Origin of the sequence: Pedobacter anseongensis, assembly GCF_037482965.1 — a bacterium.
GTDB lineage: Bacteria > Bacteroidota > Bacteroidia > Sphingobacteriales > Sphingobacteriaceae > Pedobacter > Pedobacter anseongensis.
Genome location: NZ_JBBHKB010000003.1, coordinates 346,029 through 403,699 on the forward strand (window position 1 = coordinate 346,029; position 57,671 = coordinate 403,699).

Below are 57,671 nucleotides of genomic sequence, written 5' to 3' on the forward strand. Positions count from 1 at the left end.
GCAAAGTAAGCGGCGATCATCGTTTTACCTTCCAATCTAAAAAAACTGGTGCAAAACCAATGGACCTTGAACTTAGTGACATGTTCGGTAGCTCCCCAAAGGTGGTGATGGATGATAAAAAAGTAGAACGAAAATACCGATCCATAACCTATGATCAAGCCAAACTAAATGAATATCTCGAACAGGTTTTACAACTAGAAGCAGTTGCCTGTAAAGATTGGCTAACGAATAAAGTAGATCGTTGTGTGGGTGGTAGAGTGGCTAAGCAACAATGTGTGGGGCCACTACAATTACCATTAAACAATTGCGGCGTAATGGCTTTAGATTTTAATGGAAAAGAAGGAATTGCTACGTCGGTTGGTCATGCTCCAATTTCGGCCTTAATTGATGCCGGTGCAGGTAGTCGAATTGCAATTGCCGAATCATTATCAAACCTAGTTTGGGCACCGCTAAAAGATGGCTTAAAAAGTGTTTCACTTTCTGCCAATTGGATGTGGCCTTGCAAAAACGAAGGCGAAGATGCACGTTTATATGAAGCAGTAAAAGCTTGTTCTGATTTTGCCATCGAATTAGGAATAAATATTCCTACAGGTAAAGATTCGTTATCGATGAAGCAAAAATATGCAGATGGTGATGTTATTGCTCCGGGAACTGTTATTATATCTGCCGGGGCGAACTGTAACGATATTACCCAAGTAGTAGAACCTGTCTTGCAAAAAGATGGAGGATCGATTTATTACATCAACCTTTCTAATGATAATTATCATTTAGGCGGTTCATCTTTTGCACAAATTTTAAATCGAGTTGGGAGCGAAACCCCAGATGTGAAAGATGCAGCACAATTAAAAAATACCTTCAATATACTTCAGCAACTCATTAAAGAAGACAAAATTCAAGCCGGACACGATATTGGCAGCGGAGGCTTAATCACCACATTATTGGAAATGTGTTTTGCCGATCGCAATCTGGGAGCTACTATCGATTTATCACCCTTAGGCGAAGAAGATAGTGTTAAATTACTTTTTGCAGAAAATATTGGCATTGTTTTTCAAGCAACGGCTGATATAAAATCAACATTTGAAAAAAATAACATCAAATGTGTTAAAATTGGCGATGTAAGTACATCAGCTGCGCTGGAAATAAAAAATTTATCGGCTAATTTTAGTTTTGGCATTGATCATTTACGTGATGTGTGGTTTAAAACCTCTTACTTATTAGATAAAAAACAAAGTGGCGCAGTTAAGGCGAAAGAGCGATTTGAAAACTATAAAAATCAACCCTTAACCTATAGTTTTCCATCAAATTTTGACGGAAAAAGACCGGTAATCGATTCGAACAAACCTCGCCCTAAAGCAGCAATTATCCGCGAAAAAGGAAGTAACTCCGAACGCGAGCTTGCAAATGCGATGTATTTAGCAGGTTTCGACGTTAAGGACGTGCACATGACCGATTTAATTTCGGGCAGGGAAACCCTAGAAGACATTAAATTTATTGGAGCTGTAGGGGGCTTTTCGAATTCTGATGTATTGGGTTCGGCAAAAGGTTGGGCAGGTGCATTCATGTACAACGAAAAAGCGAGAATAGCTTTAGAAAATTTCTTTAATCGCCCCGACACCCTTTCGGTAGGCGTATGTAACGGTTGCCAGCTTTTTGTAGAACTTGGTTTAATCAACAAAAACCACCAAGAAAAGCCAAAAATGTTGCATAATGAAAGTCATAAACACGAAAGTATTTTTACTTCATTAACTATTCAGCAAAATAACTCGGTCATGCTTTCTACCCTGGCAGGCAGCACCTTAGGGGTTTGGGTATCGCATGGAGAAGGTCGCTTTAAGCTACCTTACACTGAAGATAAATATAGCATTGTGGCCAAATATGGGTACGAAAGTTATCCAGCTAGTCCGAATGGTTCAGATTATAATACCGCCATGCTATGCGACGAAACTGGTCGTCACCTAGTAATGATGCCTCACATTGAACGTTCGTTGTTTCAATGGCATTGGGCAAATTATGTAAAAGGACGTAAAGATGAAGTATCGCCGTGGATGGAAGCATTTGTGAATGCAAAAAATTGGGTTGAGCGACACTCGTAATTTGAATAATTCTAATAAGTACACCTATAGATTAGCAAATCCATAAAAAATTAAGACTTTAACTGTAATCAAAGCATTTTTAAGCTACAATTGCCTCTTTTAATTGTAGTTACCTAATTATTTGTATTTTTGTAACGCTAAAAATACGTTGAAAAACATTTTAGCACCAAATATTAAACAAATAAAAGCTGATGGGAAATTTTTATTCGAGGAGAGCATGTGCGGCATAACAGGCTTTGTTGACAATACCCATACCCTTAGCGAAATTCACCTTAAAGCTGCTTCAGCAACTTTAAAGCACCGTGGAGGTACTGGAAGTGGGACCATATTCGAGCAAAATCAATCTTTTACCATTGGCTTAGCTAATCAGCAACTTTCTACAATTGATGCTACCGGAAAAAGTGGTCAACCCCTTACTTCCAGTTGTGGTTATTATACCGTTACGTTAAATGGCACGATTTATAACTACATCGAACTTCGTGAAACCTTAATTAAATATGGCATTATTTTTAAAACCTTAACCGATACGGAGGTTTTATTGGAGTGCTATAAAAAATGGGGACATCGAATGTTCGAACAATTAGATGGTTCTTTTTCTTTTGCTTTACTCGACCGTAACCTTCACCAATTGTTAATTGCGCGGGATTCAATAGGTACAAAACCCTTATTTTATTACAAAACAAAAGATTTTTACGCTTTTGCTTCCGAAATCAAAGCCTTATTAAGCTACCCAATAATTGATAAAAAAATCAATCAAAATGCAATTTCTACTTATTTTAGATATGGTTATTTTGCGGGCAACGATACTATCTATCAAGGCATATTCCAGTTTAAAATAGGAACCATCACCGTAATCGATTTGCATAGTGGTAACAGTTACGATTCACCAATTATGGTTCCTTCAAAAAATACTACTGAAGCGCCATCTGATGATGAAAATCAGGTTATTGATCGTGTAGAAGAACTGTTAACTGAATCAATCCTTAAACGAACCGTGGCAGATGTGCCTTCTGGTGTTTTGTTGAGCAGCGGCTATGACAGTGCTACATTAGCCGCTCTTTTGCAGAAAAACCAAAGTAAGCGGATTAAAACCTTTACGGTTGGTTTTGAAAATACCAAATTCGATGAGGCGCCAAAAGCAAAAAAAATTGCTGAACATTTAAAAACCAACCATAAAGAATTTTATTTTACCACAAAACACGCTACCGAGATTTTAGAAAAATTACCTGCTATTTTTGAGGAACCTATTGGGGATAGTGGTGCATTACCTTTCCTTTTCATAGCAGAAAGCGTTCATAAAGAAATAAAGGTCTTATTAGGCGCTGAAGGTGGTGATGTATTATTTGGCGGTTATCGCTCGTACACCAAGGCACTTAAATTAGAGGCCTTGCCCAATCGTATTCCAAGCTATTTGAAAGGACTATTTAATACACTCCTTAACTATGCACCTGCAAAAATGCAAGAAGTAATACAGGAAGATAACTTGTTAAGCAAATACCAGAGCATAAACGCCTGCTTTACTCATCAAGAAATCGAAAGATTACTAAATCAAACCGATTATTATAAAGTTCGAATTAAAAAAGGAGAAAAAAATCTCAAAGATTTAATGGAATATGATTTCGAAAATCATTTACCGAATAGCCTATTATATAAGAGTGATAAATGTTTGATGCATTTTGGAATCGATAACCGCGACGCCTTTTTAAAAGCAGATTTAGTAAGTTATTTAGCTAAGCTTGATGATAATTGGTTTATAAGAAATGGCAATAACAAGTACCTGTTAAGTAAGATTACCCACAAATATATACCCGAGATTTTAATGGATTATACCAAAAAAGGCCATACCATTCCATTACCATTATGGCTTAAAACATGTTTCAAACCGTATATCGAAACCTATTTAAATGCCGATCAATTAAATAAGCACCAGCTCTTAAATGTGAGTGAGGTTTTACGAATTAAATCGGCATTTTACAAAAACAGCAGCATTAACAACGCAAAAAAAATATGGTTACTGTTGCAATTTCAGATGTGGCATGAGCAATGGGGGCAATACGCTAATTAATGTTCGCGTTTAATGACTCAACACATATCCTATAGGCATACTATAGCGTACCCTAACGGGTAAATTGTTTTGCATTCCAGCTTTCCATTTTGGCGATTTTTTAATTACCCGAATGGCTTCTTCATCGCAGCCATACCCAATTCCACGAACCACATTCACATCGCTGATCGATCCATCCTTTTCTACCACAAAGTTGATATAAACCTTACCTTGAATCTCACTTTCTTGAGCGGCACTCGGATACCTTAAATTTTTTCGGATAAAGTTTGCCCACGCATTCATCCCACCTGGAAACTCCGGATAGGCATCTATACCTGCTGCACTATAAATCTCATTTCCAGTGCCTTCAACAGCTGTTCCACCGCCACCTCCTATCGTGGCTGAAGCGGGTAAAACGTTCCCCTCACTAGCCGCACCTTCTCGATTTACGCTTGCAATTACTGCGTTATTGATCTCCTCACTAGTTGGCGGATCGGCTACCTCTTTATTTACAACTACAACAGTTGAGCTAAAATTTATGGATTTAAGTTTTTCAACTACGGGTTTTGCTTTCGGCAATTCCTTTTTTGCTTCCTGCTTTTTTGGCTCTTGTTTTTTTAATTCATAGATAGGGTCTTTAATCGTCATCCTAACAACTACCTCACGATCTGGTGATGGTGTGGGAAAAATTTTGTTGTAGATAGCTGGCCCCATAAAAAGAAAAATAAATAAAGGTGCTGCAATAGCCAACGATTTTAATAAGATGCTAGCCGATTGCAATCGAAGCACGTACGCACCATAGTTTTTGTTGCGGTTACCGAATACAACATTGAGCCACTCATTGCCGTATAAATTTGAACTATTTAACATATCAGTATGGATTAATTTTAACTATGATGTTAGTTTTTACTAAATTCCATAAATGGAATGGGGATTTATTAAAATCATTATTTGTAATATTTTCGCCAAAAAATCATTAATTTATCTAAAAAGAGTCTGTTTTTTCAACAAAAACCAAAATTTTTCTCTTTTTTTCAACATTTTAGTGATTTTTAATGCACAAAATCGAAATAAAATCATATTTTTGCTTATAAATCAATTAAACTAATGAAAAGTCTAAGAACAATTGCGTTAAAAGAGGCTCAAGGAAGAATTTCTCCAGAAGTTAAAGCCCCATCAACTAAGATTTCTGATTTTTACGGATCGAATGTTTTCGATAAGAAGAAGATGAGAGATTACTTATCTAAAGAAGTTTACGAAAAATTAATCTCTAGCATTGGTCAGGGAGAATTAATTAATCAAGAAGATGCCAACCAAATTGCCTCAGCAATGAAAACTTGGGCAATGGGTAAAGGCGCAACACATTACACACATTGGTTTCAACCTTTAACAGGCTCTACAGCAGAGAAACACGATTCGTTTTTCGAACCTAGCGGCGATGGCGCTATTGAGAAATTTGCGGGTAGTGCTTTAGTTCAGCAAGAACCGGATGCATCGAGTTTCCCAAATGGCGGTATTCGTAACACCTTCGAAGCTCGTGGTTACACGGCTTGGGATCCTTCATCACCGGCATTCATTATGGAAAGCGCAGCCGGAAAAACACTTTGTATTCCAACTGTATTTGTAGCCTATACTGGTGAAGCTTTAGATTATAAAGCACCCTTATTAAAAGCTTTAGCTGCCATGGATAAAGCTGCTGTTGATGTTTGTCAGTATTTTGATAAAAGCATCACTAAAGTAAACGCATCGTTAGGTATTGAGCAAGAATATTTCTTAGTAGATTTAGCTTTATTTAACGCTCGCCCAGATTTAGCCTTAACAGGGCGTACTTTATTCGGACATATCTCTGCAAAAGGTCAGCAATTAGAAGATCATTATTTCGGTTCAATTCCTGAGCGCGTATTTGCCTATATGGTAGACTTTGAGAATGAGGCGTTAAAATTAGGTATTCCCTTAAAAACGCGTCATAATGAAGTAGCACCTTCTCAGTTCGAGTGTGCTCCTATTTACGAAGAAATCAACTTAGCGATTGACCATAACCAATTGTTAATGGATGTGATGGAAAAAGTTGCGCGTCGCCATAACTTTAAAGTCTTATTACACGAAAAACCTTATGCTGGAATCAACGGCTCAGGTAAACATAACAACTGGTCGTTAATTACCGATACTGGCAAAAACTTATTAGCACCAGGTAAAACACCTAAAAACAACCTAATGTTCCTTGCTTTCTTTGTGAATACAATTAAAGCAGTGCATGAGCATGCCGATTTATTAAGAGCAAGTATTACTTCGGTAAGTAATGATCACCGTTTAGGTGCAAATGAGGCGCCACCAGCAATCATTTCTATTTTCTTAGGTCAACAATTAGACGAAATTTTAGAGGAAATTGAGCATTCCCGCATCAGCAAAAAAATAAAAGAAGATAATGGGTTATGGTTAGGTATTCCTAAAATTCCACAAATCTTGTTAGACAATACCGATCGTAACCGTACTTCTCCATTTGCGTTTACTGGCAATAAATTCGAGTTAAGAGCAGTGGGCTCGTCGGCTAACTCGTCGGCACCTATGACAGTTTTAAATGCCATCGTTGCTGATCAATTGGTTAAATTTAAAGTAGATGTTGATAAATTGATTAAGAAAGGCGATAAAAAAGACGTTGCATTATTAACGGTTATCAAAAAATACATTAAAGAATCGAAAGATATTCGTTTTGAAGGAAATGGCTATAGTCAAGAATGGGCAGATGAGGCAGCAAAACGTGGTTTATCGAACATCAAAACTACGCCAAAAGCATTGGATGCTTATGTAAGCGATAAAACAACTGAACTATTTACAAAAACAAATATTTTCAGTAAACGCGAATTGCATGCTCGTCACGAAATCTTATTAGAGAGCTTCTACAAAAAATTACAGATCGAAGCACGTGTAATGGGTGAAGTAACCAACAGCCAAATTTTACCAGCTGCTATGGCTTATCAGAATACGTTAATCGAAAATGCAAAGGGCTTAAAAGAACTTGGATTAAGTAAAGAAGCAATTGCCACACCACTAGGTATCATTGGCGAGCTTTCGAAACATATTGGCATTGTGAAAACCAATATCGATGCGATGTTAGAAGAACGTAAAAAAACCAATGCAATTGAAGATACACGCGATAAAGCAATTGCATACGATGAAAACGTTAAAGTTTACTTCGACACAATCCGTTACCATACCGATAAATTAGAGCAAATCGTTGATGATAGTGTTTGGCCTTTGCCAAAATTCAGAGAGTTGTTGTTCTTAAAATAATTTTTTTTTAATTTTTAAGGTTAAAAGCGTCCATTTTTATATCTGGGCGCTTTTTTTTAGTCCAAAGCCGGAAGTCTCTCGTGTCGAGTCTATTTCACTCATAAGAATTAGACTCAAGACTAATTCAAGACTTTAGACTTCCTTAAAAAACCCTATCTTTGCATCAATGAGCGATAACAGGTATAACCAGCGTGGCGTTTCTGCCTCAAAAGAAGATGTGCATGCCGCAATAAAAAATATTGATAAAGGCATATTTCCACAAGCATTTTGTAAAATTATCCCAGATATTTTAGGCAACGACGAAAGTTATTGTAACATCATGCATGCCGATGGCGCTGGAACCAAATCGTCATTAGCGTACACCTATTGGAAAGAAACTGGAGATATCTCCGTGTGGAAAGGCATTGCACAAGACGCCATCATCATGAATCTCGACGATCTAATTTGTGTGGGTGCAACCGATAACATTTTATTGTCTTCTACCATTGGTCGCAATAAAAACCTAATTCCAGGAGAGGTAATCGCAGCAATTATAAACGGAACTGAAGAAATTTTGGCCAACTTAAGGGCAATGGGAATTTCCATCTATTCTACTGGGGGCGAAACTGCTGACGTGGGTGATTTAGTGAGAACCATTATTGTAGATTCTACAGTTACCTGTAGAATGAAACGTGAAGATGTAATTAGCAATCATACCATCCAAGCAGGCGATGTAATTGTGGGTTTAGCGTCGTATGGCAAAGCTACCTACGAAGCAGAGTATAACGGCGGAATGGGTTCTAATGGACTAACCTCTGCTCGGCACGATGTATTTGAAAAAGCATTGGCAGCCGCATACCCGGAGAGTTTCGACCCAGCAGTTCCGCTTGATTTAGTCTTCTCGGGTGGCAAAAAGCTTACAGATCTTATTTTAATTGATGGTTCAGTGCATGTAACTGCAGGGAAATTAGTGCTTTCACCAACACGAACCTACGCACCCGTAATTAAACATGTATTAACGCAATATAGAAAAGACATACATGGTTTAGTACATTGTAGTGGAGGAGCACAGACCAAAGTATTGCACTTCATTAACAATGATATTCATGTAATTAAAGATAATTTATTCCCTGTACCGCCATTATTCGAGCTTATTCACGAACAATCGGGAACTGCATGGGAAGAAATGTACAAAGTATTTAACATGGGCCATCGAATGGAGCTGTATGTTCCGGAATCCATTGCTCAGGAAATCATCACCATTGCGAAAAGCTTCGCTATCGATGCACAAATTATTGGCCGCGTAGAAACTGGTACACAAAAACAGGTTACGATTTCGAGCGATAAAGGCATTTTTATTTATAATTGAGATGAATACATCAGCATTAGGCTGGATAGGCCTTGGTAAGATGGGAAATCCCATGGCAAAGCGATTACTTAATGCTGGCTATCCTTTAGCGGTTTACAATAGAGATACAACGAAAACGGACGAATTCATTGAACTGGGTGCCAAACGTGCAGTTTCTCCTTCCTCATTAATTGATGAGGTAACCATTGTTTTTGTAATGGTATCGGATGATAAGGCTATAGACGACTTGTTTAAAGGAGCGAATGGCTTGTTAACTTCAGCTGCTACAGACAAAATTATTGTAAATATGAGTACCGTTTCTCCTGCGATTAGTAAAGAAATGGCGCGATTATGTAGAGAAAAAGGAAATTATTACCTAGATGCACCCGTTTCTGGCAGTGTAAAACAGGCAGAAGACGGCCAACTCGTAATTATGGTGGGGGGCGATGAGGCAACTTACCGAAAAACAGAAGCACTACTTTCTATTTTAGGAAAAATGAGTTTACGTGTTGGCGATACTGGAGCGGGAAATACCGCTAAACTGGCCATTAATACCTTACTTGCCGTACAAGCACAGGGATTAGCAGAAACCATGGTATTTGCCGAAAATAATGGCATTCAGAAAACGGATTTAATTAGCCTAATTCATAACAGTGCGCTCGGCAATATTTTTATGAAGATTAAAGGTGATGCAGTGATCAATCAAAACTATACAGCTGTTTTTGCACTTAAGCACATTGCGAAAGATTTAAGATTAGCAAAAGCAGAAGGAATAGCTTCTCCCTTGGCGGATACCGTTTACCAAAGCTTTCAGGATGCTGAACCAAGCTTGGGAAGTGAGGATATTATTGCTATTATCAAAACAATTTAGAGTGTTGTCCAAAAACTAAATCAAGTTCCTTGTTATTTTTCCTTTAATGATAAATAGCGAACTGATGTTCTTTTTTTCGATCACTGTATCGCCTCTAAAGTTTGGGTTTGATGAGCGAAGGATTAATTTGGTAGAATCTGGGTGTTCATGAATATTTTTTATACTTCGTATCCCATTTGTTGAAGTATCACTCATAATTACATACGATTCGCCCCATTGCAGCACGTCTAAATTGGTGATGGCCTTTACGGCAATAATTTCTCCCGAAGCGTATTTTGGATACATGCTGTCGCCAAAAACAGGCAAGTACGCCGTGCAATCGTTAAAGGGCTTATAATTTACAAAATACTCGACTTCTTCTTCTGTAATTATGATATCCTCAAGCCGGGAGTCGGTTAAACTAAGATCGTAGAAAGGCACACCTTCTTTCGTTTCAACAACCTGTTGTACTTTTTTAAGCATAGGTTCACCAATTCCATCTGTTAACCATTCCCTATTTACCCCATACAGAAACTCGAGCCTATCTTTTATGGCATTCGATACACCCATGTTGTCTTTCCCACGCAATACATCCGATAATGAACCTGGCTTAATATTAAGTGCAATGGCAAATTCGTTTTGGGTTTTAAAATGGAGCATATCCATTATCTTTTTTAATCGCTGATTTTCAGTCATTTATAAAATGTTGATAAGATTGTCTTTTTAAATTTAGAATATCTACGTTAAAGCAATAGGTTTGTGAAGGCATTGCAAGTTATTAAATTCATCACAAATTACATCAATTATCATGGAAACAATCGCAAAAGAAACCAAAACAAACGAAGAGATCTTACTGCAATTAATTCAAGATTTTTTCGACAGCAGAGCACTCTCTCAACATTTACTTTTCTTAGAGTATTGGATGGAAAAGCTGTTGCTTAATCACCAGCACAAAAAATACCTGAAAGCTTCTGAATTAACCTTTTTTTCAGATAAATTTTTAAACTTGTTGGCCGCTTGCAACGAATTACAGGGCGAATTGACAGAAAACAGACTTTACTTAGAAGAATCTGTAAAAATCGCAGAACACGTTATGAGCACAGAGCAAAAATCAATTATTTTTTATCCAAATTATTTACGCAAGAGAGAAATTTGCAATCCCCTGTTGGTTTTCTCATCTATTTTTAAACACTATTCCTTAGATTACTATATTTATACTTTACAAAATTGGACTAATGCGAGTCTATTAACCGAAACCGAACCTGAGAATGTAAGGCTAATTTTTCCAGTCTATAAAAATCTCAAAAAAATGGTCGAAGCGTGTTGGCTTATTCATGAGCGTTCCATCAGCAAAAATAGTTATCAATTAACGGCTACACCTCCAAACACTTTCAATTTTCCTAGTAGCTGTCCTTTATTACTCACAGATGAATACCTCATTAACCCCTATTTATTCGTAGAATCATTTTTTAGTTTTGCTGGGATTAATGAATATAGAGAAGATATTAAACAATGGTTTAAAGCTGCCATTAATGAACATCAATGTTATGAAAATGCAAGTGATTTATTATTTCTTCATAATCAATTTACCCAACTCCTTCATGCAGGCTACTTAATAGGTAGATCAGGTCTTACCTACCAGCCCACCCATAAGTATAGCAATCAGTATGATACCTTCGCGCATTGGCTTTTAGCGAGAATGGATAACCAATTTACCACGCAAACCTTATCTCCAAATTATAAGCAAAACCCTCTTCAGTATTGCAAAGAAAATTTAACCTTAAATCACATCGTTAACTTAAGATTTGGGCTAAAAGAATGGTTAGAGGCTGCTTTAAGTACGAGTACCAGTATTACTTCATTAGATCACTTTTTTATTTTTGATCAATTCGAAGAGTTGCAAAAAATACTTGAAGCATTATTCCTTCTGATTGTTCAACCGGTGTTAGCCGATTAATTTTATTCATCAAACCATTTTCTTTGTACATCAATATGCAACTGAACACCTATAATTTAACCCTGCAAACAGCTCCAAGTGAATTTTATCTAACTCCAGTAGTTAATTTCCTCAAGGAAGTAATTCCATCATCTTACATTTTTCGTACTACCGCTTCTGCAAATCGAACTGATTTAATCATTATTATGGATCAATATAAATATAAACCTTTTGATGAGATCCATACCTTATTAGATTTTGCTGTGCTCGGGCACGAGAACATTAATTGTACCGTATATACATATGGTACTATTTACGAATTTTTATCAAAAGGACATCTTTATTTTTCTAGCTTATGCACACCCAAAAACTGCGTATACCAAAGCAACCCGAACTTTAGTTTACCTCTCCTCCATCCAGAAAAACGTAACGAGTTGATCGAAAAATCACAAGTACTGTTTAATCAAAACATTCAAAAAGCAATAACTTTCTTTAAGGGGGCTTGTAAATTTGTAAACGAAAGCGAAAGCACAATTTCTGCCTTTATGCTGCAGCAGGCCTGCGAACTTACCTATAGAAGCCTATTGTTAACTTTAAGAGGTAAGCAGGTTAAATGCCATGACCTGATCGTACTGAGGAAGCACCTAAGTCACTTTGCCCCTGCCATAATTGGCGTTTTAGATACAGAAGAAGCTAAAGAAATCGCATTACTCACTTCCATTCAGGAAGCATACATTAAATCACGGTACGATCAAACTTACAAGATAAGCCTCAACGAACTTGCAGACTCTATATCAGCTGCTGATAAACTTATAAAAAGTGCTAAGGAAATTTTCAATTACCAATGCCAAAAAATACTAATACAGTAAATTATTTATAGAACCATCTTCTAAAATCTTTAGCTCGGTCTTTACTCACAGTTGATGTGATTTCTTTGATTTTCAGCGTAAGATTTATCTTACCATAACTGCCGGCGCTAAATTTTTCAACAGCATCTTTATGTACAATTTGGCTTCTGTTAATTTTAAAAAAATACTTTTCATCTAAGATTTCTTGAACTGCTTTAAGTGATAGGTCTAAAATATGTTCTTCTTCGTTGAAGGTGATTATCCAATTAATCTGACCAAGCTGATAAATCAGCGCAATCTCCATCAGATTTATTGGAACATATGTACCCCTCTGATAAACTAAAACTTTTTCACTGTAGCATGCTATTTCTACATTTTTATCCCTTGTCGATAAATATTGTCGGTCGAGGTAAATAACCAAATAAAATGAATTGGCTACGTAGAAAAACATGCCAAGTAAAGAAAGCTCTTTAACAAAAGAAACTCGTTTAATTGCATCATCATCAATAATCTCATCAAAAAATGCAGATAAAAGAATAAAAACACATAGCGGAATTAAGAAACCATATAAAAACTGCTTACGGATGCGATAAATAGTAGTATGCCTTGCACTTTTAGTATTTTCTAATTTTTTAGCTACCCACCTTATGCCAAGAAGTATACACAGTAATAGTGTACATATTATTAGGAATGAAAAAGATGAACCTTTGCGTCCTAAATTTAGTAAATGAGCACAAAATAAAATAACAGGTATCCAAAGCGTCCATATTAAAAATGCAATTAACTTGCGCGGTTTTTTGAGTAGCGAGTTCATATTGGAAATTTATATTCAAAGAAGAATAATTATTCCTAATTGAGATACCGTAATTTTACCCTTTTTTTTAAAAACATTTTTTCTATACCGTCTCAGTTGCGAATTTATCCGCTTCGCTAAAATTTTCCTCATTTCTGTGGTTAAGGCCTGTTTTTCCATCTAGTTTTAGTTCATTCTAAAAAAAACGAGAAAATGAACAAATTCCAACTTACCCAAGGAGGCATATTAGCGCTACAGCGTTTGCTGTACGAATTGCCCGATTCGAAATTAGCGATAGAAGTATTGGCCTTAAGAACAGATTTTAAGCAATGGATTAAAACAAAATTCGAACTACAGCGAGATGAGCTCGACTTCATAGATGAGCTCAATTCCCATTTTTCGGAATATGCAGCAATAAAATTGAGCAATTTTATTGCGCAAAGAAAGCCCATTCAATTTTCGGTAATCGAATTTAAACCCAAACTAACTCAAACAGCTATTCCTACACCATGTATACCCCAATGAAAAATTTAAAATTTAACACCTACTTAAATGCGATGACCTGCAGTAATGAACCCGCCTTAAGCCTTATCTTATCACAACTTAGCAAACCGATAAGCTACAGTAAGAACGACGTAATTTATCAGCGCGGAAGAATCCCAGAACATTTATCCTATATAGAAAAAGGAAACGCGATCGCATTGTCGCAATCAAAACCAAATAGACAGGTTTTACGGTTTTGGATGCCAAATCAACTCATTTGTCCGAATGGATTCTTTAACAATCTGCCTACTACCCAAAGTATAGTGGCGCTCGACAATTGTTTAATTAGCGCATTAAGTTATAGACAATTATATGCTTTTTTAAATGATTTCCCGCAGGCCTACAAAATTATAAATGCATTGCTAAAGGCCGAAATAAATTTAGTAGAGCTAACGATTAAAAGCAGGAAACAACATCCATCCCCCAAAAATCATGAAGCCTTGTTAGAAGCCTTAGCCTTATCGTTTGATGAATAGTAGGGAGCATTGAGATTGAACCTTTTTGAAGTTAACTTAATTTTAACTTAAACAAATCGATTGTACGTTGCCAAGCTAATTTAGCAGCTGGTTCATTATATCGTGTTGCCGAAGTATTGTTGTTAAATGCATGGTTAACCCCATCATAAACAAATAGTTTATAATCGACATTATTTTGCTTCAACGCTTGCTCGAAAGCAGGGATACCTGCGTTAATACGCTCATCTAAACCTCCATAATGCAACATCAAACTCGCTTTAATTTTAGACACATCTTCTGCCTTAGCCTGGGCACCATAATAAGCAACCGCAGCATTCAGCTTCGGATCCATAACAGCCAGCTTATTAGCCATTCCACCGCCCCAGCAGAAACCCATGCAACCAGTTTTACCGTTACCATTTCTAAGCCCCCTTAAATAAGCCAATGCTTTGAGATAGTTTTGAACATTTTTTTCTGGATCGAGTTTTCCAATCAGCTCACGCCCCTTGTCTTCGTCTACCGGTGTACCCCCAAAAGGCGAAAGTGCATCAACACCAAGAGCGATAAAACCTTCGGCAGCCAATCGTTTAGTCACATCAATAATATGGGGTGTTAAACCCCGATTCTCATGAATAACAACTACTGAACCCAATTTCTTATTCCCTTTTGGTTGAGCAAGTACTGCTTTTACGTCGCCATCTACACCTGGGAAAGTTATCTGCTCTATCAATAGATCATCAGAATGAAAAGAGGCTGCAGCATAATTGCTTTCTAATAAGGGCAATAGCGTTAATGCCAAGGCCGTACTTCCAGTTAAGACCCCCAATTTTTTCATAAACTCTTTCCTGCTGATTTCGCTGTGAGTATACGAGTCGTAAAGCTTGATTATTTTCTGATCCATAAAATAAATTTACAAAAAAACCCCGACGTACTGCCGGGGTTTTGCATTAATTAATTTGAGATTAGTTAAAGTTATAACGAAACCCAAATTGCATGTAATAAGTAGAAGAAATGCTTGTGTTAATCCGATTAGATTCAGAAATCAATGCATTATTTACTGTATTAAGTCTAAATGTTGGCTGACTAGTTCCACCCGGTGTAACTGTAACCGGAGCCAAAACATTTGCATTATTGATACTAAAAGTTCCCCATTTCGAGTTAATTAAATTTCCTACATTAAATACATCAAAGAATAGTTCTAATGCATTTGAGCTACCAGCAACTTTCCCTCTATATAACTCTTGTGAAAATCTAAAATCAAATTGATGTCTCCAAGGCGCAACAGCTCCATTTCTCTCTGCATACATCCCCTTTCTAGATTTCAAATATTCATCACTTTCAATTAATTTAAAGAAAGCTTCGCTTTGCTGTGCAGGCGTGAAAGAACCATTAGCAACAAAAGTAATTTCTGAAGGATCCTTAGGAACATAAATCAAGTCATTAATTTGATTATCTTTATTAAAATCAGATGAATAGAAATAAGAATATCGACCTTGTGAACCACCTTGATAGAATAATGACATTCCAGTTTTCAAGCCTTTAATCCATTCTGATTTATATCCAACACTACTAACAACTCTGTGAGGAAGTACGTTCGAAGTATAAGAAAGCTCAGCTACGTTAGAATTACCGCCAGATTGGTAAGGAATACTCCACAAATTTAAGATTTGATCACCGGCTTGGTCACCAAAGTTTTTAGCACTACTGTAAGTATATGCCGCTGTTAAATCCCAATTGTTGCCGAACGGTTTAGTTAATTGGAAACTGGTAGAGAAATAGTGACCACCTTTAACGTTGTACATTACAATTGCGTCAAAATTACCGGTTCCTGTAGGACTTACCACACCACTGCTCAATTTATTTATATATCGGCCAACACCAGCTGGGAAAATTAACCTGTTATCTGGATATCCTGAAATATTTAATGGAGTAGGATCATTTAGATTAGCATTTCTAGCTACAACTGAATTGATATCCTTACCATAAATCATTTCTATTGTCCCTATAAATCCAAACGGCAATTTCGCATCTAAACCTAAACTCGATTTCCACTGCTGAGGGAATTTCAAGTCAGGAGACATTGCAGAAATAGAGGATGGAATTGACGTACCGGCAGCAGGCAAAGTTGCAGGGTATAGTGATTTATAATTTGGATTAAAGTTAGGCATATTTGGATTTGTTGCACCACTGATGGATTGAGTGAACTGAATTAAGCCAGCATCGCCAGATTGAGCAACAATCCATACAAATGGAATACGACCAGTGAAAACACCCGAACCCCCTCTTAACTGTACACTTCTATCGCCCAATATATCGTAGTTAAACCCTATACGAGGAGAAAACATTAATCTCGATTTTGGTAAAACACCTGTATTGATTTTCTCACCAGCATTAAATGATAATGCTTCTACCAGAGGGTGTGTTTTAATTTCTGATACATCAGGGTAGGTTGGCAATTCCAGTCTTAAGCCTAATGTAACCTTAAACTTATCACTTACAGAAATGTCATCTTGTCCATAGGCAGACAATTGGAAAAATTTAAAGCTAGGAAAAGCTTGAGAACCATCTGCTGTTAGTGGGTATGTAAGCGCAAAATTTACTGGCTTTGCCCCATTAACAAAGTCATCCCAAGTATTAAATACGTAGTAACCAGTTCCGAAGCGTTGAAAGCCGTTTTTAACTTTGCTCATTTCAGCTTGTGCACCAAAGGTAAAGTTATGCTTTCCAGTAGTGAAAGTTAAATCATCATTAACTGTATAGGTAGTTACGTCTCTTAAGTTACCAAATGTAAATGGCTCATAGCCAAACGAAACTAAAGTTGAATTTCCAGTACGTGGAGAAGTTAACCCCTTGTCTAAAATATCTACCAAAGGAAACTCACTTCCAGGAGAAGACCTCGGATCGTTTTGATGAGCGTAAGATACTCTTAATGAATTATTAATTTTTCCAAAGTTAGAGTTTAATTCTGCAGTACCCGCATATAAGTTAGCCTCTTGAAAATAGTTTGAGTTAAAAAACGACATCGAATAAATACTCTGACGATTATCTGAAGCAGTAAAATTTGATCCAGATGTTGAAGTACTAATTTGAGATGGAGACTTACTCTCTACTTGAGAATAACGGATATTAAATCTATGTTTTGAATTAATGTTCCAATCTAGACGAGCAAATATTTTATCATTGTTACTTTTATTTGAGTAGCCTTGATATGCACCTGTTTCATAACCATAGGTACTCGCTAAATATTGGCTTACCTGATCCATAAACGCTGCACTCGGTCTTGCAATATTTAAAGTAGAATTTTCAACACCATTTACTGAAGCAACTTTGGTAGGCCCTGGTTCAACTGTTTTTCGACTCTCTAAATTAACAAAAAAGAATAATTTGTTCTTGATAATCGGACCACCCAAGCTAAAGCCATATTGTTTCTCATCAAGTTGTTGAAGATTCGTAATTACATTATTGTTAACCCTAACACCTTGCTGTTTCTCCGAACGTAACGTATACAAAGCATTACCGAAAAATGTATTTTTACCAGATCTAGTAACGGCATTTACAGAAGCCCCTGTAAAACCAGTTTGTCTCACATCAAATGGGGTAACATTTACCGAAATTTCCTCTAATGCATCAATTGAAATCGGCGATCCATTTGCTGGAATGTTCTGACCAATACCAAACTGATTGTTAAAATTTGCACCATCAACAGTAAAGTTATTAGAACGGTACGACCCGCCTCCAATTGAAGTTCCATTAGCTTGAGGAGTTAAACGTGTAACATCGTTCACGCTTCTCGTAATAGAAGGAAGTTCCTCAATTTTAGCTCTTGAGATAATGGTTGATGCCCCACTTTTTTTAGAATTCATAATCGGGTCTACTTTGGAACCACTAATTACCACTTCTTTTAAAACAGAGGCATTGTCAGTTAGAACCAAATTTACGGTAAAGGTTTCACCTAACTTTAAATAGACATCCTCTAATTTCTGGGGCTTGAAACCAATGAAACTAACCTCTATACTATAAGGCCCACCTATACGCATATTCCCAATTAAAAAGCGACCACTTGCATTCGTGAGTGCGCTATAAACAGTACCTGTTGGGGTGTGCGTAGCTTTAATGCTTGCACCAGGCAAAGCCTCTTTCGAGTCTTTTATAGTACCTGTCATCGACGAAGTGGTAACCTGAGCATTAGCTCCAGTTAGAAAACCAACAAAAACGAAGACAATTACTAAAACTTTTAATAGTAGAGTTTTTTTCATACTTTTTTAATTAAATTTTTGTTTGTTAAAATGTTAAAATAACGGAACAAAGTTAACTATTAATTTTGTTCTACTTCTCATTTCCAATGTTAAATAATTATTAATTACTTCAAAACTTATCAACACTTAACATTAAACGAAAAATATATAAGTATCAGTTTATCAATAGCTTAATAAATAGAGGTTTTATAGGTTTTAAGTAGGGTATCCGAATTAATTAGCAGTTAAATTGTCAAAAATCAGTAGATGAATTGCATTACCCTTATTTTAACCAACATTTTTTTTAATTTTGACACATTATTTAAGCTGATTTCCTTTTTAAATAAGGTCAGTCCTATTTAATTAAAAATAAAAGACAAACAGATGAACTACGATTTAATTGTAATAGGTAGCGGTCCGGGTGGATATGTTACGGCAATAAGGGCTTCACAATTGGGTTTAAAAACTGCAATTGTAGAACGTGAATCTTTAGGCGGTATATGCCTAAACTGGGGTTGTATTCCTACCAAAGCTTTATTAAAAAGCGCACAAGTATTTGAATACATTAACCACGCAGCCGATTATGGCATTAAAACTGCCGAAGCAACTGCCGATTTCGCCGCTGTAGTTAAACGTAGTCGCGACGTTGCCGATGGCATGAGCAAAGGCGTTCAGTTCTTAATGAAAAAGAATAAGATCGACGTAATTATGGGTACCGGTAAAGTAAAACCGGGCCAAAAAGTAGAAGTTAAATCAGCTGATGGCACTCAAAAAGAACTCACAGCTAAAAATATAGTAATCGCTACGGGCGGCCGCTCAAGAGAATTGCCCAACTTAAAACAAGATGGTAAAAAAGTAATCGGTTATCGCCAAGCGATGGTTTTACCAGAGTTACCAAAAACCATGGTAATTGTAGGTTCTGGAGCCATTGGTGTAGAGTTCGCCTATTTTTACGCAACCATGGGTACAAAAGTTACCATTGTCGAATTTATGGATAACATTGTTCCGGTAGAAGATGAAGACATTTCTAAACAGTTATTGCGCAGCTTGAAGAAAACAGGTATCGACATCATGACTTCTTCGAGTGTAGAATCGGTTGATACTAGCGGACAAGGTTGTAAAGTACAAGTTAAAACCGCTGCAGGGATGCAGACCATTGAGTGCGATATTGTACTTTCGGCAGCAGGCGTAGTGGCAAACATCGAAAATATAGGCTTAGAAGAAACAGGTATCAAAACCGAAAAAGGTAAAGTGGTGGTTGATGAATTTTACAATACTTCTGTAAAAGGATATTATGCCATTGGCGATATTGTTAGTGGGCAAGCTTTAGCACACGTGGCATCGGCCGAAGGAATTATCTGCGTAGAGAAAATTGCTGGTCAACATGCCGAACCTTTAGATTACAATAACATACCTGGTTGTACCTACTGCTCACCAGAAATTGCATCAGTGGGTTACACTGAAAAAGCAGCCAAAGCAGCAGGTTACGAGTTAAAAATTGGTAAATTCCCATTCTCGGCTTCTGGTAAAGCAAGTGCTGCCGGTGCAAAAGATGGTTTTGTAAAATTAATTTTCGATGCCAAATATGGAGAATTATTAGGTGCGCACATGATCGGGGCTAACGTAACAGAGATGATTGCCGAAATTGTAGTTGCACGTAAATTAGAAACTACCGGTCACGAAATGATTAAATCGGTTCACCCCCACCCAACCATGAGCGAAGCCATTATGGAAGCTGCTGCTGATGCGTATGGTGAGGTGATTCACTTGTAATGAATTTACATACCATAAACACCGGCTTTTTCAAACTTGATGGCGGAGCCATGTTCGGTGTGGTTCCGAAATCGATTTGGCAAAAAAGCAATCCTGCAGATTCAAACAATCTGTGTGATTGGGCTATGCGTTGTCTATTAATTGAGGATGGAGAGAGATTGATCTTGATAGACAATGGCATAGGCAATAAGCAGGATGAAAAGTTTATGGGGCATTATTTTTTGCATGGCGAAGATACCTTAGATAAATCTTTAGCTGCCAAAGGATTTAACCGAGCCGATATTACAGATGTTTTTTTAACCCATTTGCATTTTGATCATTGTGGCGGGTCGATTGAGCGTGTGGGCGACAACTTAACCCCGGCCTTTAAAAACGCATACTATTGGAGTAATGCACAGCATTGGGAATGGGCCGTTAATCCTAACGATAGAGAAAAAGCCTCGTTTTTAAAGGAGAACATTTTGCCGATTCAGGAAAGTGGACAATTGCGTTATGTAGAAAATGAAGATGGCGTTTCGTTTCAGGAAAATATAAAAATTCGTTTCGCCTTCGGGCATACTGATGCCATGATGTTGCCTCAACTAACCTATAAAGATACAACCATAGTGTACATGGCCGATTTATTGCCTTCAGTGGGGCACATTCCCCTACCCTATATAATGGCTTACGATATGTTTCCACTACAAACGTTAAAGGAGAAAAAATCATTCTTGGCAGAGGCAGCCACAAACAACTATATCTTGTACTTAGAGCACGATCCGATAAACGAATGCTGTACGCTACAGCATACTGAAAAAGGTGTCCGTTTGGCGGAAACGTTTAGACTGGACGAGATCTAAGCTCAAAGTGTCTATGTGGTAAAAAATTAAACATTGTGGGGCATAAATATGTTAGAGTTAAAAAGTCCAGCATGTTTAAAATAAACTTTTGCTTTTCCCTCCTCTTCCTTACCCTTTGGGGATGCAATTCTGACGAATACAGTCCGAACCAAAAATTTAATCGAAGTACCGCTACAGCCGTTAATTCAAGAGAAATAAGCGAGTTGCCAAGCAAACCTGCCGGCACAACGATAAGAATTGCAGTATCTGGCGATACCCAACGTAACTATAAGGAATCTGAAGATTTTGTAACTTTGATTAATGCTCGAAAAGACATCGATTTTGTAGTATTAAATGGAGATATATCTGATTTCGGACTGCTGTTAGAGTTTGATGGTATTTATAAAATATATGATAAACTGAATGTTCCATTTATATCGGTAATTGGAAATCACGATTTAGTAGCGAATGGTTCTGACGTGTATAAACATATGTTTGGTGACCTTAATTTTACGTTCAACTATGCTGGAATCAAATTTGTTTGCCACGATACCAACGGAAGGGAATACGATTTTAATGGGACGACCCCAAATATGGCTTGGTTAAGAAATAATTTAAAATTAGAAAATGGTGTTGATCGGTTACTTGCTTTTTCACATGTTCCGCCAACGGATGGCGATTTTGATCCAAAATTAACAACACCCTATCAAGATTTATTAAATCAGACCCCTGGAATGATTGCATCCATCCATTCCCATCAACATCAACCCGAAATTACGAAGTATCAAAACGGGAAAGGCATTCCTTTTATCATTACCAATGCCATCGTTAACCGCGCATTTACTCTTATCACCATCACTAATGGACAAATTGCTGCCGAAGAAATTAAGTTTTAAGTTTATCCTCATTTTAGGATTGTTGGTATCATCAGCCTATGCGCAAACTTCTTTCTTGACGCATGTTAAGCCTGATCAGGTGAATTTACAATATGCGGGAAGCATTGGCTATTTTAGTGGAGGAATTGGGTATAATTTGTTCAATGAAAAAGCAGCCTTAAGTGTTCATTATGGGTATGTACCGAAAAACAAAGGCGGTTGGATGAGTATTTTTACGGCAAAGTTTGAATATAAACCTTTCGCCATAAAAATTAAGGACAAGTTTATTATTCACCCTATCAACCCCGTTTTCTTTCCTTCGTATACTTCGGGCGAAAATTTTGATTATCAATTTAAAACCAGTCAGTACCGCAAAGGTTATTATTTTTGGTCGTCGGCCCTACGTTTACATTTAGGAGCCGGAACCGAAGTAAAAATTATCAGCCATTTAAATTCTTCGTTAAAATCGGTGAGTCTTTACGCAGAAGCCAATACGAACGATTTATATGCGATAAGCTGGTTCGAGAATAGAACATCGACACCTTTTTATAAAATGTTTAAGTTGGGGTATGGGGTGAGGGTTAATTTTTAAAATTAGAAAGATTCATCTCTAAATTCCAAAATATCTCCTGGCTGGCATTCTAATACTTTACATATTGCCTCTAAGGTTTCCAATCTCACGGCTTTGGCCTTACCCGTTTTTAAGATGGAAAGGTTAGACAAGGTAATGCCAACCCTTTCACTGAGTTCAGTTAATGACATTTTACGCTTGGCCATCATTACGTCTAAGTTTACGATTATGGGCATTATAGATTAGTATTTAGTATAAAGCAGTTAGATCAACGATGTTTAAATGATTAGTTCATTATCTTGTTGTAAAATCATCCCTCATAATTATATTGTTAAATCTTGATCTTTCTTAATCTTCATTCCACTCATAAAAACTTCTGCTAAACCTAAGCCAATTAATCCAGGGAGAATATATCGTTCAAATGTGCTAACAAGGCCAATGAGTGAGCTGGTGAAAACTTTCATATTTCCTTTAAGCAAAGCTGCTATGGTGTAAATGAGTTTAAAACAGAGCATCAAACAGGCAAAACCTAAAAAATAATAGGCAATTTTTCGGATCCTATTGGCTTGATTTTCATGAAATACACCGTCTATTAAAATAGATTTAACAATCTTTCTAATTTGATATAATACAATACCAAAAATAACTCGTGAGATAAGTATAGGGATCAAAGCGAGATAAGCAAACCAAGCGATAGAGAATTTTAATGAATCAAACCTCCCAGAATCAGGAAACCTATCAGCCATATCCGAAAACCTATTCACCCAAGGAGTAGCATAAATAAAAGGTACTATAATAGAGGCTGCAATTATAAACAAGGCTATGTCTATCCCCCTCAATAATAATGTCAGTCTTTTCGTATTTGTTTCCATAACTATATTTCGTAAATTTTTGTTCTTCTCGTAGTTATTTAATATCGGTTTACTAAGTTTATCTTTTTAAATAGTCAATTATTATCCTCGCCTTGTTGTAAAGAATTTGTCAGTGCTCCATCAATTAAAAATAGAATATAACACAAACATAAATGATTTATTATTAAAAATCAAAATATTTTTATTGTTTTACAATAAATATTAACCTTTAATCAACTAAACCCCATATTTACTGCCAAATTAAATTTGGAATGATTTTTGCTATTAAAGTATTTGTTAAAAAAGTGCCCTAAAGTGTAACATTTTCAACAATTTATCCTTTCGTGTTGACTAAAATTTTCGTATTTTTGCAGCTTCGAAATATTAAGTGACGACCAAAACATATAAATGAGACAACTCAAAATAACCCAATCCATTACCAACCGCGAAAGTCAATCCTTAGACAAATACTTGCACGAGATTGGAAAAGTAGATTTAATTACCGCAGAAGAAGAAGTAATATTAGCCCGTAAAATTCGTGAAGGTGATCAAGCTGCCTTAGAGCGCTTAACAAAAACCAACTTACGTTTTGTGGTATCGGTAGCTAAACAATATCAAAATCAAGGCTTAACGCTGGGCGATTTAATTAACGAAGGAAACTTAGGTTTAATTAAAGCTGCAAAACGTTTTGATGAAACGAAAGGTTTCAAGTTTATCTCTTACGCCGTTTGGTGGATTCGTCAGTCTATATTACAAGCTATTGCCGAGCAAAGTCGTATTGTTCGTTTACCATTAAATCAAGTTGGCTCCTTAAGCAAAATTAGTAAAGCCTTCTCTAAATTGGAGCAAGAATTTGAACGCGAACCTTCGCCAGAAGAGTTGGCAGATATTTTAGAAACCACAGTTGATAAAATTTCAGACACACTAAGCAATTCTGGTCGCCATGTTTCTATGGATGCGCCATTTGTTCAGGGTGAAGAAAATACATTATTAGATGTATTAGAAAACCACGAACCCAATACGGATAGCAACTTAATAAATGAATCGCTTTCTGAAGAAATTAAACGTTCACTATCAACACTAACCGAACGTGAACGTGAAATTATTGTATTGTTTTTCGGATTAAGTACAAATCACCCGCTTTCGTTAGAAGAAATTGGTGAGAAATTTAATTTAACCCGCGAACGCGTTCGTCAGATAAAAGACAAAGCGTTACAACGCTTACGTCACACCTCACGTAGTAAGATTTTAAAATCGTATTTAGGCTAGACTTCAACAGACGTTACCCCTCATCAGATGAGGTTTAATAATATAATTACAGAAAAGATTGGGTACTCGCCCGATCTTTTTTACTTTTGCAGCAATTCTAACCAAATTAATTTTCTTGTATGTTAAACAAATACCAGTCAGAGTTTCAGAGCTGGATTGAGAAAGAGAAGAAAGCGCTCGAACTCATCCGTTGTGTTGGTCAATTGTGGTTTGATCGCTCTATCGAACTTGTACTTTTCCGCAAACCATTATTCGATGTAGGAAGTAGTGAAATTCTTGCTCATCATCAATACGCCAAAGATGTTAGTGGAAAGGACATTTCGATTTACGAAACCCTCGAATTGGCATCCACTATCGCCAAATGCAGCCTGGCACCCTCGCGAATAGATGTGGGCCGACTAGCTTCTGAATGGTTAGACGAAAACAATACCCATTCTTCGATGTACGATTTTGTGGTGAGTAAACTCTCAAAACATATCGGAAAAGATAAATTTAACCTAAAACCTAAAGATGTTGTGCTTTATGGCTTTGGCCGAATTGGCCGAATTGCCGCTCGCGAGTTAATTGTGCAAGCCGGTAAAGGCGAGCAGCTTCGTTTACGCGCAATTGTTACCCGAAGCTATAGCGACGAAGAATTAATTAAACGTGCCGAATTGCTACGAACCGATTCGATCCACGGACCGTTTAATGGAACAATCGTAGAAGATTTCGAAAACCGAGCACTCATCATTAACGGACAAACCATTTATTTCATCGTTGCTAAAGAACCTGAAGAGGCAGATTATAGCGTACATGGCATTGAGGATGCGCTATTGATAGATAATACCGGAGTTTATCGCGATAGAGAGGGACTAAGTAGACATTTAAACGCCAAAGGAATCACTAAAGTTCTTTTAACTGCACCTGCCAAAGGCGATATCCCGAACATTGTAACCGGCATTAACGACGCCGATTTCGATTATAAAACGGAAACGATTTTCTCTAATGCTTCGTGTACCACCAATGCCATTATACCGGTGTTAAAAGTGATGGATGATACATTTGGCATCGAAAAAGGGCATATCGAAACCGTTCATTCTTACACCAATGATCAAAACTTACTCGATAATTACCATAAAAAATATCGCCGTGGACGCTCTGCAGCACTCAACCTTGTTATTACAGAAACTGGCGCCGATAAAGCTGTAGCAAAAGTGATTCCCCATTTAGGTGGTAAATTAACCGGAAATGCTGTTCGTGTACCTACTCCCAATGTTTCATTAGCTATTTTAAACCTTTCGTTAAACAAAGTAACTTCAAAAGAAGAAGTTGCCGAGGTTTTAACGCAAGCTTCGCTATTTGGCGATTTATCAGAGCAATTAGAATATTCTATCTCTAACGAATTGGTAAGCACCGATTTAATTGGGAACAGCCATGCTTCTATTGTAGACGGCCCTGCAACAATTATTGCGAGAGATAATAAATCGATTGTATTATACACCTGGTATGATAACGAATATGGGTATACTCGACAAGTTATTCGTTTGGCGAAAAAGCTTGCAGGTGTGGTGCGATTAACGTATTATTAGCAAATGAATTTTACTATCTTTCAAGTCGACGCTTTTACGGACCAATTATTTGGTGGAAATCCCGCTGCAATCGTTCCGCTTACCACATGGTTACCTGCACCTAAGATGCAAACCATTGCTGCCGAGAATAATTTAGCCGAAACCGCTTTTTTTATCCCACAGGGTGATGATTTTGGGCTTCGATGGTTTACACCAGAATTGGAAATCGATTTATGCGGTCACGCTACACTAGCCACTGCCCACATTCTGTTCACCGAACTTGGTTACACTAAAGACACCATTCATTTCCATACCCTAAAAGCTGGTACACTTACCGTTACCAAAGCCAACGGCCTGTATACGTTAGACTTCCCATCAAGACCAACAACACCATGCGATGCTCCTGAAGGCCTCCTAAGTGCATTGGGCGGCAAAACACCGCTTCAAATACTTAAATCGAGAGATTACATGTTGGTGTACGAATCTGAAGCAGATATTTTAGCCCTTAAGCCTGATTTCGGGGCACTGTCAAAATTAGACATGATGGGTGTAATTGTAACGGCAAAAGGCGATAAAAGTGATTTTGTATCTCGATTTTTTATTCCCGCAGCCGGAATAAATGAAGACCCTGTTACCGGCTCAGCACATTGCAATTTAATTCCCTATTGGGCACAGAAATTAAACAAAAATGAACTTCATGCTTATCAGGTTTCGGCACGTAGAGGAGAATTATGGTGTAGCTTAAAGGGTGATCGCGTGCTCATGGCAGGTAAAGCAGTAACGTATTTAAAAGGCGAAATTTATATTTAAATATTTACCTTTAACACCGAAATAAACAGATTATGAAGAAATTATTTTTTATACCCCTCGCCTTTTTATTAAGTTGTGGATCGGTAAAAACCAATACTGCTCAAACTTCGGTTAGCGCACAGTTATTAAAAGACGTAGAAACATTATCATTAGATTCGTACGAAGGACGTAAATCGGGAACAAAAGGTGCTGAAATGGCTAGAACTTATCTTACTGGCCGACTAATAGAAATTGGCTTAAAACCTTATCCTGGCATGAATAGCTTTGAGCAACCTTTCGAAATAAAAGGAAGAAATGGTGCTGCAGCAATTGAAGGAAAAAACCTAATCGCTTATATGCCTGGTAAAACTGATAACATTATTGTAATCTCGGCACATTACGACCATGTTGGGGTAAAACAAAATGAAGTATTTAATGGTGCTGATGATAATGCCTCGGGAGTTGCTGGATTACTACAATTCGCCAAGTATTTCTCAAAAAACAAACCAAACAACACCTTAATATTTGCTATTTTCGATGCTGAAGAAATGGGTTTACTAGGCGCTAAAGCTTTTGTGGCTAAACCACCTGTTGCACTCGAAAAAATTAAATTAAATATTAATATGGATATGATAAGCCATAACGATAAAGGAGAGCTTTATGCAACAGGAACCTTCAAATACCCTGCACTAAAACCTTTTATTTACACTACTAACCCTAAGCTTAAACTCTTATTTGGTCACGACGATCCTAAATTGGGAAGAGACGACTGGACAAATCAAAGCGACCAAGGCGCATTTAACGCAAAGAATATTCCTTTTATTTATTTCGGTGTAGAAGATCATAAAGATTATCACAAGGCTACAGACGAATATCAAAACATTAATAAAGCGTTTTTTATCGATGCAGCAAATGCCATTCAAAGTGTAATTGTAAATATCGATAAGCAACGCGATATTCAAGCAATCTTTAAAGAGAACTTACAAATGCAAAAGCAATAATTTTAAACAAAAAAAATCCCGATTTCACAATCGGGATTTTTTTTACTTCTTAAGCTTATGCCTCGTTTCTATCATCCCGACAAATTCGTTCCCACTTCCTATAGGCTTCATAGGCTGTAAGCTTTCTATGCTCACATTTCTACCCTGTATGGACATTGTTTTTGCAGCAGAAGATACCACTGCTCCAGGTGCAATCTGATTAAGTGCTACCGATGTGTAATACTCATTTGGATCTCCAAAATTATTTCTCGGATCGTCTAGATCCCCTCTAATTGCATCAGTAAATACCACATCAGGTTGCATGCCGTCAAAATAATCGCCCTGTCCGAGTGCATTTTTAGTTTGGAACAACGAATAATATACCTCGTATTTATTTTCGATCGTTATCGGAAAAAATCCAACAGGTTTACCGTAAGTTTTGGTTCCTACCACTTTAACATTCATATAGGGTTTTAAACAGTTAATCACCAATTCACTTGCCGAAGCTGTATTGCCAGTAACAATGAAGATGACATTCGAAATTTTATTATCGTTATTTAAAGGACCTGCTTTAACAAATAATTCGGTATTACTGGCAACAGAATAATTCACATCGGCATACGTAATCATCTTTCCATTCTGATATTGAACCTTTTTATTTGCATCTAATAAGGGCTGATTAGCTAAAATTGTTGCTCCATTTGCTTGCATTAACGGATTATAATACTCTGCAAACATTACTTTTCCATTTGCCGAAGCTGGCGCAATTTGGTTAATTAAATATTGGGCGGTATTTACATATCCACCCCCATTATACCTTAAATCTATAATTAAATCGCTTACTCCCGCTGCACTGAATTCTGAAAACGCCAGATCGAAATCTGCTTTTGAATTCGTACTCAAATTAGAAAAACGCGCATAGGCTAAATACCCAATTTTTTTGGCGCCTGCCGTAAATACCTTTTTAGCAAATACTGGACTACTTTTATAGCTTGCTTTATTTAAGGTATAGGTAAATGGGGCACCAGAAAGTCCATCGGTATAATGAACACCTTCAATCGTGATAGGCGATGACCCACTCAATGCCGTGTTGATGATAGGCAAATCAGTATTCGAATTATCCCCAATATTACGGCCATTAAGTTTATAAATACGGTCACTTCTTACTACTCCTGCTTTATCTGCTGGCGAATTTTGAAACACCCCAGTAACGAACAATGCAAACGTAGTTCCTCCTTGTCCATATGCTCCCAATTTCAGTCCAAAATCATTTCCATTTCCCTCTAAGTCTACTACACTTTTTTTCTCTGGGATAAAAGCTGTTGGATTTTTATTGGCGATATCTGAGATGTAAGAATACTTTGAATCAATTACATTAACCCCATTTACCAAATATTGATAATATTCATAGGGAAGCCCCGTAGCTGGATTTATTTTGTACTGAGCCAAAGCGATCAGTTCCTTCTCGTAATTTAAGAAATCTGTACTTTCGGTTGTATACTTTCTTGGATTAAATGCATCTTGACTTGGTAATGCATCACTCCACAAATAGATTTGCTTGGCATATAAAAATATGGAGTCGCGCGTTAAATTTGCACGATTTGTATCTGGTTCAGGCGTTGGATCAACCTTCTTCTTGCAAGAAACCAATCCCACGCTCAGTAGGGTTAGTAAAAGTATAGCTTGTTTTAGTTTCATTTTGTGTTGTAATATATAAATAGATTGGAATGTAAATTAACGAAAAAAAACCTACAATAGTTTCGTTACAAATAAAAACTCAACGCCAGCAGTTACACTGGCTTCCTCTTCTTTATCACTATTTCCGATGTAAAGCACATTTTCCTTTTTTAAATTATTTTGGTCGATTATAAAACCAACGCTTTTGCCAGATAAATAGGGTTCTTGTTCTTCTGAAAAATATAGTTTTAAATGAGGCTCCAAACCATGCCATTCGAATTGCTTAATCTTGTTTAATTGCACCGATGGCTTACCCGTTACCAACAAATAAATCTCCTTTCTTTCTACCACAAGTTCCTGTAAAAGAGACAATATATTCTGAAACAACAAGAGCTTTAAAGGTAAACGTGCAGTCTCATGTAACAATTCAAAATTGGACTTATATTTCGTTGGTAGGTTAAACTTCTCTGCTGTCTTATCAAAAATATTTACATTTCCGTGATGTGAATATTCTTGTTGCATGAATGATAGTATTTCTTTTGAAGAAATTTGCTCCGTATATTCTATAAATTCAGCGAAAAGGTAATACACCTGGAGTAAGTAATCTTTCTCCGGGTACAAGACCTCATCAAGACCAAAAATAAATGCGGTTTTTTGAGCGTTATATGTTTCTAAAATCGTCACCTTACTAAATCGTAATTAATTGGAGATTCGCTACAGTAGTTGATTCATTTAAATAAAATGCTCCGCTTAGTTCAGCTGCTTTTGCATAAGTAAAAAGTTTGTCGTCTTTAAAACTGGCAAATACCACTTCTCCCTTTACAAAAACGGCCCAATTTACAAATTTTGTCCCTGCCATAATATCAAAATGTGGCGCTAAAGCATTTTCGATGGGTAATAGCGTATCAATATTAAATTCGGAAAATAATACTTTTGCTTTACACATGGCTATGATTTCAAAAGTATGAAGAGGTAAAACCCTATCAACATCCTCATCTAAACAGTGATTTAACAGATTATGCGCAATCGTATCTTCATTTTTTTCGCCTAGGCTGATGAATTTATATGCGGTAGAGGAAAAATTCGGAATTTCACCGTAATCTGCCAATATAATTTGATGCGGTGTAAATGCTTTAGCAATCTTTAAGGCTAGAGCAGACTTCCCTCCGGTTATTAAAACTTTCAATTTTGAATAATCATACCATCCTTCATGGTCACAACACGGTTACTAATTTTAGCCAAGTCTTCATTATGCGTTACAATCACAAAAGTTTGATCGAATTTATCGCGTAAGTGGATAAATAATTGGTGCAATGCATTTGCGTTTGCTGAATCTAAATTACCCGAAGGTTCATCGGCTAAAACAATGGCCGGATTGTTTATTAAGGCTCTGGCCACTGCAATACGCTGTTGTTCGCCACCCGAAAGCTGATTAGGTTTATGATCAGCCCGGTTGCGTAATTCGAATAAGTCTAACAATTCAAATGCCCTTGCTTCTGCTTCCTTTTTACTTTTTTTGGCAATAAAGGCCGGAATACATATGTTTTCTAATGCGGTAAATTCGGGCAATAAATGATGGAACTGGAAAATAAAACCTATATTCTGATTTCTGAACACACTTAATTGTTCGCCAGAAAGTTTATTTACGGCTACCCCGTTTAAAGACACCGACCCTTCATCAGGCTGGTCTAAACTGCCTAAAATATGCAGCAAGGTGCTTTTTCCGGCACCTGAAGCGCCAATTATACTTACAATTTCGCCCTTTGTTACGTCAAAATCAACCCCTTTTAAAATGGGCAAATTTCCATATGCTTTTTTTATACCTATTGCTTTTAGCATGCTACAAAGGTAAGGAAATTTGGGAATTAGCTACTTAGCAAATTCGTGAATTCGTAAATAGGCAGCCTATGTAATTAGCGAATTGTCTAAATAGTTATATAAAAATTTTGCAATTCAATTAATGTTAATTAACTTTGAAAAACAAAGTGCTTTTAGATATGGATTCAAAAGAAGAACAATTAAATGCCCTAAGCGACATCCGCAATATGATGGATCGCTCGTCACGTTTCATCTCTCTAAGTGGCTTATCAGGGGTTTTTGCTGGTATTATTGCACTTATTGGTGCTTATCTTGCGCATCATGAGGTTAACGCGTATATAAACGGAGAATATGGATATGGCGTAGATGCCGACTTAACGTTAGAATTTAATTTGTTGAAATTAGGAATTAGTGTGTTATTTGTAGCTCTTGTAGGTGGTTTGCTCTTCACCTACAGACAGAGCATGAGAAAAAAATTACCCTTTTGGGATAAAACAGCCAAAAATCTTATCCTAAATTTAGCTATTCCTTTAGTTTCGGGTGGCGTTTTTATCATTGCCCTCTTGTTAAACCACCCCAATGCCGTTGTTTTAATTGCACCTTCTTGCTTGGTGTTTTATGGATTGGCATTAATCAACGCTAGTAAATACACTTATTCTGATATTCGTTTTCTCGGTATATGCGAAGTGCTATTAGGATTAATTGCAGTATTTAATAGTGGTTATGGATTGTATTTTTGGGCTCTCGGCTTTGGTGTGATGCACATTATTTATGGTTCGATCATGTATTTTAAATACGAAAGGGTTAACTAATGAAAAATCCGATTGCCGATTTAAATAAAATATTCGATAGTCGAATACGGCTGGGCGTTATGTCGCTCCTGGTAGTAAACGAAACCGTAAGTTTTAACGAATTAAAGGAAATGCTTGCCCTAACCGATGGTAATTTAGCTTCTCACTTAAGTACGCTCGAACAAGTGGATTATCTCAACGTAAGAAAAGCTTTTGTGGGCCGAAAAACCAATACCACTTACAGCATTACCCCTCTTGGCAAACAGGCTTTCAAAGCCCATTTGGATGCCCTAGAGAAAATGATCAAAAACGTTTAATTTTTTTTATTCATTTACTTTGAAATACAAAGCACTTTTTAAATCATCATTTATGAATTACAAAATCGACAACAAACTAATCTATGTGTTAAGCGGCGGATTACTCTTCAATTTCCTGTTTTGGAAAGAAGAACTGGCACTTAATCTCGTTATCTATTCGTTGTTCCTAGTAACAATCTACCTCATCAGCAACAAGCTACTCGATAACAAAAAGGTGGTGCTCATTGTCCTTTCTCATGTTTTCGCAGGTATTCTACTATTAGTTAATCACTCTGTATTAACCATTGTTACTTGGTATATCAGTTTATTTATACTCATTGGCTATTTCCACAATGTGCAATTGAGAAGCATTTTCACCGCCTTGATTGCAGCGTTTTTACAATTTGCAAGCTCGCCGGTTAACCTGTTCAAGAGAATAACAGCAATCGAAATTGGTGGCTTTTCCTTTAAACCCGCCTTAAAACTTATACAGTATTTAATTATTCCAAGTTTTATTCTGCTCCTATTTAGTATTATTTATAGCATTGCGAATCCGGTTTTCGACTCGTACTTAGGTAATTTTTTCGAAAATTTGGAGAGTTTTTTCAACACCGTTTTCACTTTCTTTTTTAAAGACATTAGTATCGATAGGATCGCGTTTCTAGCAGTTGGCTTATTGTTTAGCACGGGTCTGTTTATCTCCTTTAAAAACAAATTGGAGAAAATGGAATCTGGTTTGCACGACAAGCTTTTACGAGTTCGGCATCACAAAAAGCAAATTACCATCTGGAAAGAAATTTCGAACTTATTTCTTGGAAATTTGGCGAATAAAAAAATGGCATTAAAAACCGAAAATACCATTGCCATAATCTCTTTTGCAGGGTTAAATTTGCTTCTACTATTCTTAAACGGAATTGATATCACTACGCTTTGGATGGGCGATTTAGGGAGCTTAAACTTCTCGCAGGCATTGCATGGCAGTACAAATGCATTAATTATTAGTATTGTAATGGCAATGGCGGTTATCCTTTATTTCTTCAATGGAAATTTAAACTTCTACAGAAAAAGCAAAACGATACGTTTTTTAGCGTACGGCTGGATTCTTCAAAATACATTTTTAATCCTCTCTGTGCTGTTAAGAGATTACCACTACATTGCTATGCATGGCTTAACTTATAAACGCATTGGCGTAATTGTATTCTCGCTATTGTGCGTAATCGGATTGCTCACCGTTTACTGGAAAGTTGCCAAACAGAAATCGTTATTCTATCTATTTAAAACAAATGGCGCAATTTGGTATGTATTGCTACTTGCGAGTGGCCTCATAAATTGGGATGTTTATATCGTGAAGTATAACATCGAAAACAGAAATGGCGCCGTGCTTGATGTAAGTTATCTGATGAGCTTGTCTGACAAAACCTTGCCTAGCTTAATTGAAAATAAGGAATTGCTGAAGAAATATCTATCTCCAAACACCTCGCCCTATAGTTATACTGCAAATGTGATGGAAGGTCCTTTAGCTACCACTTCTGTAAAAAAGCCAGTTGTCGATTCAATTGAAATTAAGAAACAAATTAAGCAAAGTTTAGTGCAAAATTTTAACGAGAGTTTGGCTAAGCGTACTGTAAAATTTAATGAAAAGCGTAAAAAAACTACGTGGTTATCTTGGAACTATCGCGATTGGCTAACGTACACCTATTTAAATCAACATTAAACCTTTAAGCGCTATATCATGGGTATTGAAGTCTATTTTATCTTACTTCTAATTGGCTCGGTAACTTTTTTCTTTTGGAAATGGCTCCTAACAAAAGGGGTAAAAAATCCAAGGAAAAGAAAAATAGCAATTTGGGCCTGTACCATTATCGGTACGCCTATTCTATACCTTTTTATAGTTTGGTTGGCAATTTTTGCTTTATCTTATTATCCCGATCATAAATTCGATTCTGAAAAATGGAAAAATGAACCAGAATCACGTTACGAATTAACGAAGAGTTTAATTGGCAGTAAATTATTAATTGGAAAATCGAAAAGGGAAGTTGAACAACTTCTAGGAAAAACGTATGACTTTAAAAGTAATCTGTGGATTTATAATGTTGGCTTTGTACCTGGATTATTTAACATTGATCCTGATATTTTAGAAATTTCTTTCAAGAATGATAAGGTGGTGAATGTAAAACGACGAGGAACCTAAATTAAACCCTAATTCTTGCCGTTTCGTGCTTGATACTAAAAAATTAAATTGTAGATTTGAGCAAATTTTCGAGCAATAAAATTATCCCAAATGAATATCCACGAATATCAAGGTAAACAAATTTTAAAGAGTTTTGGCGTTGCCATCCAAGAAGGCATTGTTGCAGAAACCGTTGATCAGGCTGTTGAAGCTGCTAAAAAAATGAAAACTGACTATAATTCCGACTGGGTTGTGATTAAAGCACAAGTTCATGCAGGAGGCCGTGGTAAAGGTGGCGGTGTAAAATTAGCTAAAAACTTAGATGAGGTTAAGCAAAGAGCCAATGATATTTTAGGAATGCAATTAATTACGCCTCAAACCAGCGCTGAAGGTAAAACGGTGCACAAAATTCTAGTTGCACAAGATGTATATTATCCAGGTGCTTCTGAAACGAAAGAATTTTATGTAAGTGTTTTGTTAAACCGAGCAAACGGTACAAACATCATTATGTATAGCACGGAGGGTGGAATGGATATTGAAGAGGTTGCTGAGCACACACCGCATTTAATTTTCAAGGAAGAAATTGACCCTAAAGTAGGCTTGCAAGCATTTCAAGCGCGTAAAATTGCTTTTAATTTAGGGTTATCAGGTGCAGCGCACAAAGAAATGGTGAAATTTATTTCTTCGCTATATAAAGCATATGAAAATACCGATTCGGCCATGTTCGAAATCAATCCTGTTTTAAAAACTAGCGATGATAAAATTATAGCTGTAGATGCTAAGGTAGATTTAGACGAAAATGCATTATTCCGTCATCCCGACTATGCAGCGATGCGCGATAAATTAGAAGAAGATCCAACAGATGTTGAAGCGAGCGAAAGTAACCTGAATTATGTAAAACTTGACGGAAACGTAGGTTGTATGGTAAACGGCGCTGGTTTAGCTATGGCTACAATGGATATTATTAAAATTGCTGGTGGCGAGCCTGCAAACTTCTTGGACGTTGGCGGTACTGCAAATGCCACAACTGTTAAAGCAGGATTTAACATTATTTTGAAAGATCCAAATGTTAAAGCAATCTTCATCAATATTTTTGGTGGTATTGTACGTTGTGATCGTGTTGCACAGGGCGTAATTGATGCCTATAAAGAAATTGGCAATGTTCCCGTTCCGATTATCTGCCGTTTACAAGGCACAAATGCCGTAGAAGCGAAGCAATTAATCGATGAATCTGGTTTAAAAGTATACTCTGCAATTGCTTTAAAAGAAGCAGCAGATCTAGTAACGAAAGTGCTTGCGTAATAGTTATAAAATCTAACAAAAAGCGCCCCGAGGTAATTACTTCGGGGCGTTTTTGTTTTATGATGACCCATTGACATCATTGAAACCTTCTCATTAATTACCCTAATTTATTTAGCGCTTTAAGTTTGGCTTCGATAGGGTTAAAATAAGCTTCATAGTCAGTACTAGCTCCTTTTGGCTGCGGAAAACGTTGAATTTTGCCATCCTCAAGTACTTCAAATCTTCCTAGATCTTCCCCATCGAGGTTGATGTGGAAGTTTTGACCATTCTTGATGATGATAGCATGTGCCGATTTCTGATTGACGACGAGGTCAAAGATTATTTTTTCGCCATTAATCTCAGGTGCTTTTATGGTAACGGGAATCTGGCTGGCAGGATCATCACTAGGTTGCGGTATCGACTTAATTGCCCCCGTATAAGCATCATCAGCTAATGAATCATACCCTTGTGTGCCGGTATTGTCTAGCCCATCTTTTGGCGATGATTGGTTTATAGTATTTTGAGTTTTATTTGGCATGACATTTTCTTTAAACACTATCTTAACAAATGAATAAAAAATAAGTTTATAATATCTATTAGTAGCCTGTAGAAAACTAATAAAACAAACTAATTTCCCCTCAAACAAGTACTCAGATTATTTGCTGATCTTTCAATCCTAGTTTGTGTCATCTATTGGAATTTATCGGGGTGGCAGGATTACCTTCGCTGCGCTCCGGTGATCCTAAGTGGGGAGATTCAAATCCAAGCCTAGGCTGCTCGTATCTCGCATCCTGCTTTATTGTTTTTCCGCTGCGCCGTCAAGCCTTCGCTGCGCTCGGCATGGGCTGATTGAAAACAATAAAGCCCCTTTTGCTTCGCAAAAGAGGCTTGTAATTGTCGGGGTGGCAGTACGACACCTTTAAACTCTAAATACCTTACTTACAATAACTTACTGCTCGAATAATTGAACAGGGTGTTAAATAGGGTAAAAATCATTTAAAATCAATATCGATCAACCTGTTCTATCAAATCTAATATTCGTCAATAGAATATCGAGTTATTTCGTTGTTTTTGATTAGCAAATTTAATCAAATTAATTTAATAGTTCAAATTCAAGTCGACGCCTTATTCATAAAATCAGTGTTGATTGCGCCTCGCCAGCGTAACCATAAACAATAATATCAATCATTTAATTATTAACCATGAATGAGGGATTACACTTAATAGGAGAATAGTCGCTAATCGAATAAGTGACGGTAGTATCAGGAAAATATTCGTAAGCAACATTAGCATTTAATTCGTTTTTATGAACAGTTTGGATGTTCTTTAAGGTGACATTGAATTTCACCATTCTATTTTTGTACAATAATCTAAACCAAAACTTACTAGGCCAAGATAGCCAATACCGTTCGTTGTATGCCCTATTATAATTAGGATGATAGTTTTTCGCTAATTGAATAAATGTAGGGTCATGCTTTTTTATAAAATTGTTCACGTGACTTTCAAGAGAATATAGAAAGTATAATGTGCCAACAATTGTTTCATCAACATTTTTACCACTAACATCATAGTAAATAGGAAAAGCTACAAGGTCGCTACTTTCATCAGAACTTATAGAAGATTCAAATAGTGATCTTTCGTCGTGTAAAAAAGCTGATTCGTATAAAAAGTATTCAATAAATTCAATTGTACCACCTTTTGGAATCATTGCAATTTCGAACACAGAACAACACATATTCTCAACAGTCTCATAGTGAATTCTCTTAACTCCGCTTTCAAGTTTGGCAAGCGTTTCATAATCAGAGCGATCAATATATTTTTCAGCTGAGTATCGACTATCATATATCAGCTTAACAGTAACTTTTTCAGCGGCTAGGTTTCCTGTATTTTTAATAGATAATTGATGTGAAAGTACTGCTTGATTTTTATTTCGTTCTCCAAACATTTCCAAATAGACAATGACTGACGGAGATTTATTTAATTCAGATATCGTAAAATTTCTCAACCTATCGTCTTTTATAGTTGATAGCATGTTTGTAACACTTAACGGATAAAATTGTAATCTTACCCTTTTATAACTGCCCTGAATTCTTAACGCATAAATTCCAAAGAAAATTGAAACTACAATTGGTATTAAATATAATGTGACTTCTGTGATACTCATCGTTTTATAATAAAGCGTAAAAGAATAATTAAAACTACAATAAAGTATATTAAAAATTTAATTGAGTTTTGGATTATTATATTCCATTTTGATTGCTTTTATTCCACGGCATAGAACTTATTTAAAAAGGCACTTAAAAAAGAAAGGTGAATTTTTAAAACTATTTTACGAAAAAATAAGCTATGGTAAAATGTTTAGATAAAATATCTATATATGGAATTTGAACCACATTTTTGTTAAACACAAAATGGAATTGCAATATGGCAAGGACATTCGGAAGAACAGATCCGGTCCATGAAAGAAGCACTGCAAAAGCTAAGCGAGAACGGAGGAGTGGTGATCGAGGAATAGGCCGTGCCATCGAGCGAGGCTGTGATCGAACAAAAAGCTGTATTAAAGAGGGGCGAGCTAAACTATTTCCCTAAGTAGTCGTAGGGAGAGTTATACATCATTCCGCTCTTGGAAAGCGTCATTCGCCTTTTTTCGAAAAGCTCCTCCATGACCAGCCAAACATGATCCACCAGCTCGAACGATTTTTTTTCATTTGATTCGGTTCTTTTCAGAAATCCAGTAAATGTTACCGTACTGATTTCCTGCTGCTTGCCCTTATATTCCAGATCAACTTTTCGTTTGGTGCAAATGTCTTTGTAGTTACTCTATCGACTGCTTCTTCATCCTCCAGCGCATCTGAAAATGCCCTGACACATTTCGAAAACTTGATTTCCAGGCCATCTAAGGAATGTATCCTTTCATAGTGCATTCCCATGATCTGCTGCTGGTCTGAAATTTTATCGAATCCCAGGTCGATCTCGGAAATAATGGTTTGAGTGTGTGTAATACCCAGATTGAGGTCCAGAATGCTAAAATTGATGACCTGCCCCTTTTTAGTCTCCTCATCTCCAGCCTCCCTTAACTCCACCAGCCTTATGCCCACATGTTTCGCGTACGTCTTCGTTCCCTTGGTGAAACCAGACCTGCAAACGATCATACCGTTTTGGATATCCTCATCGGCCATGATCGATTGGAGCTTCATAACAATATCTTTGTCCACCTTTTTTTTCAGGAACTTGCATTCGATCGCCGTTAGGTGCCGGGCACCATTTATAGACTGTTCGGTTAGCACATCAACCTGATGCTCTAGGCCAGACCTTCCCGTAACCTTACAATCCTTACCAAAGCCGATTATTTTTATACCCTCTTTGTGTCCAAGGTTTCCATAGATAAATCTGGTGATATCTCCATATTCCTTCCAATCAATTTCGTTCGCGTTTGCCATGGCATTGCATTTAGTTTAACATTTAAAATTGAAGATTGGATTTTTACTCTGAAAAAACAACAGAAAACTAGTCCTTTAACAGTAAATGCATGATCCAAAAATGAGAATAGATTGTCAAAAATCAACAATACTAAGCTTTAAACAACAACACGTCGAATTCAAAAACTACTGGACCATCAACAAACTCATCACTTCTCAATATAATTTCTCCAGCAACATTGCATGATTTGCCTGCAACGAGCAGCTTACAACGGATCCACAAAAGAAGAATGCTAGTTTAGAAAAATTATTCACTCCCGAGATCGTGTCTATTAGAAATTAAAAGTTGCCCGCACTATCCCCATTCTTCCTCTAATGTCATACCTATTGACAGCAAATTGATTAGAAGAGAGGCTCAATAACTCATATTTTTTTATATTCGTTAAATTGGAAAGGTCAAATTCAAAATCAGTTCGCCATTTCAGCTGCCTGTAACGAACTTTGGCATCTAGGAACAGGTAGCTTACATTGGATACATTGGCCTGACTACTAAAAATATATCTACCATTTAACATCAAAAATAATTGCCTTAATGCTGAGAAGCCGACGGAGACATTTTGGTCAAATCGTTTCGCTCTATTTCGAAAATGAAGATCTTTTACATTAGCCGAAATTAATTCACTGCGATTCCATAGCCCCTCTCCTGTATAGCTAAGTGCAATTTTTCCGAAAAATTTACTTTCGATCCCGATATTTACGCCTAGACTTTTGTTGTAAAAAGGAAGTAGCTCATTATTTATAAATTGAGCATAGCGAGCATTATTCCAAGAAGCTTTGAGGGAAACCGTTGAATTAACAGCGAAGAGAAATTTACTTAATCCCGCATTGACAGAAAATACGCTCTGATCATTTTCAAATGGCAAAAGCTCCGTGCGTTCAATTTCTTCATTTAAAAGGCTGGATAAAATTGAATTTGCAGTTATTTTTGTATAGTTGATGCCAGCATTCATAAAGAGCATTATCACGGATCTTTGAAAATTATAAAAAAGACCCGAACTGGAAGCATACCTCTCCTGTAAGGATGCGTTATTTGCTCGAAGTGAGCGGTAATTGACCAGGATTGTTCCTCGATAAACATCGGCAATAGTACCTATACTGTTACTGAAACCGTAGTTTGCCGAAATGTAATCTTCTGAACTGAGAAATAATTTAAACATGGCATTTGGTGTTATCAAAAACTGGTTTCTTGTATTGTTCAGGTTATAGGCTTTTTGTTGGTAGTGAATGGTCTGAGCAATCAGCGGCGCAGACAAGCTCGCCTGCCACTTTTCATTTTTAATGTAATATTCTGAATTTAGTATCAGGCGAGTTCTCGTCCATGCCAAGTCATTACCTGCATCTCCGGTAAATTCTAACACAGTTCCATCGAGCTGGGTCAACCTGAGCCTTGAATTTAATTCCTGCCATTCGTTTATTATTCCAACCGTATAATTCTGCTTAATCAAACTACTATTTAAAATACGATAGGAGACCGAAAGATTGCTAGAAATCGAGGGGATATTTGCCAATTGCTTCACCGAAGCAAAAGGATTGCCATTATTTAAAACCTTTTGATTAACACCAGTACCGATGTCCAGGTTTTGGGGCTTATTGTAATAGTTTATGTACCACCGCACATCCATTATATTTTTATTCTTTAATGCAGGTATATAGTTGAAATCATTGAAAAAATTGCGGGTACTTTCATTTAAAGTTTGCTCAAAGCTATTGTCATTGAAATCTAAATAACTGGCGTTAGTTGCCTCCCTAAGACTAAAACTCAGCTTATTATTTAAAAAAAATGTTTCTTCATTTTTTGTTGCCGTAAAAGCTGTGTTTAATTCCCTAGGCCTATTTATTGCACTTTGTAGTTCAACATACCGGATCGTATCACCCTTTAGGTAATTATCAATCTGGCTTTGGAAGGCTAACGTATTCCTATCTAAATAGACCTGGATGTTGGCTTTCAGCTGTAATCCGCCTTTCAAATTATGCAAGTTGTTAGCATTGATCAAACTCGATTTATTGAAAAAATAATTGCTTTTGGGTATATTGGGAGCTCCAATTGGGCTCAAGGAAAGTAAAGTGACCGGTTTAGCTGCGCTTATACTATTTACAGAACTCCCTGTTCCTAATTGAGCAAAATCATTCTTATAATCTACACCACTATTGTTCGATTGGAGGACATTCAGCATCTTGTAGCGCGCATTGAACATCATGGTATTTACTGAAGCATCAAAACGATTAGCAATTCCCGCTCCAATCATTGCTTGACCACCCAAGTTAATATTATTTTCATTCTTTAGCACTAGATTCATAGCTACACCGTCCGACATAACCTTATTTTTTAGCACTTTTATTGGCTGAAAATGCTGCATTACCTCGACACTTTTCACCATATCCTTAGTAATAATCTTAGTCGCAAGGCCATAACGCCCATCCATCAAATCATCACCGTGGATATAAAGGTTCTGGATATCTTTTCCATTGTATGCTATTTTTCCACTTTCATCAACACTAACACCAGGTAAACGTCTAATTACATCACCAATGCTCCTATCCTCCAAACGGGAAAATGTAGCAACCTCATAACTCAATGTATCACCTTTAGCAACGACATGAGGTCTGGATTTAATTTCCACTGCCCGGAGATTAATCGCTTCTTCCTCTAGAATAAAATCATACTCAATACGATCTGCCAAAAGCTGTTGGCGAACTTTTTTAAATCCTAAAAAATTTACTTCAATTGCAAATGAAGAAATTTGTGGCGTGTCGGGTATGGCAAGAACGTACCGGCCCTGTTCATTCGCGTTCGTAAAACCAACGATGTGGTCTCGGCTGTTTTTCAATACAACACTGGCATATCCAATCGGCACACCTTTTCCATTTTTTAAATCTCCTGCAATTCTTACTTGTTGGCCGCGAACGGATTGGACCATAAACGCTAAGAAAATGAAAACGAAAAGCCGATCTACCCGGAGGACTGATTTATCTCTATGAAGATTTTTTATCTGTTTCAAGGCTTATATATAAACTCGAAATTCTATTTTAGTTCGATCGGATTGTTTTTTCGCATTTTCGCAAGTTTTTTATCCCGTGCAACCAGTTCCTCTGCCTCTTCTCCTGAAACAAACAGACCCGTAGCGTCACGATAGGCAACTTCAAAATTTCTATCCCCTGTATTTGAAAATTGCGCCCTCAAAGCAACGACTGGATTTTCATCAAATGCACTTTTTAAACGACCATAAGCTTTTTCGCTAACTTTAATCAAGTTTTCTTTTGACGTTGTAATCTTCGCACCAGCTACCTGTTTCGTACAGCTTTTAAATAAGAATAAAACTTCGTCTTTGGTATCTTTCGCCTCCAAAATCAACCCTGGCAGTCCTGAAAGCTTCCATGGACCATTTTTAAATGGAAGTTCAGGGGCAAACCATGCGACATATGTTCGTCCACTAAACTCGCCTATTGCCTTTTGGCAAGTATAAATACCAATCTCTCTAGTCTCTTCATAAATTTTCCAATTTATCTTAGGTAAACTTATGTCAACCTGGTAGTCATAATTCCCTTTTGTTTCTAAAATGCTAATTTTGTTTTCGTTGGGAAATTGGAATAACTCCTCCGTGGTAAAACCAGGGCCAAAGACAACAGCCATCGCGGTACCTAAATTCGGATTTCCTTTCTGTTGAACCGTTTTAGGACGCGGTGGGTTACCACTTGACCTGGACTTTGGATAGGAAGCCTTTCTATATTTGCTTAGAGTTTGACCAGTTTGAAGCATCATCATTTCCCTTATTGGAAGATCCCTATGATTTAGATCATTTACATGAACAAATTCATATTGAACACTCACTAATATAGGTTCATCCAGTTTCAACTGAGCGTTTACCTTTTGAACGATCATGATAAGACTTAAAAGTAATAGGTAGTGTAAGTACTTTTTCATTCCAATGTGTTTAATAATTATCAAATTCTCCTAAATTTAGTGAATCAATTTCTATTTCTTGAGTGAACCGCTATATTTCGAAAGAACAGAAAGGTACTCTTTCTCTTTGCTTTCAAAATGGATCGGATCTCCAGCCAATAAAATTTTGTTTTCTTGATTTGTAAGCAATGTCTTAAACCCTGCATGCGTAAATACAAAAGGATTTTTTTTGACATATTCGTTTTTAAGGTCTAAAAAAAAAGGATAAGGGAACTTTTTGATTGTACCCTGTTCACAGAAGTATTTAAACACTTCGAACTTATCTTTACTTTCACAAATTACCACTATCGGAACATTGTACTTTCTTAATTTTGAATTTAGTCTGCTCCACTTTTCAATATCTTCTAAACAGGTAGAGCATGAAACATTTATGAAAGTGTAAATTTTTAAAGTCGATTGATTTATTTTACCACTGTCCAATAAATAGTTCGGAAATGGTCTATAAACCTCCATGCTATCCGGAAGCATAAGAATTTTACCGATCCCTATTACTTCTGGCTTGCCCTCTTTAGCATTTCCTAGGCTTGATTTACCTTTACAAGAATAGCAAAGACAAGCACAAGATAAAATAAACAGCATCATGCTGTTGTTTGCGAGTTGATTTATTTTCATGATCAATTAAATGAGAGATTTGCCTTTACGATGGATTTTGAGATAACATCAAACGCATAAATTGTTTTATTGCCACGGTCAATCGAAATGCAGGACACATATCGATCTAGGTTTAACTTTTTGATCGGATTACCTTCCCAATCATATATATAAACATATTTTCCATAATCCAAATTTGGACTATTATGAAGGTTTCCGGAATACAATAGGTAAATATATCTATCTGTAGTCAGGCCATTAACGAATGCAAACCTACTTTTTTCATTTCTTGTTATCAAATCCATATTACCAGATCGCATAGGTGTAAATTCAGGTTTAAAATTTTCGGGTCCCTGTATAATTATATTTTTCTTGCTTCGCAAATCAAAAATCTCAATGCGATCAGTAAGCCGACAGGCCAATACCGCTTTATCATGTTTTGGCTTGATAAACAAAAATGATTGATAAGCCATCTTCCAAGAGTTGAATGGAATATGTTTTGGATTAGGAAGATAGGAGCCGAATTCTCCTTCCTTTTTCCCAGACACTAAATCCAACACCTGTAATTTTGATTTTGAATCAAAGGACCCAGATGCTAAAAGTTTCATGCTGTCTAGCAGTTGTATTGAGTAATACAAAGTTGGAAATGCATACTCATTTCCACTATCTTTTGGCACGGAAAGAGCTGAATCGCCAGTATGTCTATAGGTAATTATTTTATTCTTCGTTACATCATGTAACCAAAAAATAGTATTATATACTCCATTTGACATTGGTCCAAGGGCTTGACCAAACTTACGACCGCCTTTTATATATCTCCCATCCAGCGTTTTACTGGGTAGGCTATATTTATAAAACACATAATCCGTTATTGCATTTGAATTCACGATTACGATACTATTATTCCCTAAAATAAGATTTCTAGCAATTCCTTTCTCGAATTTTAAAAAGTCATCGAATTTTATATCAGTCTCACTTTTAAATCCAGAAAATGTTATAACATTGGCGATTTGTGTTCTTTCTTTAGAGTCACATCCGATAAATAATGTAGCTAGCAGAAGAGTTACATTACAAATTTTACTCATATTTTTCATACTTCGTGAGGGTTTTGTATCACTTTATCTACAGGATTCTAATTAAAAATGCATGCGATTCGCATGCATTTTTAGGCTTATTCTACAGGCGGATTTGCCTTACAATTCCATTTAAGCGTATCAGTATTGTTTACGCATCCTTGAGCGTTACTTCCCGTTCTTAAACAGACGTCTGTTTCTATGCTTGTTAACCGGCAACCGTCAGCGTCTGCCGGTGGAATCTCAACCCTTTGTTGATTAGAAAATCCAGTACTGGCTTGAAGTACAAATACACTGGCCACTAGCAATATAGCTAAAATTAAACTTTGTTTGAATTTTGTTTTCATACATTTGTTTTTTAATTACCACCTACTCTATTAAGGGTTTTCGGCATACCCCTATCCAACTGGCACATCAATCAAATGTCTGTTGATTCATGTCCTTATAGTTGACTCTTGCACTACTCAACTGGTGGAGGAGTTGTAATGTTACAGTTAAATGATGCACTATCAATTGTATTGGCACAACCTTTAATGTTGCCAGTGGGCTTAATACACATGTCTCCAGACACATCTGTAGACTTACATCCCTCCACAGGGGCTTGTTCTACAAATCTCTTCTGAGCAGAAAATACGTTAGTGGTCTGCAGCACAAATGCGAATGCAAATAAACCAACGACCGCAAAAGTCCATTGTTTAAATTTTGTTTTCATAAAATTTTGTTAAATTCAGCACCTACTCTTTTAAAGGTTTTCGGTTATCCCTTATGTTGGCCTAACATTAGTATGAATTTATGAGTTTAACTATCTTGTCCCAAAACAAATTACCCTAAATTTACTTTAGGGGTAGCCTGAAAAAAAGGTTTTAAATTTTATTGGGCCTTTGGATAGAAGGTTCTGAATTTTCACTAGTGTTCAAAGCAAAATAACACTAGAATAGCATTGAGTACCTGATCAAATAGCATAGATTCCGAATTCGAGGTTTTGAAGCATTTTCTGCAGATAGATTAGGTGCCAAATGGTTTGCCTCAAATTCGACTTTCGTCAAAATAGAATTCAGGTGAAACATCCTGTCCTGTCAAGAAACATATTGCTTTTGCTCTATTTTTTTACATTTTACTTCTTGGGATAACTTATCACTAAATTTCGTTGAATTCTGAGTGAAAATAAGTTAGCCTCAATAAAATAGATGAAAAATGAAGTGGGTCATGTAATCGAAATGTTTAGGAAGCGAAGCGGCCTAACGCAGGAATACATGGCCCTTAGATTAGGATTTACTGTGCATACCTATGCTAATATGGAAAAAGGACGTGTTGATACCAGTACAGAAAGGCTTTACGCTATTGCCCAGATATTCGGAATAAGACCTTCACAAATTTTCGAATTAGCAGAACAAAAAATTAAGGAACCTGATGAAAGCTTGAAGTATATTCTGTAAATAATCCAAAAGATCCATTTTAATGTTTATCCACCTTCCAAATGGAGAAATCAGAGGACGCAACAGTTATAGCAATGATCCTCATCCCCCACAAGGTTAATTTACATGGGGAATCATTTTATGTTGGTTCCCCATTATTTATTCATCAAAAATTTTCAATATGCATTTATTTAATTCAAGCGGCTCATGGATTGCCGTAAAAATCGGGAAGTTCCTATTTTGATACGGATCAAACTGGATTGGTTGGTTTTCATGGAATGATGAACATGCATTGGATAAAAAAGGAAATTTTGTTGGCAGTATATTTTTAGACAACAGATTTTCTAAACTTGTGTATTTCCCTTTTGAGGGGCTATCCCGGTTATCCTGGCTTCCCGGATAACTTGGTTATCAAGGCTATCCGGGTTACGCGGGATATTGTCTAAGAGCATCTAATATAATTGATTATACAAAAAAAGAACTTAAGGCATTTGCCAAATGATGCAGATGCCATTAAGTTCTGTACAAATTATAAAAGCAGCTATACAGATACGACTTCAATAGCTTACGCTATGTTCCTCTCCCTTCCCCTTATTCGGCCTAATCTTGCTCCTTTTCACGGGCTCATTCTTCCCCTGTTTCACCCTCAACTTCCCACACTCTGCTTTAAGTAGTTCCTCCACCTGCAATTTGATCTGCTTATAATTTTCCTCCACCATCTCACCCGTCACCACCTTCACCACCGGAATCTCCACAAATCCAGCCTCCTCCCTAGCCATCGACCTATGGTCATTTTGGATCTCGCAATGGAACATCTTCAGCTTGATCTTCTGCGTGGGATCATCCGCCACCACCCCCCACAAACTCCCCGGAAGAAAGCGTTGCAATCTTGCTCGCAGGAATGGCATAATCTAACTGCGTCGCCTTGGTAATCGACGTATCCGAAGAGTTAATGTTCATCGAATCCTTCTGCTGGCTGATCTTCCCAAAATTTTCACTTAACGTCTTCGCCGTCGAACCCGTCACCTGCCCGGAAATCACATTGCCCACAATGCCCGTGATTACCTCCGCCTGCTCAGCACCATAATCCTTTTTCAGCTGCGAAAAATCCTGCACTGCTATACAGCTGGCCACTTTATTACTTCTTGCCGTGGCGATCAAACTATCCATGTGGTTAAAATAAATGGTCGGAAACTCATCAAAGATCAGTGAAGACTTCAATTGTCCCTTCCGATTTACCAGTTTGATCATTCGTGAAATGTACAGCGACAATACCGCCCCATACACCTGCAACTTCTGCGGATTGTTCCCCACGCAGACCACCTTGGGCTCCAAAGGATTATTGATATCCAACGTAAAATCATTTCCGCTGAGCACCCAATACAACTGCGGAGAGCTTAATCTCGCCAACCCGATCTTGGCCGAGGCAATCTGCCCCTCCAGCTGCGCCATCGCATTGTTATGATACGCCGAAACAAAAGGATTGATCAACACCTTGATCTCCTCGCAGGTCTTTAGCACCGCAAACAGCGGATCATAGTCGCTCTGCATCAGCTCGATCACATGCGGCATCTTTTACCGAACCTTTAGCCTTAGATAGCGCTACGGCCATCTTTTTGAATTCATCATCAAATACTCTGTAACCCATATTGGTCAAATTTAAAATTACTAATTTAAATCTGCTCTATAAATGTCTCTACTCAAAGGTAGCAACTCCACCTTTACCCTGGAACAAATTCGTAGAGAGGAAATCTGGAAAAATTCTTGTGACGACTATTTTGTTTATGAAAACAACATTAACAGGCTACTTGGTGATGGAATGGTGAAACAAATTGAAGGCGGTTATATTTCACTTTCCAATAAAGGCTTTGCTGTTATGGCGGAAATTGAAACATATGGCTATACCCGTATACAAAAAAATGCTAATAGGGAGAATATCATTAAGTATGTGATCTACTGCGTAACAATTAGCACTTTTTTGATTCTATTGTTCAGGACATTTATACTTAAAAAATGATAGTTCTTACTTGTATGTTTTTTCAAATAGACGTCTCAAAGCTCGCAGATATTGTAAGTGTCGGAACACCTATCGTTTTACTAATTTGGTTTGCCATTAGCAGGAAAACACAACTTGAGGAGAGTTTTTATAAAGATTTTGTTGGGCATTACGGCGGATTTACCGAACCGATTGACAAGTCATCAGGAATAGATCATGGCGGCTTTTTATTAAGGATACTGAACATTGATTCTAATGGATACTTCCTTGGTGAGTTTGATTTTGGCGAAATCAAAACAACTATTTCCTCGGACAAAAGACTCTCGTTTCAGCAAATGAGAGATGGCATTTATACCTGTCTAGGAAAAATAGATCATGAAATTTATGCGTCTGAAGACCGACATCCTATGAAGGTTGATCAAAATAGAATATATAAAGGAAAATTTTATGTTGTTGATCGCTTAGATTTTCAATTCAAAAGTTACAATTTTGAAAATTATATCCAATTGGAATATGATTTAATTCACTATAGAGAAATGAAGGTCATCGAACTTAAGTTAACAAAAACGCATAAAGAAATAAGTCAGCTTCCAGCTGAAATTACGGCACATAAAAAAATAGGTTTGAGTCACGATGTTTATGAAAGTGTGAAATTCAGTTCGTTTAGAGATTTTTACAGCAGAAATTCCTCAGTGTAAAACATCAAGCCTAATGCTAACTAATATCAAATGAACGGTTTTCTTAGCCTTATTTTTTTTTCTTAGCCGATTCTTTAATAATTTTAATTTCACTCTTCATCGTTTCGATTTCCTTATTGTTCTTGCTGGTAAGGAAAAGATTCATTCCAAAGGTTATAATTGCAATCAAAAGCAAAACAAATCCAGAAACTATTTTCAGCCAGTCAAATAGGTTGTCTTTAAACTCTTTTCTGCCAATATTTAAGTACTTTTCATCGAACAGGGACTTAGTACCCTCATGTAGTATAAGATAGGAAGAACTGTAATTGGTTTCGTTATCAAAAACCTCTTCTGATTTCATCAAGAAATAGATTTGCTTTTTCAATTCGTCGTCATTAAGTCCTGATTTCTCCGAAAGTTCAGACCATGACAAATCATATTCACTACTATTCTGAGCATCTGGGCGATAATTCTTGTCGAACGAGGCCTGGAGTGTAAGAAGTATTTTATGTCTATGTATATATTTCTTTTTCATTAGCATCAGAAAAATTTTAACTAATATCTGAAAATTACTATTTAATACTTGCGAGCCTAAAAAAAACGGAATTCATAGATAGATACAAAGTCTTCAAAATAATCATAGTCATAAATCCATTCACCGCCCAAACCCTTTACTAATTTGATTGACTGTGCATTTTTGGTGTTGATTTCAAAGTAAACAGCTTCTACATTACCCAGACTTCTATGTTTCTCCAAAATTAGAGCTATTGCTGCCTTTGCCAACCCCCTTTCGCGAAATTCCCGATGAATTGCAATATCAATTATAAAGGGGGATTTTTGAAGTAACTCAGCATATGGTTCTTCATGTAAAATTTCTACATGGCTATATATTTTATGGTATAAATGCACTGATCGTTTGCTAGAAAGATAACCTACCAATTTACCATTATCAATAATAGCATAAGCTGTCCCTACTGATTTGTCCTGATTAATATCTCGCAATTTTTCAATTATAGTTTCTTCTTCATCGTTGAAGGCTGAAATATAATATTTGATGTCTTCATCATTAATGAGATCAAGGAATTGCTCTTTATGTTCGAGGTTTAAGTATTCTAAATGCATAGATTTTTTTTAGTGGTGTGATGTTCAATTCTTGAATAAAAAAATTAATAAATTACAGGAATATAACTTGAATAATATCGTATCATTCTAGTCAAAAGACCTATCCATAATCATTTCATACATCGGATGATACTTCTCAAAATCTTTGATACAAGTCATAACTATATTATCAATTGAAAGCTCAGCTGAACCAATTGCATAGTCGCGACCGATTATAAAATAGTATTTCCTCCAACTATCACCTAAAGCATATTCTCTGAACTCGTTGACATCTTTAAAACTATTGGCATCTCTTTTTTGATTTGCAATTTCTATCCAATAATTCGGGCCTAAATCGCTAAGTAAATTAAAAAATTTACTGCAATACTCATCACCTGTCATTAACCGCAAAAAATTCTCCCGATCGGCTTTACCTCCATTTATTTTTCCAGGCATAAGCCATATGCCAAACGTCTCTAACCGTAGAATAAATTGCATTCTCATGTAATATAAAGGAGTAGCATCTAGTCCCCCATATTTTTTTAACTGAGATTTATTCCTGCCATACCCAACCCATAACGATCGAACATTAAACTCGTGATGATGTTCACACTCTATTTGTGAGGCTATATGATTTTGATCATAATGCTCATGAAGTCCCCATTCCTTTGGCATTTTCGCGAATACAAGGTCATTAAGACGATACAATTTACGTCTGGTCAGGCTTCTGTCTTCGAGTACTTCTGGCGTATCCAATTTCGTTTTCCAACCTTCAAAAGCCATTACTTCATGCTTTTTGAAGAACTGTGTAGAGAAATCAATATTATCGATATTGAAGTCAGAATTTAAGCTATCTACAAGATCTTGTATATTTTTTCTCTTCATCCTCTCTAAATCCATTCCTTGCTCAAATCTCTGTTCATATTTATTGATAAAAATATCTGTAATCTCTTCACTTTGATTTTGCCAACACTCGAATTGCAATTTTAATTTCTGAATTACCCACTCATCAGTCACTTTGATGAATAGCTCTTCATTCTCAAACCAACCACCATTAGTAAAATTTCCAGATCCAACGAATGCCACCCATTTATCAGCTATTTCAAATAAATAAAGTTTAGGATGAAAGTATTTTTTTATAAATATACCAGAATTCATATTTCCACTTATTGTTTCAAACCGAAGTGTTCGCAATACACTTGGTGTTGTCGGCATATGTATGCCAGTAACAATTCTTAAATCCTTACAATTAATTAGTTTTTTCCGTGCAAATGAGAGCATTTTATCTGTTATCATACCTACACCTATAAAACAAGAAGTAGCGTGCTCAGAGATCCTAACAAATTCAATACTTAACTTGGCTGCAACATCATTTTGAAAACCCTCCATTTTGACTAAAAATTTTAACAATTCTACCATAATTTAGCAATTTACTCTTAAAAGTTTTAAACTAACAGCAATTTTTTTTCTTGGTAACAATGTATCTACCCCACCATCTTCACCCTTGGATGCATTTTGGTCTGTAACGCCAACATTTCATTGGCTACTTTCTTCATCCGCACCTTCGCGTAAATCTGCGTGGTACGAATACTCGCATGTCCCAGCATGTGCGCCACACTCTCAATAGAAATCCCATTTTCCAAGGTAATCGTTGTCGCAAAGGTATGCCTCGCGGTATGAAAACTCACCTTCTTCTCAATCCTAGCAACCTGTACAATCAACTTAATATAACGATTAGTCACCTGATTGGAATAGAAAGGAAATACCACTCCTCTCTGTAATGAAACCGGATGGTTCTGATACTTTTCAATCAGCTCCAGCGCCTCTGGCAAAAGCAGTACCTGAAACTTCTGCTCGGTAGTACTGAACGTTTTTTTCCTTGTCATCTCCAGCCAAACGTTCCCGTACTTATCCCTTGCCAAATGCGACAGATTAAATCGGCAGACCTCCGCATAACCCAAGCCCGTATAACAACTAAAAAGAAACATATCCTGTACGATCAGATGCCCAGGGGCAAAAACAATGGCGTCAACAAAACGTTGAAGTTCTCGTTCGTCTAGCGCCTCCCTGTCTTTTTTGACCATGTGCCTTTTAAAATTCTCGAAGGGGTTATGGTTCATCCAGTTGTTCTTGATCGCGATGCCAATTAGCTTTTTTAGGCGTTCCATATGCTTCATTACCGTATTGTTGGTACAGGCACGCTGCCCTTTGTCGGGGGTACGCAGACGGAGGAACAGTCCGAAGTCGGTGATGAACTTATAATCCACCTGGGCAAGGATGAGGTTTTTCTTTTTCCGCTTGGTTTGAAGGAATTCATATAGAAAGCGTTCGGTGGTGTAATAGTTTTTGATAGTGCCTTCGGATAGGAGTTTACCCAGTTCTTGGTTATGGTAGTCGAGCAGGTCTTTTAAGCTGTGCTGCTGCTCGTCGGTGCCTTCGACCTTGGCTTTGATGGCTTCGGCGGTTAGGGGCTGTTTGGCGTAGCGGATTTCGTCGTAGGCTTGGTTGATCTCGGCGGTGAGAGTTCGGATTTTTTCACGAACGTCATCATTGTGGTCTGAGTTTCCGCTGATTTTTTGTTGCTTTTGGTTCCAGTCGCTAATGGCTAGCCGACGCTTTGCGGATAGATGGGTGAACTGTCCATTTACGGTGATCTTGGCGTATAGGGGAGCGTTGCCGTTTGATTGTTTGTCTTTCTTCAGAAAAAATAATGTGCTGAAGGTGTGCTGCGTTTTCATAAAATCCCTTTCTTTTTTCTTACCCTTTTCTAGCCCTTTGACTCGTGTGCAAGTCAAAGTGTATCAAATGGTGTTAAAATGAATGTAAACAATTGAATAACAATGATTTAATTCAAATATTAAGACAAGTATAGGAAGAAAGAACAGGGTGTTAAATAGGGGTAATTTTCTTTGGTTTTCGTTACCCTATTGTGATATGACTTAAATGAAAAAACCCTCTAATTGGTGTAATTAGAGGGTTTTTAATAGAGTTTGCACTCTATGTCGTCGGGGTGGCAGGATTCGAACCTACGACCTCCTGCTCCCAAAGCAGGCGCGATACCGGGCTACGCTACACCCCGAACTGGTATCACCTTTATAAATAGATTAATATTTATTATTTGGGATTGCAAAGATACAACTTAAAAGAGGATATTACAAGTTTAAACGGTTATTTTTTGAAGAAATAAGCTAACTAATTTATTTCCAGTAAATAGCTTTGAGATTCAATCTTGCAATTACTTGTAGCAACTCGCTATCCTTTTTAAGCACTAAATAAATAAATACCAAATACTGCCACCAAGAAGTAAGCTACTAGTCCACCCGCCCCAGCATAATCTTTCGCAATTCGCTGTCCAAAAAACAAAGCCAATAAACTCAATGCCGAAAATTGCAATCCCCAAACCAGCAACATCGAATCGCCACTTAACAGATAACAAACACTGCCAACAAGAGCCAAAATACCCGACATCATTTCTAAAAACGTAATAACGATAAACAGAAGAGGAGCAAAAGATTTTAAAAATGTTTGCTCAAAAACACTTTGAATATACCCCTTATTTCCCTTAAAGTTAAAAATCTTATCTAATCCGGATTGCAAAAATAAAATACTAAAAAATAGGCCAATAAGAATTTGTAGAGACGTTAAAATCATAAAATTAATTTATTAATGTAACAATATATGATCAATAAAAACAGTTAAGATTATTTTGCAACCTTAGCTAACTTATTTTTTAACCACAAAACTAAGTCGTTGGCTCCCTTATCGTTCTCAAATTCTGCTTGCAGTTTTCCATTCACATATTCGTTATATAACCATGGATCTCCTATGGCAACCACAAAGCCTTTACCATAGTTACTCCCTGCAATGATGATATCGTTCTGCTGCTTTAACAACGGATAAGCATCTCCTTTCACCGTAATCGAACAGGCATCTTTCATGTATACTTGTTTTGCAGTAGCAAACATTGGATTACCCTTCGTATCAACTCCTCCACCCTCTCGGGTTACATCGTTGGTTACATGATTTATCATTTCGTTGTTAAAATTAATCCCGAAAACGTTGGCTAATTTATTAAAATGTTTAAGCTCGGCATTTGCGCTATCGTTAGCCAATACTAACAATGCCCCACCCTTCTTTACCCACGAGGCAATAGCTGAAACTGATTTATCGTCCATATAATTTGGAGTCGGACTATCCCTTAAATTATCGGGGTCTACAATAATATAAACAGCATGGCCTCTTAGGTTTTCCGCTGTAGGCGCCTCGAAAAGAGTGGCCAATTTAAATCCATATTTTTTAAACGTTTCGCCTAAAATGGAAAATCCAGACGGCGCTGTTTCATCCCATTTGTAATGCCAAGAAACCTTTTCACCATTTGGCCCCTTTTTAAACTCATTGTTAAAATATGAATCTAAAAGCACAGATTTTTGCGCTAAAGCACTGGTAAAAAGACAAAAACAAACTAAAAAGGCGAGGGTATACTTCATCATATTTTTTTAAGCTTCACTCAAAAATACATAAAGGAAATTGATCTTACCAAAAAACAGTATACAATGCCACCAGGATTCCCGAAATTAAAAGCGAGCCTATTGCAAAACTGGTGCTCACTTTAAACATCGAGGTATCTACTTCAATCGCTTTTTCGCTGGCCAAGGTTTGTGGTTTAGCCAAGCTAATACCTATCATTAAGAGTACAATAACCACAAAATCAATTTCCATCCGGTTAAAAAACGGCAAATCAGGGAAAGCACCGTTGGTCCACGCTGGTAAAAATTTGAGCACGGTAGAAAGCGGAATGGTAATTAATGCACCTGCCATGGCGGCGGCAGAAGTGGTACGTTTCCAGTAAAAACCTAGCAAGAAAATTGCAAGTACCCCAGGAGAGATAAAACCAACATATTCTTGAATAAATTGGTAGGCTTGATCTAATGATTTTAATGCTGGTGTTACAATAGCCGCAATGGTCATCGAAATGGCTACTGCCCACCTACCCACATTTACCATTTTACGGTCTGAAGCCTCTTTGTTTAAGAATTTCTTATAAATGTCTAACGAAAAAATAGTCGATATACTGTTAGCTTTACCTGCTAAAGAAGCAACAATGGCCGCCGTTAGTGCCGCAAAAGCAACGCCCTTAAGTCCGGGAGGCAATAAGTTCATTAACGTAGGGTAAGCATGATCTGGCTTGAGTACACCATCGCTGGCCATCTCTGCCTGGAACAAGCCCTTGCTGTGCAACACAAACATCACAATACCAGGAAGCACCGCAATAACCGGTACAAGCAACTTTAAAAATGCAGCGAATAAAATTCCTTTGCGTGCCGTATTTAAATCTGCTCCTAATGCGCGCTGCACAATGTATTGGTTGCATCCCCAATAGGCCAAGTTATTGATAAGCATGCCACCAATTAGCACAGAAAGGCCCGGTAATTTATCGTAATATTTATCAGACGAGTTAAAAATCATGTGAAAATGGGTAGGAGCTTCTTTACGTAGCACAGAAAGACCAGCAAAAATATCATCACCAAAACCATATTCACTAGAAAGCAAAGAAAGGGCTAAATAGGTAGTAACTAACCCGCCAATAATCAATACCAAAACCTGTATCACGTCGGTATACCCAATTACTTTCATCCCGCCTAAGGTAACAATCATTGAGAAAATACTTAGCCCAACAATACACCACTCAAAACTAATGTTAGAAATAGAGGAAATTGCCAATGCGCCGAGATAAATAATTGAAGTAAGGTTCACGAATACATACACCAACAACCAAAAAACAGCCATAATGGTACTTACTTGATCGTTATAGCGTTTAGCCAGGAACTGTGGCATGGTAAAAATCTTATTTTTAAGATAAACCGGAATAATAAAAACCGCTACAATGATCAGCGTTGCAGCTGCCATCCATTCGTAGGTAGCAATGGCTAGCCCTAGTGCAAAACCAGAGCCAGACATGCCAATAAAGTGCTCGGCAGAAATGTTAGAAGCAATTAACGACGCGCCAATTGCCCACCAAGTAAGCGATCCTTCAGCTAAGAAAAAGTCTTTAGAACTTAAATTTTTCGTCTTCTTTTTATGGTAGATGTAATAGCCATAAAATGATATGGCAATAAAATAGATAAAGAAGACGATATAGTCGGCTGTTTGTAATTGGTTCATTAATTGGTTAATTTAGTTTCGTTACTAAATGTACACATTCATACACACACATTTTTTAATACCCAGGATTCTGTACTAAATACCCTGGCAAGTTAGAAGCTCCGTCTATCGCCGTTTGCGGTATAGGGAAAATTCTCTTTTGTTTGTCTGTACTAGTTTTTTCAGTCCATGTACCTTCGTATTTACCAAAACGGATCATATCGGTACGTCGAACCATTTCCCAATAAAACTCAAACCCTCTTTCGCGGAATAAAAGATCGAGTGTGATAGCAGGAAGCGCAGCAGCAGGTTTGGTAGCGGTTCTGGCTGCTCTAACCGTATTTACATCAGCCAGTGCAGTTGCATCCCCCTTTCTAAGCTTAGCTTCGGCTCGCATTAAATAAATATCGGCAAGGCGTAAGATAATAATATCGTGTTCTCCAAAATTCCGCCCACTTACCGAAGTTTTGCTGAACTCGTATTTTTCTACTCGATAACCTGTATTGTAATTACTACCCGCAACCGTGAAGTCGATATTCTCTGTAAAATCTACTGCTAAAGTTGGTTTACTACGGGTTTCATAAAAGAGTTTACTTACTTGCATTTTTCCATCTGGGCACTTTAAAAACACGCCGTTTTTTCTAATTAAGCCATATTGCTGACCTCTTAAGATACCACGGTTAATATTAAAACTAGCTGCATCAATGCAGTTATCGGCTGGTGGCAAATTCTCTTTATAAAAACGAGGATCTGCATCAGCAGGATCTAAAGGAAAATTGGCATTAACCCAGGTACGATAAAAATCGGGGGTAATAGCTGGGCCATCTGTTCCATTAGCGCCGGTATAAGCAGGTAGAGGAAACTGATCGCCAGCAATAGAAAAATAGGCCATACGATTATGTCCATTTAAATTGGCACGTTGATCTACTGCAAAAATCAATTCTTTGTTGGTGTGATTATTATCATTAAAAAGCGAAAAATAATCGGAAGCCAAGCTATAGTCTCCAGAATTAATAATATTATTCGAATATTCGATTACCTTGTCCATATCCTCATTTTTAAAGGTAAAGGTAGTGGCATACACATCCCTATAAACTGCAGCATTTAAATACAAACGTGCTAATAAGCCCCATACTGTACCTTTGGTTACACGGCCTGGACCAGTTGTATTGTCGAGCAAAGGTTCGATGTCAAGCAACTCCGTTTTAATATAGCTAATCGCTGCTTCACCTCTTAAAATTTTCGAGGTTTCACTAATATCATCTTTAACGAATATCAATCCAAAAAGATCGAGTGTAAGTAGCGAATAATAGGCT

54 protein-coding genes, 1 tRNA gene and 1 pseudogene (2 of these 56 cut by a window edge) are annotated in these 57,671 nt (G+C 37.0%); 26 read left to right on the top strand and 30 right to left on the bottom strand.

All coding sequences use genetic code 11. From position 1 onward, the window contains the following. Nucleotides 1–2,093, top strand: the 3' portion of a protein-coding gene (gene purL / locus WG904_RS12235) for a phosphoribosylformylglycinamidine synthase (protein ID WP_339579608.1). The gene continues 1,612 nt to the left of window position 1, outside the view; 2,093 of the gene's 3,705 nt are visible here — the last part of the coding sequence; its start codon lies off the left edge, out of view; the stop codon is at nucleotides 2,091–2,093. Between the two features lie 148 nt (nucleotides 2,094–2,241). Further along, nucleotides 2,242–4,158 carry an asparagine synthase (glutamine-hydrolyzing) gene (asnB, locus tag WG904_RS12240; protein ID WP_339579609.1) on the top strand — a complete coding sequence of 639 codons (1,917 nt, stop codon included), beginning with the start codon at nucleotides 2,242–2,244 and terminating at the stop codon, nucleotides 4,156–4,158. Between the two features lie 9 nt (nucleotides 4,159–4,167). Here the strand turns inward: asnB and WG904_RS12245 are convergent, their stop codons facing one another. Then, nucleotides 4,168–5,007, bottom strand: a complete 840-nt coding sequence (locus tag WG904_RS12245) for an energy transducer TonB (RefSeq protein ID WP_339579610.1) — start codon at nucleotides 5,005–5,007, stop codon at nucleotides 4,168–4,170. A 237-nt stretch (nucleotides 5,008–5,244) separates the two neighbouring features. On the opposite strand from WG904_RS12245, the gene WG904_RS12250 reads away from it, so the two are divergent. The 3 genes from WG904_RS12250 to WG904_RS12260 all read left to right on the top strand — a co-directional run bounded on the left by WG904_RS12250 (nucleotide 5,245) and on the right by WG904_RS12260 (nucleotide 9,626). Then, entirely contained in the window at nucleotides 5,245–7,428 is a 2,184-nt protein-coding gene (locus WG904_RS12250; protein WP_339579611.1) for a glutamine synthetase III family protein, read from the top strand. 166 nt (nucleotides 7,429–7,594) lie between these two features. Continuing rightward, nucleotides 7,595–8,776: an AIR synthase related protein gene (locus WG904_RS12255; RefSeq protein ID WP_339579612.1), complete on the top strand. Its 1,182-nt coding sequence runs from the start codon at nucleotides 7,595–7,597 to the stop codon at nucleotides 8,774–8,776. 1 nt (nucleotide 8,777) lies between these two features. Beyond that, complete coding sequence (locus WG904_RS12260; protein WP_339579613.1) at nucleotides 8,778–9,626, top strand: NAD(P)-dependent oxidoreductase; 849 nt, start codon at nucleotides 8,778–8,780, stop codon at nucleotides 9,624–9,626. A gap of 15 nt (nucleotides 9,627–9,641) precedes the next feature. On the opposite strand, the gene WG904_RS12265 is transcribed toward WG904_RS12260, so the two are convergent. Continuing rightward, the gene (locus WG904_RS12265) at nucleotides 9,642–10,301 is read right to left on the bottom strand and encodes a LexA family transcriptional regulator (RefSeq protein ID WP_339579614.1); all 660 of its coding nucleotides are present in this window, start codon (nucleotides 10,299–10,301) and stop codon (nucleotides 9,642–9,644) included. A 112-nt stretch (nucleotides 10,302–10,413) separates the two neighbouring features. Between WG904_RS12265 and WG904_RS12270 the strand changes: the two genes are divergently transcribed. Continuing rightward, nucleotides 10,414–11,562, top strand: a complete 1,149-nt coding sequence (locus WG904_RS12270; RefSeq protein ID WP_339579615.1) for a hypothetical protein — start codon at nucleotides 10,414–10,416, stop codon at nucleotides 11,560–11,562. A gap of 35 nt (nucleotides 11,563–11,597) precedes the next feature. Continuing rightward, nucleotides 11,598–12,410, top strand: coding sequence for a HEPN domain-containing protein (locus tag WG904_RS12275; RefSeq protein WP_339579616.1), 813 nt, complete (start codon nucleotides 11,598–11,600; stop codon nucleotides 12,408–12,410). A gap of 1 nt (nucleotide 12,411) precedes the next feature. Here the strand turns inward: WG904_RS12275 and WG904_RS12280 are convergent, their stop codons facing one another. Continuing rightward, a complete protein-coding gene (locus WG904_RS12280; protein WP_339579617.1) occupies nucleotides 12,412–13,203 on the bottom strand; it encodes a LytR/AlgR family response regulator transcription factor in 792 nt (263 codons plus the stop codon). 192 nt (nucleotides 13,204–13,395) lie between these two features. Between WG904_RS12280 and WG904_RS12285 the strand changes: the two genes are divergently transcribed. Both WG904_RS12285 and WG904_RS12290 read left to right on the top strand, forming a co-directional pair. Further along, the gene (locus tag WG904_RS12285) at nucleotides 13,396–13,707 is read left to right on the top strand and encodes a hypothetical protein (RefSeq protein ID WP_339579618.1); all 312 of its coding nucleotides are present in this window, start codon (nucleotides 13,396–13,398) and stop codon (nucleotides 13,705–13,707) included. Beyond that, nucleotides 13,704–14,201: a Crp/Fnr family transcriptional regulator gene (locus tag WG904_RS12290; protein ID WP_339579619.1), complete on the top strand. Its 498-nt coding sequence runs from the start codon at nucleotides 13,704–13,706 to the stop codon at nucleotides 14,199–14,201. Before WG904_RS12285 ends, WG904_RS12290 begins: the two co-directional genes overlap by 4 nt. 31 nt (nucleotides 14,202–14,232) lie before the next feature. Here the strand turns inward: WG904_RS12290 and WG904_RS12295 are convergent, their stop codons facing one another. Continuing rightward, nucleotides 14,233–15,081, bottom strand: coding sequence for a dienelactone hydrolase family protein (locus tag WG904_RS12295; protein ID WP_339579620.1), 849 nt, complete (start codon nucleotides 15,079–15,081; stop codon nucleotides 14,233–14,235). 61 nt (nucleotides 15,082–15,142) lie between these two features. Beyond that, nucleotides 15,143–18,436 carry a TonB-dependent receptor gene (locus WG904_RS12300; protein WP_339579621.1) on the bottom strand — a complete coding sequence of 1,098 codons (3,294 nt, stop codon included), beginning with the start codon at nucleotides 18,434–18,436 and terminating at the stop codon, nucleotides 15,143–15,145. 363 nt (nucleotides 18,437–18,799) lie between these two features. Between WG904_RS12300 and lpdA the strand changes: the two genes are divergently transcribed. The 4 genes from lpdA (at nucleotide 18,800) to WG904_RS12320 (ending at nucleotide 22,473) form a co-directional block, all read left to right on the top strand. Beyond that, nucleotides 18,800–20,188 (top strand): dihydrolipoyl dehydrogenase, encoded by a 1,389-nt coding sequence (lpdA, locus tag WG904_RS12305; protein ID WP_339579622.1) that lies wholly within the window; start codon nucleotides 18,800–18,802, stop codon nucleotides 20,186–20,188. Beyond that, the gene (locus WG904_RS12310; protein WP_339579623.1) at nucleotides 20,188–21,027 is read left to right on the top strand and encodes an MBL fold metallo-hydrolase; all 840 of its coding nucleotides are present in this window, start codon (nucleotides 20,188–20,190) and stop codon (nucleotides 21,025–21,027) included. The genes lpdA and WG904_RS12310 overlap by 1 nt, the downstream gene beginning before the upstream one ends. 71 nt (nucleotides 21,028–21,098) lie before the next feature. Further along, a complete protein-coding gene (locus WG904_RS12315) occupies nucleotides 21,099–21,902 on the top strand; it encodes a metallophosphoesterase family protein (protein WP_339579624.1) in 804 nt (267 codons plus the stop codon). Continuing rightward, nucleotides 21,868–22,473, top strand: coding sequence for a hypothetical protein (locus tag WG904_RS12320; protein ID WP_339579625.1), 606 nt, complete (start codon nucleotides 21,868–21,870; stop codon nucleotides 22,471–22,473). Before WG904_RS12315 ends, WG904_RS12320 begins: the two co-directional genes overlap by 35 nt. 2 nt (nucleotides 22,474–22,475) lie before the next feature. Here the strand turns inward: WG904_RS12320 and WG904_RS12325 are convergent, their stop codons facing one another. Continuing rightward, a complete protein-coding gene (locus tag WG904_RS12325) occupies nucleotides 22,476–22,688 on the bottom strand; it encodes a helix-turn-helix domain-containing protein (RefSeq protein WP_339579626.1) in 213 nt (70 codons plus the stop codon). 87 nt (nucleotides 22,689–22,775) lie between these two features. Next, the gene (locus WG904_RS12330) at nucleotides 22,776–23,324 is read right to left on the bottom strand and encodes a DUF2975 domain-containing protein (protein WP_339579627.1); all 549 of its coding nucleotides are present in this window, start codon (nucleotides 23,322–23,324) and stop codon (nucleotides 22,776–22,778) included. Nucleotides 23,325–23,711: 387 nt separating this feature from the next. On the opposite strand from WG904_RS12330, the gene WG904_RS12335 reads away from it, so the two are divergent. The 4 genes from WG904_RS12335 (at nucleotide 23,712) to WG904_RS12350 (ending at nucleotide 27,909) form a co-directional block, all read left to right on the top strand. Continuing rightward, the gene (locus WG904_RS12335; protein ID WP_090992569.1) at nucleotides 23,712–24,572 is read left to right on the top strand and encodes a sigma-70 family RNA polymerase sigma factor; all 861 of its coding nucleotides are present in this window, start codon (nucleotides 23,712–23,714) and stop codon (nucleotides 24,570–24,572) included. A 119-nt stretch (nucleotides 24,573–24,691) separates the two neighbouring features. Then, nucleotides 24,692–26,140, top strand: coding sequence for a glyceraldehyde-3-phosphate dehydrogenase (locus WG904_RS12340; RefSeq protein WP_339579628.1), 1,449 nt, complete (start codon nucleotides 24,692–24,694; stop codon nucleotides 26,138–26,140). A gap of 3 nt (nucleotides 26,141–26,143) precedes the next feature. Beyond that, nucleotides 26,144–26,929: a PhzF family phenazine biosynthesis protein gene (locus WG904_RS12345; protein WP_339579629.1), complete on the top strand. Its 786-nt coding sequence runs from the start codon at nucleotides 26,144–26,146 to the stop codon at nucleotides 26,927–26,929. A gap of 32 nt (nucleotides 26,930–26,961) precedes the next feature. Beyond that, nucleotides 26,962–27,909 carry a M28 family peptidase gene (locus tag WG904_RS12350; RefSeq protein ID WP_339579630.1) on the top strand — a complete coding sequence of 316 codons (948 nt, stop codon included), beginning with the start codon at nucleotides 26,962–26,964 and terminating at the stop codon, nucleotides 27,907–27,909. A 42-nt stretch (nucleotides 27,910–27,951) separates the two neighbouring features. Here the strand turns inward: WG904_RS12350 and WG904_RS12355 are convergent, their stop codons facing one another. From WG904_RS12355 to WG904_RS12370, 4 genes are read right to left on the bottom strand one after another with little or no spacing between them, the layout of a single operon-like run. Beyond that, the gene (locus tag WG904_RS12355) at nucleotides 27,952–29,586 is read right to left on the bottom strand and encodes a S41 family peptidase (protein ID WP_339579631.1); all 1,635 of its coding nucleotides are present in this window, start codon (nucleotides 29,584–29,586) and stop codon (nucleotides 27,952–27,954) included. A gap of 51 nt (nucleotides 29,587–29,637) precedes the next feature. Continuing rightward, complete coding sequence (locus WG904_RS12360; protein ID WP_339579632.1) at nucleotides 29,638–30,249, bottom strand: HAD family hydrolase; 612 nt, start codon at nucleotides 30,247–30,249, stop codon at nucleotides 29,638–29,640. A gap of 4 nt (nucleotides 30,250–30,253) precedes the next feature. After that, nucleotides 30,254–30,751 carry a hypothetical protein gene (locus tag WG904_RS12365; protein ID WP_339579633.1) on the bottom strand — a complete coding sequence of 166 codons (498 nt, stop codon included), beginning with the start codon at nucleotides 30,749–30,751 and terminating at the stop codon, nucleotides 30,254–30,256. After that, nucleotides 30,748–31,404: an ABC transporter ATP-binding protein gene (locus tag WG904_RS12370; RefSeq protein WP_339579634.1), complete on the bottom strand. Its 657-nt coding sequence runs from the start codon at nucleotides 31,402–31,404 to the stop codon at nucleotides 30,748–30,750. Before WG904_RS12370 ends, WG904_RS12365 begins: the two co-directional genes overlap by 4 nt. Nucleotides 31,405–31,562: 158 nt before the next feature. On the opposite strand from WG904_RS12370, the gene WG904_RS12375 reads away from it, so the two are divergent. The 5 genes from WG904_RS12375 to sucC all read left to right on the top strand — a co-directional run bounded on the left by WG904_RS12375 (nucleotide 31,563) and on the right by sucC (nucleotide 35,942). Further along, a complete protein-coding gene (locus WG904_RS12375; RefSeq protein ID WP_339579635.1) occupies nucleotides 31,563–32,195 on the top strand; it encodes a hypothetical protein in 633 nt (210 codons plus the stop codon). After that, nucleotides 32,195–32,491, top strand: a complete 297-nt coding sequence (locus WG904_RS12380; RefSeq protein ID WP_339579636.1) for a winged helix-turn-helix domain-containing protein — start codon at nucleotides 32,195–32,197, stop codon at nucleotides 32,489–32,491. The genes WG904_RS12375 and WG904_RS12380 overlap by 1 nt, the downstream gene beginning before the upstream one ends. Before the next feature lie 52 nt (nucleotides 32,492–32,543). After that, the gene (locus WG904_RS12385) at nucleotides 32,544–34,184 is read left to right on the top strand and encodes a DUF4153 domain-containing protein (RefSeq protein WP_339579637.1); all 1,641 of its coding nucleotides are present in this window, start codon (nucleotides 32,544–32,546) and stop codon (nucleotides 34,182–34,184) included. Between the two features lie 18 nt (nucleotides 34,185–34,202). Beyond that, on the top strand, nucleotides 34,203–34,661 hold the full coding sequence (locus WG904_RS12390) for a hypothetical protein (protein ID WP_339579638.1): 459 nt from the start codon (nucleotides 34,203–34,205) through the stop codon (nucleotides 34,659–34,661). A 90-nt stretch (nucleotides 34,662–34,751) separates the two neighbouring features. Continuing rightward, on the top strand, nucleotides 34,752–35,942 hold the full coding sequence (gene sucC, locus WG904_RS12395) for an ADP-forming succinate--CoA ligase subunit beta (RefSeq protein WP_339579639.1): 1,191 nt from the start codon (nucleotides 34,752–34,754) through the stop codon (nucleotides 35,940–35,942). A gap of 97 nt (nucleotides 35,943–36,039) precedes the next feature. Here sucC and WG904_RS12400 read toward each other — a convergent pair whose 3' ends face one another. Together WG904_RS12400 and WG904_RS12405 are read right to left on the bottom strand one after the other, a co-directional pair. Then, nucleotides 36,040–36,459: a hypothetical protein gene (locus WG904_RS12400; protein WP_339579640.1), complete on the bottom strand. Its 420-nt coding sequence runs from the start codon at nucleotides 36,457–36,459 to the stop codon at nucleotides 36,040–36,042. Nucleotides 36,460–37,110: 651 nt separating this feature from the next. Then, nucleotides 37,111–38,085 (bottom strand): hypothetical protein, encoded by a 975-nt coding sequence (locus WG904_RS12405; RefSeq protein ID WP_339579641.1) that lies wholly within the window; start codon nucleotides 38,083–38,085, stop codon nucleotides 37,111–37,113. Nucleotides 38,086–38,345: 260 nt separating this feature from the next. Between WG904_RS12405 and WG904_RS12410 the strand changes: the two genes are divergently transcribed. Continuing rightward, on the top strand, nucleotides 38,346–38,510 hold the full coding sequence (locus WG904_RS12410) for a hypothetical protein (RefSeq protein WP_339579642.1): 165 nt from the start codon (nucleotides 38,346–38,348) through the stop codon (nucleotides 38,508–38,510). Between the two features lie 152 nt (nucleotides 38,511–38,662). On the opposite strand, the gene WG904_RS12415 is transcribed toward WG904_RS12410, so the two are convergent. The 7 genes from WG904_RS12415 to WG904_RS12445 form a co-directional block, all read right to left on the bottom strand. Further along, on the bottom strand, nucleotides 38,663–39,361 hold the full coding sequence (locus WG904_RS12415) for a restriction endonuclease (protein ID WP_339579643.1): 699 nt from the start codon (nucleotides 39,359–39,361) through the stop codon (nucleotides 38,663–38,665). Between the two features lie 311 nt (nucleotides 39,362–39,672). Continuing rightward, nucleotides 39,673–42,399, bottom strand: coding sequence for a carboxypeptidase-like regulatory domain-containing protein (locus WG904_RS12420; protein WP_339579644.1), 2,727 nt, complete (start codon nucleotides 42,397–42,399; stop codon nucleotides 39,673–39,675). Between the two features lie 23 nt (nucleotides 42,400–42,422). Continuing rightward, nucleotides 42,423–43,322: a GLPGLI family protein gene (locus WG904_RS12425; RefSeq protein ID WP_339579645.1), complete on the bottom strand. Its 900-nt coding sequence runs from the start codon at nucleotides 43,320–43,322 to the stop codon at nucleotides 42,423–42,425. 51 nt (nucleotides 43,323–43,373) lie between these two features. Further along, a complete protein-coding gene (locus WG904_RS12430; protein ID WP_339579646.1) occupies nucleotides 43,374–43,973 on the bottom strand; it encodes a hypothetical protein in 600 nt (199 codons plus the stop codon). Nucleotides 43,974–43,975: 2 nt separating this feature from the next. Then, the gene (locus WG904_RS12435; protein WP_339579647.1) at nucleotides 43,976–45,046 is read right to left on the bottom strand and encodes a BF3164 family lipoprotein; all 1,071 of its coding nucleotides are present in this window, start codon (nucleotides 45,044–45,046) and stop codon (nucleotides 43,976–43,978) included. 77 nt (nucleotides 45,047–45,123) lie between these two features. Continuing rightward, nucleotides 45,124–45,372 carry a hypothetical protein gene (locus WG904_RS12440; protein WP_339579648.1) on the bottom strand — a complete coding sequence of 83 codons (249 nt, stop codon included), beginning with the start codon at nucleotides 45,370–45,372 and terminating at the stop codon, nucleotides 45,124–45,126. A 113-nt stretch (nucleotides 45,373–45,485) separates the two neighbouring features. Then, nucleotides 45,486–45,737, bottom strand: coding sequence for a hypothetical protein (locus tag WG904_RS12445; RefSeq protein WP_339579649.1), 252 nt, complete (start codon nucleotides 45,735–45,737; stop codon nucleotides 45,486–45,488). A gap of 475 nt (nucleotides 45,738–46,212) precedes the next feature. Between WG904_RS12445 and WG904_RS12450 the strand changes: the two genes are divergently transcribed. Further along, nucleotides 46,213–46,461 (top strand): helix-turn-helix transcriptional regulator, encoded by a 249-nt coding sequence (locus tag WG904_RS12450; protein ID WP_339579650.1) that lies wholly within the window; start codon nucleotides 46,213–46,215, stop codon nucleotides 46,459–46,461. Nucleotides 46,462–46,997: 536 nt separating this feature from the next. Here the strand turns inward: WG904_RS12450 and WG904_RS12455 are convergent. Then, nucleotides 46,998–48,012: pseudogene (locus WG904_RS12455) on the bottom strand (TraM recognition domain-containing protein); the annotation flags it as partial. 118 nt (nucleotides 48,013–48,130) lie between these two features. Between WG904_RS12455 and WG904_RS12460 the strand changes: the two are divergent. Both WG904_RS12460 and WG904_RS12465 read left to right on the top strand, forming a co-directional pair. Then, complete coding sequence (locus WG904_RS12460; protein ID WP_339579651.1) at nucleotides 48,131–48,457, top strand: hypothetical protein; 327 nt, start codon at nucleotides 48,131–48,133, stop codon at nucleotides 48,455–48,457. Continuing rightward, on the top strand, nucleotides 48,454–49,134 hold the full coding sequence (locus tag WG904_RS12465; protein WP_339579652.1) for a hypothetical protein: 681 nt from the start codon (nucleotides 48,454–48,456) through the stop codon (nucleotides 49,132–49,134). The genes WG904_RS12460 and WG904_RS12465 overlap by 4 nt, the downstream gene beginning before the upstream one ends. A gap of 49 nt (nucleotides 49,135–49,183) precedes the next feature. Here WG904_RS12465 and WG904_RS12470 read toward each other — a convergent pair whose 3' ends face one another. From WG904_RS12470 to WG904_RS12510, 9 genes are all read right to left on the bottom strand, one after another. Beyond that, nucleotides 49,184–49,648: a hypothetical protein gene (locus tag WG904_RS12470; RefSeq protein WP_339579653.1), complete on the bottom strand. Its 465-nt coding sequence runs from the start codon at nucleotides 49,646–49,648 to the stop codon at nucleotides 49,184–49,186. Nucleotides 49,649–49,704: 56 nt separating this feature from the next. Continuing rightward, nucleotides 49,705–50,235 carry a GNAT family N-acetyltransferase gene (locus WG904_RS12475; protein ID WP_339579654.1) on the bottom strand — a complete coding sequence of 177 codons (531 nt, stop codon included), beginning with the start codon at nucleotides 50,233–50,235 and terminating at the stop codon, nucleotides 49,705–49,707. Nucleotides 50,236–50,322: 87 nt separating this feature from the next. Then, the gene (locus WG904_RS12480) at nucleotides 50,323–51,633 is read right to left on the bottom strand and encodes a phospholipase D family protein (protein ID WP_339579655.1); all 1,311 of its coding nucleotides are present in this window, start codon (nucleotides 51,631–51,633) and stop codon (nucleotides 50,323–50,325) included. Between the two features lie 65 nt (nucleotides 51,634–51,698). Beyond that, entirely contained in the window at nucleotides 51,699–52,952 is a 1,254-nt protein-coding gene (locus WG904_RS12485) for a phage integrase SAM-like domain-containing protein (protein WP_339579656.1), read from the bottom strand. Between the two features lie 267 nt (nucleotides 52,953–53,219). Then, nucleotides 53,220–53,293: transfer RNA gene (locus tag WG904_RS12490), tRNA-Pro, on the bottom strand. A gap of 182 nt (nucleotides 53,294–53,475) precedes the next feature. Next, nucleotides 53,476–53,865: a hypothetical protein gene (locus WG904_RS12495; RefSeq protein WP_339579657.1), complete on the bottom strand. Its 390-nt coding sequence runs from the start codon at nucleotides 53,863–53,865 to the stop codon at nucleotides 53,476–53,478. Nucleotides 53,866–53,915: 50 nt separating this feature from the next. Beyond that, nucleotides 53,916–54,704: a lacto-N-biose phosphorylase central domain-containing protein gene (locus WG904_RS12500; RefSeq protein ID WP_339579658.1), complete on the bottom strand. Its 789-nt coding sequence runs from the start codon at nucleotides 54,702–54,704 to the stop codon at nucleotides 53,916–53,918. A 43-nt stretch (nucleotides 54,705–54,747) separates the two neighbouring features. Next, a complete protein-coding gene (locus WG904_RS12505; protein WP_339579659.1) occupies nucleotides 54,748–56,376 on the bottom strand; it encodes a sodium/sugar symporter in 1,629 nt (542 codons plus the stop codon). A gap of 55 nt (nucleotides 56,377–56,431) precedes the next feature. Then, nucleotides 56,432–57,671 carry the 3' portion of a RagB/SusD family nutrient uptake outer membrane protein gene (locus WG904_RS12510; protein WP_339579660.1) on the bottom strand. It continues 434 nt past the right edge of the window, so only the last 1,240 of its 1,674 coding nucleotides appear in the window; the start codon falls outside the window, past its right edge; it ends in the stop codon at nucleotides 56,432–56,434.

Coding starts and splice junctions, on each gene's coding strand:
- WG904_RS12245 (WP_339579610.1), bottom strand. CDS start 5,007: ATGTTAAATAGTTCAAATTTATACGGCAATGAGTGGCTCAATGTTGTA.
- WG904_RS12250 (WP_339579611.1), top strand. CDS start 5,245: ATGAAAAGTCTAAGAACAATTGCGTTAAAAGAGGCTCAAGGAAGAATT.
- WG904_RS12255 (WP_339579612.1), top strand. CDS start 7,595: ATGAGCGATAACAGGTATAACCAGCGTGGCGTTTCTGCCTCAAAAGAA.
- WG904_RS12260 (WP_339579613.1), top strand. CDS start 8,778: ATGAATACATCAGCATTAGGCTGGATAGGCCTTGGTAAGATGGGAAAT.
- WG904_RS12265 (WP_339579614.1), bottom strand. CDS start 10,301: ATGACTGAAAATCAGCGATTAAAAAAGATAATGGATATGCTCCATTTT.
- WG904_RS12270 (WP_339579615.1), top strand. CDS start 10,414: ATGGAAACAATCGCAAAAGAAACCAAAACAAACGAAGAGATCTTACTG.
- WG904_RS12275 (WP_339579616.1), top strand. CDS start 11,598: ATGCAACTGAACACCTATAATTTAACCCTGCAAACAGCTCCAAGTGAA.
- WG904_RS12280 (WP_339579617.1), bottom strand. CDS start 13,203: ATGAACTCGCTACTCAAAAAACCGCGCAAGTTAATTGCATTTTTAATA.
- WG904_RS12285 (WP_339579618.1), top strand. CDS start 13,396: ATGAACAAATTCCAACTTACCCAAGGAGGCATATTAGCGCTACAGCGT.
- WG904_RS12290 (WP_339579619.1), top strand. CDS start 13,704: ATGAAAAATTTAAAATTTAACACCTACTTAAATGCGATGACCTGCAGT.
- WG904_RS12295 (WP_339579620.1), bottom strand. CDS start 15,081: ATGGATCAGAAAATAATCAAGCTTTACGACTCGTATACTCACAGCGAA.
- WG904_RS12300 (WP_339579621.1), bottom strand. CDS start 18,436: ATGAAAAAAACTCTACTATTAAAAGTTTTAGTAATTGTCTTCGTTTTT.
- lpdA (WP_339579622.1), top strand. CDS start 18,800: ATGAACTACGATTTAATTGTAATAGGTAGCGGTCCGGGTGGATATGTT.
- WG904_RS12310 (WP_339579623.1), top strand. CDS start 20,188: ATGAATTTACATACCATAAACACCGGCTTTTTCAAACTTGATGGCGGA.
- WG904_RS12315 (WP_339579624.1), top strand. CDS start 21,099: ATGTTTAAAATAAACTTTTGCTTTTCCCTCCTCTTCCTTACCCTTTGG.
- WG904_RS12320 (WP_339579625.1), top strand. CDS start 21,868: ATGGACAAATTGCTGCCGAAGAAATTAAGTTTTAAGTTTATCCTCATT.
- WG904_RS12325 (WP_339579626.1), bottom strand. CDS start 22,688: ATGCCCATAATCGTAAACTTAGACGTAATGATGGCCAAGCGTAAAATG.
- WG904_RS12330 (WP_339579627.1), bottom strand. CDS start 23,324: ATGGAAACAAATACGAAAAGACTGACATTATTATTGAGGGGGATAGAC.
- WG904_RS12335 (WP_090992569.1), top strand. CDS start 23,712: ATGAGACAACTCAAAATAACCCAATCCATTACCAACCGCGAAAGTCAA.
- WG904_RS12340 (WP_339579628.1), top strand. CDS start 24,692: ATGTTAAACAAATACCAGTCAGAGTTTCAGAGCTGGATTGAGAAAGAG.
- WG904_RS12345 (WP_339579629.1), top strand. CDS start 26,144: ATGAATTTTACTATCTTTCAAGTCGACGCTTTTACGGACCAATTATTT.
- WG904_RS12350 (WP_339579630.1), top strand. CDS start 26,962: ATGAAGAAATTATTTTTTATACCCCTCGCCTTTTTATTAAGTTGTGGA.
- WG904_RS12355 (WP_339579631.1), bottom strand. CDS start 29,586: ATGAAACTAAAACAAGCTATACTTTTACTAACCCTACTGAGCGTGGGA.
- WG904_RS12370 (WP_339579634.1), bottom strand. CDS start 31,404: ATGCTAAAAGCAATAGGTATAAAAAAAGCATATGGAAATTTGCCCATT.
- WG904_RS12375 (WP_339579635.1), top strand. CDS start 31,563: ATGGATTCAAAAGAAGAACAATTAAATGCCCTAAGCGACATCCGCAAT.
- WG904_RS12380 (WP_339579636.1), top strand. CDS start 32,195: ATGAAAAATCCGATTGCCGATTTAAATAAAATATTCGATAGTCGAATA.
- WG904_RS12385 (WP_339579637.1), top strand. CDS start 32,544: ATGAATTACAAAATCGACAACAAACTAATCTATGTGTTAAGCGGCGGA.
- WG904_RS12390 (WP_339579638.1), top strand. CDS start 34,203: ATGGGTATTGAAGTCTATTTTATCTTACTTCTAATTGGCTCGGTAACT.
- sucC (WP_339579639.1), top strand. CDS start 34,752: ATGAATATCCACGAATATCAAGGTAAACAAATTTTAAAGAGTTTTGGC.
- WG904_RS12400 (WP_339579640.1), bottom strand. CDS start 36,459: ATGCCAAATAAAACTCAAAATACTATAAACCAATCATCGCCAAAAGAT.
- WG904_RS12405 (WP_339579641.1), bottom strand. CDS start 38,085: ATGAGTATCACAGAAGTCACATTATATTTAATACCAATTGTAGTTTCA.
- WG904_RS12410 (WP_339579642.1), top strand. CDS start 38,346: ATGGCAAGGACATTCGGAAGAACAGATCCGGTCCATGAAAGAAGCACT.
- WG904_RS12415 (WP_339579643.1), bottom strand. CDS start 39,361: ATGGCAAACGCGAACGAAATTGATTGGAAGGAATATGGAGATATCACC.
- WG904_RS12425 (WP_339579645.1), bottom strand. CDS start 43,322: ATGAAAAAGTACTTACACTACCTATTACTTTTAAGTCTTATCATGATC.
- WG904_RS12430 (WP_339579646.1), bottom strand. CDS start 43,973: ATGAAAATAAATCAACTCGCAAACAACAGCATGATGCTGTTTATTTTA.
- WG904_RS12435 (WP_339579647.1), bottom strand. CDS start 45,046: ATGAAAAATATGAGTAAAATTTGTAATGTAACTCTTCTGCTAGCTACA.
- WG904_RS12440 (WP_339579648.1), bottom strand. CDS start 45,372: ATGAAAACAAAATTCAAACAAAGTTTAATTTTAGCTATATTGCTAGTG.
- WG904_RS12445 (WP_339579649.1), bottom strand. CDS start 45,737: ATGAAAACAAAATTTAAACAATGGACTTTTGCGGTCGTTGGTTTATTT.
- WG904_RS12450 (WP_339579650.1), top strand. CDS start 46,213: ATGAAAAATGAAGTGGGTCATGTAATCGAAATGTTTAGGAAGCGAAGC.
- WG904_RS12460 (WP_339579651.1), top strand. CDS start 48,131: ATGTCTCTACTCAAAGGTAGCAACTCCACCTTTACCCTGGAACAAATT.
- WG904_RS12465 (WP_339579652.1), top strand. CDS start 48,454: ATGATAGTTCTTACTTGTATGTTTTTTCAAATAGACGTCTCAAAGCTC.
- WG904_RS12470 (WP_339579653.1), bottom strand. CDS start 49,648: ATGAAAAAGAAATATATACATAGACATAAAATACTTCTTACACTCCAG.
- WG904_RS12475 (WP_339579654.1), bottom strand. CDS start 50,235: ATGCATTTAGAATACTTAAACCTCGAACATAAAGAGCAATTCCTTGAT.
- WG904_RS12480 (WP_339579655.1), bottom strand. CDS start 51,633: ATGGTAGAATTGTTAAAATTTTTAGTCAAAATGGAGGGTTTTCAAAAT.
- WG904_RS12485 (WP_339579656.1), bottom strand. CDS start 52,952: ATGAAAACGCAGCACACCTTCAGCACATTATTTTTTCTGAAGAAAGAC.
- WG904_RS12495 (WP_339579657.1), bottom strand. CDS start 53,865: ATGATTTTAACGTCTCTACAAATTCTTATTGGCCTATTTTTTAGTATT.
- WG904_RS12500 (WP_339579658.1), bottom strand. CDS start 54,704: ATGATGAAGTATACCCTCGCCTTTTTAGTTTGTTTTTGTCTTTTTACC.
- WG904_RS12505 (WP_339579659.1), bottom strand. CDS start 56,376: ATGAACCAATTACAAACAGCCGACTATATCGTCTTCTTTATCTATTTT.